The sequence below is a fragment of the Mycobacterium sherrisii genome, from assembly GCF_002102355.1.
GTDB lineage: Bacteria > Actinomycetota > Actinomycetes > Mycobacteriales > Mycobacteriaceae > Mycobacterium > Mycobacterium sherrisii.
Genome location: NZ_LQPT01000065.1, coordinates 1 through 56,009, shown reverse-complemented (window position 1 = coordinate 56,009; position 56,009 = coordinate 1). Strand labels below are relative to the sequence as shown.

Annotated in this window: 56 protein-coding genes and 3 pseudogenes (1 of these 59 running past the window's edge); 27 read left to right on the top strand and 32 right to left on the bottom strand. The window is 68.7% G+C overall.

Features of this window, described 5'->3' with window-relative positions; all coding sequences use genetic code 11:
* From aftC to AWC25_RS10395, 3 genes are all read left to right on the top strand, one after another.
* Positions 1-144 carry the end of an arabinofuranan 3-O-arabinosyltransferase gene (aftC, locus tag AWC25_RS10405; RefSeq protein WP_085166741.1) on the top strand. The gene continues 1,182 nt to the left of window position 1, outside the view, so 144 of the gene's 1,326 nt are visible here — the last part of the coding sequence; the start codon falls outside the window, past its left edge; its stop codon occupies positions 142-144.
* Between the two features lie 65 nt (positions 145-209).
* A complete protein-coding gene (gene msrB / locus AWC25_RS10400; protein WP_069401562.1) occupies positions 210-635 on the top strand; it encodes a peptide-methionine (R)-S-oxide reductase MsrB in 426 nt (141 codons plus the stop codon).
* A 109-nt stretch (positions 636-744) separates the two neighbouring features.
* Complete coding sequence (locus tag AWC25_RS10395) at positions 745-1,593, top strand: hypothetical protein (protein ID WP_069401561.1); 849 nt, start codon at positions 745-747, stop codon at positions 1,591-1,593.
* A 106-nt stretch (positions 1,594-1,699) separates the two neighbouring features.
* Here AWC25_RS10395 and AWC25_RS10390 read toward each other — a convergent pair whose 3' ends face one another.
* The 4 genes from AWC25_RS10390 to hemE are packed head-to-tail and all read right to left on the bottom strand — an operon-like array spanning position 1,700 to position 5,575.
* Positions 1,700-2,455: a class I SAM-dependent methyltransferase gene (locus AWC25_RS10390; protein ID WP_069401560.1), complete on the bottom strand. Its 756-nt coding sequence runs from the start codon at positions 2,453-2,455 to the stop codon at positions 1,700-1,702.
* Positions 2,452-3,147: a hydrogen peroxide-dependent heme synthase gene (hemQ, locus tag AWC25_RS10385; protein ID WP_085166740.1), complete on the bottom strand. Its 696-nt coding sequence runs from the start codon at positions 3,145-3,147 to the stop codon at positions 2,452-2,454. The genes AWC25_RS10390 and hemQ overlap by 4 nt, the downstream gene beginning before the upstream one ends.
* 5 nt (positions 3,148-3,152) lie before the next feature.
* Positions 3,153-4,529 (bottom strand): protoporphyrinogen oxidase, encoded by a 1,377-nt coding sequence (locus AWC25_RS10380; RefSeq protein ID WP_085166739.1) that lies wholly within the window; start codon positions 4,527-4,529, stop codon positions 3,153-3,155.
* Entirely contained in the window at positions 4,526-5,575 is a 1,050-nt protein-coding gene (hemE, locus tag AWC25_RS10375; protein WP_085166738.1) for a uroporphyrinogen decarboxylase, read from the bottom strand. Before hemE ends, AWC25_RS10380 begins: the two co-directional genes overlap by 4 nt.
* Before the next feature lie 82 nt (positions 5,576-5,657).
* On the opposite strand from hemE, the gene AWC25_RS10370 reads away from it, so the two are divergent.
* The 3 genes from AWC25_RS10370 to AWC25_RS10360 all read left to right on the top strand — a co-directional run bounded on the left by AWC25_RS10370 (position 5,658) and on the right by AWC25_RS10360 (position 8,552).
* Positions 5,658-6,479: an enoyl-CoA hydratase/isomerase family protein gene (locus tag AWC25_RS10370; RefSeq protein ID WP_069401556.1), complete on the top strand. Its 822-nt coding sequence runs from the start codon at positions 5,658-5,660 to the stop codon at positions 6,477-6,479.
* 131 nt (positions 6,480-6,610) lie between these two features.
* The gene (locus AWC25_RS10365; protein WP_372513607.1) at positions 6,611-7,243 is read left to right on the top strand and encodes a DUF3000 domain-containing protein; all 633 of its coding nucleotides are present in this window, start codon (positions 6,611-6,613) and stop codon (positions 7,241-7,243) included.
* Positions 7,244-7,361: 118 nt separating this feature from the next.
* Positions 7,362-8,552, top strand: coding sequence for a ribonuclease D (locus AWC25_RS10360; protein ID WP_232327161.1), 1,191 nt, complete (start codon positions 7,362-7,364; stop codon positions 8,550-8,552).
* On the opposite strand, the gene dxs is transcribed toward AWC25_RS10360, so the two are convergent.
* From dxs to AWC25_RS10340, 4 genes are all read right to left on the bottom strand, one after another.
* Positions 8,549-10,474, bottom strand: a complete 1,926-nt coding sequence (gene dxs, locus AWC25_RS10355; protein WP_085166737.1) for a 1-deoxy-D-xylulose-5-phosphate synthase — start codon at positions 10,472-10,474, stop codon at positions 8,549-8,551. The two genes, AWC25_RS10360 and dxs, sit on opposite strands and share 4 nt — an antisense overlap.
* A gap of 37 nt (positions 10,475-10,511) precedes the next feature.
* Positions 10,512-11,975, bottom strand: coding sequence for a cation:proton antiporter domain-containing protein (locus AWC25_RS10350; protein WP_085166747.1), 1,464 nt, complete (start codon positions 11,973-11,975; stop codon positions 10,512-10,514).
* Between the two features lie 76 nt (positions 11,976-12,051).
* Positions 12,052-13,263, bottom strand: a complete 1,212-nt coding sequence (locus AWC25_RS10345; RefSeq protein ID WP_069401581.1) for a class I SAM-dependent RNA methyltransferase — start codon at positions 13,261-13,263, stop codon at positions 12,052-12,054.
* 24 nt (positions 13,264-13,287) lie between these two features.
* The gene (locus AWC25_RS10340) at positions 13,288-15,282 is read right to left on the bottom strand and encodes an APC family permease (RefSeq protein WP_069401553.1); all 1,995 of its coding nucleotides are present in this window, start codon (positions 15,280-15,282) and stop codon (positions 13,288-13,290) included.
* Between the two features lie 132 nt (positions 15,283-15,414).
* Between AWC25_RS10340 and AWC25_RS10335 the strand changes: the two genes are divergently transcribed.
* Positions 15,415-16,098 (top strand): potassium channel family protein, encoded by a 684-nt coding sequence (locus tag AWC25_RS10335; protein WP_142278779.1) that lies wholly within the window; start codon positions 15,415-15,417, stop codon positions 16,096-16,098.
* A 37-nt stretch (positions 16,099-16,135) separates the two neighbouring features.
* On the top strand, positions 16,136-16,810 hold the full coding sequence (locus tag AWC25_RS10330; RefSeq protein ID WP_069401551.1) for a potassium channel family protein: 675 nt from the start codon (positions 16,136-16,138) through the stop codon (positions 16,808-16,810).
* 104 nt (positions 16,811-16,914) lie between these two features.
* On the opposite strand, the gene AWC25_RS10320 is transcribed toward AWC25_RS10330, so the two are convergent.
* Both AWC25_RS10320 and AWC25_RS10315 read right to left on the bottom strand, forming a co-directional pair.
* A complete protein-coding gene (locus tag AWC25_RS10320; protein ID WP_069401550.1) occupies positions 16,915-17,589 on the bottom strand; it encodes a DUF3159 domain-containing protein in 675 nt (224 codons plus the stop codon).
* On the bottom strand, positions 17,586-17,954 hold the full coding sequence (locus AWC25_RS10315; RefSeq protein WP_044511067.1) for an OB-fold nucleic acid binding domain-containing protein: 369 nt from the start codon (positions 17,952-17,954) through the stop codon (positions 17,586-17,588). Before AWC25_RS10315 ends, AWC25_RS10320 begins: the two co-directional genes overlap by 4 nt.
* A gap of 137 nt (positions 17,955-18,091) precedes the next feature.
* Here AWC25_RS10315 and AWC25_RS10310 point away from each other — a divergent pair, with 137 nt between their 5' ends.
* On the top strand, positions 18,092-18,790 hold the full coding sequence (locus AWC25_RS10310; RefSeq protein WP_085166736.1) for a hypothetical protein: 699 nt from the start codon (positions 18,092-18,094) through the stop codon (positions 18,788-18,790).
* A gap of 98 nt (positions 18,791-18,888) precedes the next feature.
* Here AWC25_RS10310 and AWC25_RS10305 read toward each other — a convergent pair whose 3' ends face one another.
* Together AWC25_RS10305 and dut are read right to left on the bottom strand one after the other, a co-directional pair.
* On the bottom strand, positions 18,889-19,629 hold the full coding sequence (locus tag AWC25_RS10305) for a DUF3710 domain-containing protein (protein WP_069401548.1): 741 nt from the start codon (positions 19,627-19,629) through the stop codon (positions 18,889-18,891).
* A 48-nt stretch (positions 19,630-19,677) separates the two neighbouring features.
* Complete coding sequence (gene dut / locus AWC25_RS10300; RefSeq protein WP_069401547.1) at positions 19,678-20,142, bottom strand: dUTP diphosphatase; 465 nt, start codon at positions 20,140-20,142, stop codon at positions 19,678-19,680.
* Between the two features lie 25 nt (positions 20,143-20,167).
* Between dut and AWC25_RS10295 the strand changes: the two genes are divergently transcribed.
* On the top strand, positions 20,168-20,650 hold the full coding sequence (locus tag AWC25_RS10295) for a DUF3093 domain-containing protein (protein ID WP_069401546.1): 483 nt from the start codon (positions 20,168-20,170) through the stop codon (positions 20,648-20,650).
* A 39-nt stretch (positions 20,651-20,689) separates the two neighbouring features.
* Here the strand turns inward: AWC25_RS10295 and AWC25_RS10290 are convergent, their stop codons facing one another.
* A complete protein-coding gene (locus tag AWC25_RS10290) occupies positions 20,690-20,992 on the bottom strand; it encodes a DUF4193 domain-containing protein (protein WP_036468275.1) in 303 nt (100 codons plus the stop codon).
* Positions 20,993-21,174: 182 nt separating this feature from the next.
* Between AWC25_RS10290 and cei the strand changes: the two genes are divergently transcribed.
* A complete protein-coding gene (gene cei, locus AWC25_RS10285) occupies positions 21,175-21,828 on the top strand; it encodes an envelope integrity protein Cei (protein ID WP_069401545.1) in 654 nt (217 codons plus the stop codon).
* A 1-nt stretch (position 21,829) separates the two neighbouring features.
* Here cei and AWC25_RS10280 read toward each other — a convergent pair whose 3' ends face one another.
* Positions 21,830-22,705 carry an inositol monophosphatase family protein gene (locus AWC25_RS10280; RefSeq protein ID WP_069401544.1) on the bottom strand — a complete coding sequence of 292 codons (876 nt, stop codon included), beginning with the start codon at positions 22,703-22,705 and terminating at the stop codon, positions 21,830-21,832.
* Positions 22,706-22,842: 137 nt separating this feature from the next.
* Between AWC25_RS10280 and ppgK the strand changes: the two genes are divergently transcribed.
* The 3 genes and pseudogenes from ppgK (at position 22,843) to AWC25_RS10265 (ending at position 25,757) form a co-directional block, all read left to right on the top strand.
* Positions 22,843-23,652: a polyphosphate--glucose phosphotransferase gene (gene ppgK / locus AWC25_RS10275; protein WP_069401543.1), complete on the top strand. Its 810-nt coding sequence runs from the start codon at positions 22,843-22,845 to the stop codon at positions 23,650-23,652.
* A 177-nt stretch (positions 23,653-23,829) separates the two neighbouring features.
* Positions 23,830-25,368, top strand: coding sequence for an RNA polymerase sigma factor (locus AWC25_RS10270; RefSeq protein WP_084229447.1), 1,539 nt, complete (start codon positions 23,830-23,832; stop codon positions 25,366-25,368).
* Positions 25,369-25,375: 7 nt separating this feature from the next.
* Positions 25,376-25,757, top strand: a pseudogene (locus AWC25_RS10265) (RidA family protein).
* A 281-nt stretch (positions 25,758-26,038) separates the two neighbouring features.
* Here the strand turns inward: AWC25_RS10265 and AWC25_RS10260 are convergent.
* Positions 26,039-26,395, bottom strand: coding sequence for a DUF952 domain-containing protein (locus tag AWC25_RS10260; RefSeq protein WP_085166735.1), 357 nt, complete (start codon positions 26,393-26,395; stop codon positions 26,039-26,041).
* Between the two features lie 156 nt (positions 26,396-26,551).
* On the opposite strand from AWC25_RS10260, the gene AWC25_RS10255 reads away from it, so the two are divergent.
* Both AWC25_RS10255 and AWC25_RS10250 read left to right on the top strand, forming a co-directional pair.
* On the top strand, positions 26,552-26,737 hold the full coding sequence (locus AWC25_RS10255) for a DUF7455 domain-containing protein (protein WP_044511054.1): 186 nt from the start codon (positions 26,552-26,554) through the stop codon (positions 26,735-26,737).
* Between the two features lie 66 nt (positions 26,738-26,803).
* A complete protein-coding gene (locus tag AWC25_RS10250) occupies positions 26,804-27,805 on the top strand; it encodes a YihY/virulence factor BrkB family protein (protein ID WP_069401539.1) in 1,002 nt (333 codons plus the stop codon).
* Here the strand turns inward: AWC25_RS10250 and AWC25_RS10245 are convergent, their stop codons facing one another.
* Entirely contained in the window at positions 27,806-28,045 is a 240-nt protein-coding gene (locus tag AWC25_RS10245; protein WP_044511051.1) for a DUF3039 domain-containing protein, read from the bottom strand.
* 56 nt (positions 28,046-28,101) lie between these two features.
* On the opposite strand from AWC25_RS10245, the gene AWC25_RS10240 reads away from it, so the two are divergent.
* The 3 genes from AWC25_RS10240 (at position 28,102) to AWC25_RS10230 (ending at position 30,497) form a co-directional block, all read left to right on the top strand.
* On the top strand, positions 28,102-28,566 hold the full coding sequence (locus tag AWC25_RS10240) for a DUF3099 domain-containing protein (RefSeq protein WP_142278778.1): 465 nt from the start codon (positions 28,102-28,104) through the stop codon (positions 28,564-28,566).
* A 139-nt stretch (positions 28,567-28,705) separates the two neighbouring features.
* A complete protein-coding gene (gene sigB / locus AWC25_RS10235; protein ID WP_069401538.1) occupies positions 28,706-29,665 on the top strand; it encodes a sigma-70 family RNA polymerase sigma factor SigB in 960 nt (319 codons plus the stop codon).
* 142 nt (positions 29,666-29,807) lie between these two features.
* Entirely contained in the window at positions 29,808-30,497 is a 690-nt protein-coding gene (locus AWC25_RS10230) for an iron-dependent transcriptional repressor DtxR (protein ID WP_069401537.1), read from the top strand.
* Between the two features lie 4 nt (positions 30,498-30,501).
* On the opposite strand, the gene AWC25_RS10225 is transcribed toward AWC25_RS10230, so the two are convergent.
* Positions 30,502-31,560, bottom strand: a complete 1,059-nt coding sequence (locus AWC25_RS10225) for a DUF4192 domain-containing protein (RefSeq protein WP_069401579.1) — start codon at positions 31,558-31,560, stop codon at positions 30,502-30,504.
* A 248-nt stretch (positions 31,561-31,808) separates the two neighbouring features.
* Here AWC25_RS10225 and AWC25_RS10220 point away from each other — a divergent pair, with 248 nt between their 5' ends.
* The 3 genes from AWC25_RS10220 to sthA all read left to right on the top strand — a co-directional run bounded on the left by AWC25_RS10220 (position 31,809) and on the right by sthA (position 35,211).
* Entirely contained in the window at positions 31,809-32,456 is a 648-nt protein-coding gene (locus AWC25_RS10220; RefSeq protein ID WP_069401536.1) for a GntR family transcriptional regulator, read from the top strand.
* Between the two features lie 23 nt (positions 32,457-32,479).
* Positions 32,480-33,682: an MFS transporter gene (locus tag AWC25_RS10215; protein ID WP_085166746.1), complete on the top strand. Its 1,203-nt coding sequence runs from the start codon at positions 32,480-32,482 to the stop codon at positions 33,680-33,682.
* Positions 33,683-33,795: 113 nt separating this feature from the next.
* On the top strand, positions 33,796-35,211 hold the full coding sequence (sthA, locus tag AWC25_RS10210) for a Si-specific NAD(P)(+) transhydrogenase (protein ID WP_069401535.1): 1,416 nt from the start codon (positions 33,796-33,798) through the stop codon (positions 35,209-35,211).
* 3 nt (positions 35,212-35,214) lie between these two features.
* Here sthA and AWC25_RS10205 read toward each other — a convergent pair whose 3' ends face one another.
* Complete coding sequence (locus AWC25_RS10205) at positions 35,215-36,036, bottom strand: trypsin-like serine peptidase (protein ID WP_069401534.1); 822 nt, start codon at positions 36,034-36,036, stop codon at positions 35,215-35,217.
* 208 nt (positions 36,037-36,244) lie between these two features.
* Here AWC25_RS10205 and AWC25_RS10200 point away from each other — a divergent pair, with 208 nt between their 5' ends.
* The 3 genes and pseudogenes from AWC25_RS10200 to AWC25_RS10190 all read left to right on the top strand — a co-directional run bounded on the left by AWC25_RS10200 (position 36,245) and on the right by AWC25_RS10190 (position 39,004).
* A complete protein-coding gene (locus tag AWC25_RS10200; RefSeq protein WP_069401533.1) occupies positions 36,245-37,216 on the top strand; it encodes a proteasome assembly chaperone family protein in 972 nt (323 codons plus the stop codon).
* Between the two features lie 41 nt (positions 37,217-37,257).
* Entirely contained in the window at positions 37,258-38,289 is a 1,032-nt protein-coding gene (locus tag AWC25_RS10195) for an alpha/beta fold hydrolase (RefSeq protein ID WP_069401532.1), read from the top strand.
* A gap of 33 nt (positions 38,290-38,322) precedes the next feature.
* Positions 38,323-39,004: pseudogene (locus AWC25_RS10190) on the top strand (PhzF family phenazine biosynthesis protein).
* On the opposite strand, the gene AWC25_RS10185 reads toward AWC25_RS10190, so the two are convergent.
* The 3 genes from AWC25_RS10185 to AWC25_RS10175 all read right to left on the bottom strand — a co-directional run bounded on the left by AWC25_RS10185 (position 39,001) and on the right by AWC25_RS10175 (position 40,608).
* The gene (locus tag AWC25_RS10185; protein WP_069401530.1) at positions 39,001-39,483 is read right to left on the bottom strand and encodes a peroxynitrite isomerase; all 483 of its coding nucleotides are present in this window, start codon (positions 39,481-39,483) and stop codon (positions 39,001-39,003) included. The pseudogene AWC25_RS10190 and the gene AWC25_RS10185 sit on opposite strands and share 4 nt — an antisense overlap.
* Before the next feature lie 4 nt (positions 39,484-39,487).
* Entirely contained in the window at positions 39,488-39,952 is a 465-nt protein-coding gene (nrdR, locus tag AWC25_RS10180) for a transcriptional regulator NrdR (RefSeq protein WP_069401529.1), read from the bottom strand.
* A 161-nt stretch (positions 39,953-40,113) separates the two neighbouring features.
* The gene (locus tag AWC25_RS10175; protein WP_069401528.1) at positions 40,114-40,608 is read right to left on the bottom strand and encodes a LysM peptidoglycan-binding domain-containing protein; all 495 of its coding nucleotides are present in this window, start codon (positions 40,606-40,608) and stop codon (positions 40,114-40,116) included.
* Positions 40,609-40,900: 292 nt separating this feature from the next.
* On the opposite strand from AWC25_RS10175, the gene lexA reads away from it, so the two are divergent.
* Complete coding sequence (gene lexA / locus AWC25_RS10170; RefSeq protein ID WP_069401527.1) at positions 40,901-41,599, top strand: transcriptional repressor LexA; 699 nt, start codon at positions 40,901-40,903, stop codon at positions 41,597-41,599.
* A gap of 30 nt (positions 41,600-41,629) precedes the next feature.
* Here lexA and AWC25_RS10165 read toward each other — a convergent pair whose 3' ends face one another.
* The 8 genes from AWC25_RS10165 to AWC25_RS10130 form a co-directional block, all read right to left on the bottom strand.
* Positions 41,630-43,849, bottom strand: a complete 2,220-nt coding sequence (locus tag AWC25_RS10165; protein ID WP_372513606.1) for an LGFP repeat-containing protein — start codon at positions 43,847-43,849, stop codon at positions 41,630-41,632.
* 460 nt (positions 43,850-44,309) lie between these two features.
* Positions 44,310-45,470 carry an acyl-CoA dehydrogenase family protein gene (locus AWC25_RS10160; RefSeq protein ID WP_069401525.1) on the bottom strand — a complete coding sequence of 387 codons (1,161 nt, stop codon included), beginning with the start codon at positions 45,468-45,470 and terminating at the stop codon, positions 44,310-44,312.
* A gap of 73 nt (positions 45,471-45,543) precedes the next feature.
* Entirely contained in the window at positions 45,544-46,977 is a 1,434-nt protein-coding gene (gene hflX, locus AWC25_RS10155) for a GTPase HflX (RefSeq protein WP_069401524.1), read from the bottom strand.
* 46 nt (positions 46,978-47,023) lie between these two features.
* Positions 47,024-47,890, bottom strand: a complete 867-nt coding sequence (gene dapF / locus AWC25_RS10150; protein WP_085166733.1) for a diaminopimelate epimerase — start codon at positions 47,888-47,890, stop codon at positions 47,024-47,026.
* 15 nt (positions 47,891-47,905) lie between these two features.
* Complete coding sequence (miaA, locus tag AWC25_RS10145; protein WP_069401577.1) at positions 47,906-48,835, bottom strand: tRNA (adenosine(37)-N6)-dimethylallyltransferase MiaA; 930 nt, start codon at positions 48,833-48,835, stop codon at positions 47,906-47,908.
* Between the two features lie 7 nt (positions 48,836-48,842).
* Positions 48,843-49,538 carry a class III extradiol ring-cleavage dioxygenase family protein gene (locus AWC25_RS10140; protein WP_069401522.1) on the bottom strand — a complete coding sequence of 232 codons (696 nt, stop codon included), beginning with the start codon at positions 49,536-49,538 and terminating at the stop codon, positions 48,843-48,845.
* A 63-nt stretch (positions 49,539-49,601) separates the two neighbouring features.
* Positions 49,602-50,537, bottom strand: coding sequence for a DMT family transporter (locus tag AWC25_RS10135; RefSeq protein WP_069401521.1), 936 nt, complete (start codon positions 50,535-50,537; stop codon positions 49,602-49,604).
* 357 nt (positions 50,538-50,894) lie between these two features.
* Positions 50,895-51,797, bottom strand: coding sequence for a DMT family transporter (locus tag AWC25_RS10130; protein ID WP_085166732.1), 903 nt, complete (start codon positions 51,795-51,797; stop codon positions 50,895-50,897).
* Between the two features lie 253 nt (positions 51,798-52,050).
* On the opposite strand from AWC25_RS10130, the gene AWC25_RS10125 reads away from it, so the two are divergent.
* Positions 52,051-53,385: a DUF349 domain-containing protein gene (locus tag AWC25_RS10125; RefSeq protein WP_084229445.1), complete on the top strand. Its 1,335-nt coding sequence runs from the start codon at positions 52,051-52,053 to the stop codon at positions 53,383-53,385.
* On the opposite strand, the gene AWC25_RS10120 is transcribed toward AWC25_RS10125, so the two are convergent.
* From AWC25_RS10120 to AWC25_RS10110, 3 genes and pseudogenes are all read right to left on the bottom strand, one after another.
* Positions 53,382-53,993 carry an Rv2732c family membrane protein gene (locus AWC25_RS10120; RefSeq protein WP_069401518.1) on the bottom strand — a complete coding sequence of 204 codons (612 nt, stop codon included), beginning with the start codon at positions 53,991-53,993 and terminating at the stop codon, positions 53,382-53,384. The two genes, AWC25_RS10125 and AWC25_RS10120, sit on opposite strands and share 4 nt — an antisense overlap.
* Positions 53,990-55,516 carry a tRNA (N6-isopentenyl adenosine(37)-C2)-methylthiotransferase MiaB gene (gene miaB / locus AWC25_RS10115; protein ID WP_069401517.1) on the bottom strand — a complete coding sequence of 509 codons (1,527 nt, stop codon included), beginning with the start codon at positions 55,514-55,516 and terminating at the stop codon, positions 53,990-53,992. The genes AWC25_RS10120 and miaB overlap by 4 nt, the downstream gene beginning before the upstream one ends.
* Before the next feature lie 44 nt (positions 55,517-55,560).
* Positions 55,561-56,009, bottom strand: a pseudogene (locus AWC25_RS10110) (integrase core domain-containing protein); the annotation flags it as partial.

Here is a 56,009-nt window from a genome sequence, read left to right as displayed (position 1 = left end):
CTGCTGATCGTTGCGTTCACCGTGCTGGTGTTCCGGTACTTGGACGCCAAGGCGGAAAACCGGCTGGATGACGGCCTGGATCCGGCATGGCTGACGGCGGATCGTGAGGCAGCGGGCGCAGCGGGTCAGCTTGAATCGCGCTAGCGTTGACCGCAAGCACGGCGCAGCCGGGCGCAGCGGGTCAGCGCCATTCGCGCTAGCGTTGACAGATGACTTCCTCCGACTTGTCGCAGCCTAAGGTTCAGCTGACCGATGACGAGTGGCGCAAGAAGCTCACGCCCGAGGAGTTCCAGGTGTTGCGCCGGGCGGGCACCGAGCGGCCGTTCACCGGCGAATACACCGACACCAAGACCCAGGGCATCTACCAGTGCCGGGCCTGCGGGGCCGAACTCTTTCGCAGCACCGAGAAGTTCGACTCGCACTGCGGCTGGCCGTCGTTCTTCGACCCGGCGCAGTCCGACGCAGTGATCCTGCGTCCCGATCACTCGTTCGGCACTACCCGCACCGAGGTGCTCTGCGCGAACTGCCACAGTCATCTCGGTCACGTGTTCGCCGGTGAGGGTTACCCGACGCCGACCAACCAGCGGTATTGCATCAACTCGATCTCGCTGCGCCTGGTGCCGACGGAAGGCTAACCTCGCGTGTTGCCGCGACACTTAACCAGTTGCGACGACACGCCGAAAAGCACCGCAGTAGTTTAAGTTTCGCGGGAGCTTTGCACCGCGCCGCCGCGTCTGTGGTGGTGTGGACGAGGTATTCGTGGGCAGTGAGGCGGTGCGCGGCGGCCAGGTGAGCCCGTATCGGCTGCGGACCCGCTTTCGCGCGATCCATCCGGACATCTATGTGTCGACCTGCGCGACGCCGTCGTTGCGAACGCGTTGCGCGGCGGCGTGGCTGTGGTCGGGGCGGCGCGGTGTGCTGGCCGGGCTCGCCGCGGCGGCGCTGCACGGGTCGCAGTGGATTGGCGAGGACGAGCCCGTCGAATTGATTTGGCGCAACCCGCATCCGCCGGTCGGGGTGATCACCCGCAATCAGCGCATCGAGCCCGACGAGATCACCCGGGTCAGCGGTTTGCCGGTCACCACGCTCGCCCGGACCGCGTTCGACCTGGGCAGGCACCTGGGCACCGGCGAGGCGGTAGCGCGGCTCGACGCGTTGATGCGCGCGACACCGTTCTCGCCCGACGATGTGCTGCTGCTGGCCAAGCGGTACCCCGGGGCGCGCGGTCTGCGACGGCTCAGATCGGCGATTGTTTTGGTCGACCCCGGCGCGGCGTCGCCCAAGGAGTCGTGGCTGCGCCTGCTGCTGATCGAGGCCGGACTGCCCGCCCCCACGACGCAGATACCGGTACAGCAGAACTGGCAACTGATCGCGTACCTCGACATGGGGTGGGAGGAATACCGGGTGGCCGCCGAATATGACGGCGATCACCATCGCGCGGATCGTCGGCAGTATGCGCGCGACCGGGACCGGCTTGCCCGGCTCGACGAGCTGGGGTGGGTCGTCGTGCGGGTGATCGCCGGGGACAAACCCGACGACGTGGTGCGCCGGGTCCGCCGGGCACTTATCCGCCGCGGCTACCGCGACACTTAACCAGTTGCGACGACACGCCGAAAAGCACCGCAGTGGTTTAAGTCTCGCGCGCCGGACCGGACGGCGCCGGGCCGGGCCGGACCGGGCCGGGGCTACGGGCTGGGGGTTAGTCGAGGCGGGTGGCGTGCACTTCCCAGAACGGCGCATGCGCCGGTGTGCCGTCGAGCCACGGCTCGACGACCCGGAAGCGCTCCAACAACTGCTCGGCCTGCTCGGCCATCTCGGGAGCGCGCGCGGCCATCAGCTCGATGCTCTCGACGCTGACGTTCACCAGGTAGGTCGTCGTGCCCAGGTACGTGATCTCCCAGCCGCCGGCCGGCAACACGTCACGAAAGTCGCTCTCGGACAACGACCGCAACATCTTGAAGCCGTTGACGTTGTGTTCGCCGAACTCGAACATGTAGAGCCGGGCACCCGGCTTGGTGGCGCGGTGCAGCGCCTGCACGTAGGACTGCCGAAGCTCGGGTTCGGTGCTGAAGGTGTGGTAGAAGGCGCAGTCGACGACGGTGTCGAACCGGTTTTCCAGCCCTTCCAGCTTGGTGGCATCGGCCAACTCGAAAGTCACTGACACACCCGCCTTTCGGGCGTTTTCGCGGGCCCGCTCCAGCGCCGCCGCCGACCCGTCGATGCCGGTCGCCGAGTAGCCCTTGGACGCGTAGTAGATCGCGTGATGGCCGGGGCCAGTGCCGGGGTCGAGGACCTCGCCCTTGATCGCGCCGAGCGCGACCAGTTGCTGGACGACGGGCTGCGGGCCGCCGATGTCCCATGGGGTGGCGGCCGGCAGGCCGCGCGAGATCCGCTGGTCGCGGTACATCTCCTCGAAGCGGGTGGGGTCGTGCGGGTCGAAAGGCGCGGTTGTCATGGCAGCGCATTCACCAGCTGCTCGACGGGCACCCGGGGGCCGGTGAAGAACGGTGTCTCCTCGCGGGTATGCCGACGGGCGTCGGTGGCGCGCAGCTCCCGCATCAGGTCGACGATGCGGTGCAACTCGGGCGCTTCGAAGGCCAAGATCCATTCGTAGTCACCGAGCGCGAACGCCGGCACCGTGTTGGCGCGCACATCCTTGTATTCGCGGGCGGCCATGCCATGCTCGGCGAGCATCCGGCGGCGTTCCTCGTCCGGCAGCAGGTACCACTCATAGGACCGCACGAACGGATAGACGCAGATGTAATTGCCGGGTTCCTCGCCCGCCAGAAACGCCGGGATGTGGCTCTTGTTGAACTCCGCCGGGCGATGCAACGCCACGCTGCTCCACACCGGCGAGCTGACCTGCCCCAGCGTGGTGGTGCGGCGGAAGTCGGCGTAGGTGGCCTGCAGCGCCTCGACCCGCTCGGCGTGCGTCCAGATCATGAAGTCGGCGTCGGCCCGCAGACCGGCGACGTCGTAGAGCCCGCGCACCACCACGCCGCGTTCCTCCTGCTGCTTGAGGAATCGGGTGGTCTCGTCGATGACGGCGTCGCGCTGGTCACCCAACTCCCCGGGCTCCACCGAAAACACCGAGAACATCAGGTAACGGATCGTCGAGTTGAGGGCGTCAAAATCGATCTTGGCCATGAGACCTATCGTGCCACTTCCGTGCCCGAGCCCTCGGTGGCCCTGATCACCCGCTCGGCGGCCTCGCCCGCGGCGCCGATGCAGGCCGGCACGCCGATCCCGTCCAGGAAACTGCCGGCCACGGCGATCGTCGCCGGTAGCCCGGCCCGCAGCTCGGCGACCACCGCGGCATGCGCCGGCCCGTACTGCGGCATCGCGTCGATCCATCGCTGCACCCGGGCGTCGACGGGCTCGACGTGTAGGCCGAACACGGTTTCCAGGTCCTCGGCCGCCCACGCCAGCAGCTCCTCGTCGGAGGCGGTGACGGCCAGGTCGTCGCCGAACCGCCCGAACGACAACCGCAGGAATGCCAACTCGCCGGTCGCCCCCCACTTGCGCGACGACAACGTAATCGCCTTGCCGCGCAACGCTTCTCCGGAGGCCACCAGCACACCCGAGCACTCCGGAAACGCGGTGTCACCCGGCACGGCAAGCGCGACCACCACCGACGACGCGCTGACGATCCGCCGCGCCGCCGCGCAGCTCTGCGCGGCCACACCGTCGAGCAGGCCGGCCAACCGCGGGGCGGGAATGGCCAGGATCACCGCGTCGGCGTCCCAGTGCGCGCCGGTGTCGTCGCGCAGCACCCAGCCCCGCTCGCCGCGGTCGATCCGGTCGACGGCCGCGCGCACCCAGCTCGCCCGGGCGCGGGCGGCGAGTTCGTCGACCAGCACGCGGTAGCCGCCGTCGAGCGCGCCGAACACCGGCGCACCCGTCGCCGGCGGCAACCCGCGCCGGACCGCGTCGGTCAGGCTGGCGGCGCCGCGATCCAGCGCGGCCGCGACACTGGGCGCCGCGGCGCGCAGCCCGATCGTGGCCGCCGAGCCCGCGTACACCCCGCTCAGCAGCGGGTCCACCGACCGGGCCACCGTCTGCTCGCCGAACCGCTCGCCCACCAATTCGGCTGCAGCGGGATCACTTCCGGGCCGCCAATCGATCGGCCGCCCCGGCTCGGCGTCGATGCGCGCAACGGTGGCGTCGTCGACGAGCCCGGCAACCGACGCCGACGACGACGGGATCCCGGCCACCGTGCCCGCCGGCAGCGGGTGCAGCCGCCGCTGGCTGTAGAGCAGCGGCCGGGCCGCGGTGGTGCCGAGCTGACGGTCGGACAGGCCCAGCTCGGCCAGCAGCGCCGGCATCTCGGGGCGGCGCAGCACGAACGCCTCGGCACCCAGATCCATCGGCCGTCCACCGACCTGTTCGGTGCGCAGGATGCCGCCGAGCTTCTCGCCCGGGTCGAACAGCGTGATGTTTGCGTCGTCGCCGGCCGCCACGCGCAGCCGATAGGCGGCCGTAAGGCCCGAAATGCCGCCGCCCACAACACAATACGAACGAGTGGTCATAGTGAGTGGACCAGCGAGACCAGGTCGGTGAGCACACCGGGATCGGTCTCGGGCAAGACCCCGTGACCGAGGTTGAAGACGTGCCCGGCCGCCCCCGCGTCGACGGCGCGACGTCCATCGTCGACGACGGCGCGCGCCGCGCGTTCCACCACGGGCCAGCCGGCCAGCGCCACCACCGGGTCGAGGTTGCCCTGCAGTGCCTTGCCGGCCCCCACCCGGGCGGCGGCGTCGGGAAGCGAAGTGCGCCAGTCCACCCCGACGACCGTCGCGCCGGCTTCACCCATCGCGCCCAGCAGTTCGGCCGTCCCCACCCCGAAATGCGTCATCGGCAATCCGTATTCGGCCAGCGTCGCAAAGACCCGGGCGCTGTGCGGCAACACGTACTGGCGGTAGTCGGCCAGCGACAGGGTGCCCGCCCACGAGTCGAACACCTGGATCGCGTCCACTCCCGCCTGGATCTGTCCACGCAGGAACCCCACCGTGAGGTCGGTCAGCTTCGCCATCAGCGCGTGCCAACTCGCCGTCTCGGACAGCATCATTGCCTTGGTGCGGGCGTGGTTTCGGCTGGGCCCACCCTCGACCAGATAGGAGGCCAGCGTGAACGGCGCGCCGGCGAAGCCGATCAGCGGGACGTCGCCCAGCGCATCGACCAACAGCGAGACGGCTCGGCAAACCGGCTGAATCGCTTGTGGCTCAAGTGGTTTCATCGCGGCAATGTCGGCGTCGGTGCGGATCGGGTGAGCGATCACCGGTCCGACGTCGGCAACGATGTCCAAGTCGATACCGGCGGCGCGCAGCGGTACGACGATGTCGGAGAACAGGATCGCGGCGTCCACGTCGTGTCGGCGGACCGGCTGCAGGGTGATCTCGCAGACCACCTCGGGCTCCAGGCACGCCGCCAGCATGGTGTGGTGCCGGCGCAGCGCCCGGTACTCGGGCAACGAGCGGCCCGCCTGCCGCATGAACCACACCGGCACCCGGCCGGGTTTGCGGCCGGTCACCGCAGCCAGGTAGGGCGACTCGGGAAGGGCACGACGCGTACTCATCGACGTCAATGCTGCCACGCTGCCGGTTTGGTGCCCGGGCGGCGGCCGAACGGGTCCGGGTGCGCTGCGTAACATCGACCCCGTGCCCGTAGCGCCTGTTCCCGTCGATTACGACGAATTCCCCAGCCTTCGCTTCGAGACGGCCGACGTCACCGGCCTGGACGGCGTGCTGACGCTGGTCCTGGACGCACCGGGACTCAACTCGGTCGGCCCGCAGATGCACCGCGACCTGGCCGACGTCTGGCCGATGATCAACCGCGACCCGACCGTGCGCGCGGTCCTGGTCCGCGGCGAAGGCAAGGCGTTCTCCTCCGGCGGCAGCTTCGACCTGATCGCGGAGACCATCGGCGACTACGAGGGTCGGCTGCGCATCATGCGCGAGGCCCGCGACCTGGTACTCAATATCGTCAACTTCGACAAACCGGTGGTCTCGGCCATCCGTGGCCCGGCCGTCGGCGCCGGCCTGGTGGTGGCGCTGCTGGCCGACATCTCGGTGGCCGGGCGGACGGCCCGACTCATCGACGGGCACACCAAGCTCGGGGTGGCCGCCGGTGACCACGCCGCGATCTGCTGGCCGCTGCTGGTCGGCATGGCCAAGGCGAAGTACTACCTGATGACCTGCGACACGCTGCTGGGCGAGGAGGCCGAGCGCATCGGCCTGGTTTCGGTGTGCGTGGACGATGACGACGTGCTGGCGACCGCGAGCCGGATCGCCGGCGACCTGGCCCAGGGCGCGCAGAACGCCATCCGCTGGACCAAACACAGCCTCAACCACTGGTATCGCATGTTCGCACCGGCCTTCGAGACGTCGCTGGGCCTGGAGTTCCTCAGTTTCAGCGGCCCCGACGTGCAGGAAGGACTGGCCGCGCATCGGGAGAAACGCCCCGCGCGGTTCACCGGCTAAATGCCCTCTGAGCTGGATCGACGGCATTTGGTCACGGCTGGGCGGAGGCCCGGTAACAGCTTGGTCGCGCCGGGTTTGAAAGCGGCGCGCCTGTCGCGGCGGGTCCGGCGATGGGTCTAGCGTCGATGCCTGTGACCCGCGCATACGACGATGCGGACCGGAGGCAAAGAGGAGGGGCGGCAGTGACCTCAGTCGAACCGGCCCCGTTCCGCGAGGCGGTCGCGGCGATGAACGCCGTGCACGCCCGCCCGGAGATCGAGCTGGGCCCCATCCGCCCCCCACAGCGCCTGGCACCGTTCAGCTATGCCCTGGGCGCCGAGGTCAAGCACCCCGATCTCGACATCGTGCCCGAACGGTCCGAGGGCGACGCGTTCGGCCGGTTGATCCTGCTGCACGACCCGGACGGCGCCGACGCCTGGGACGGCACCATCCGGCTGGTCGCCTACATCCAGGCCGATCTGGACTCGCACGAGGCCGTCGACCCACTGCTGCCCGAGGTGGCGTGGAGCTGGCTGGTCGAGGCGCTGGAATCGCGGACCGACCAGATGACCGCGCTCGGCGGCACCGTCACCGCCACCACGTCGGTGCGCTACGGCGACATTTCGGGGCCGCCGCGGGCCCACCAGCTCGAGCTACGGGCCTCCTGGACGGCGACCACACCGGCCGTCGGGGTGCACGTCGAGGCGTTCTGCGAGGTGCTCGAGCACGCTGCTGGCCTACCGCCGGCCGGGGTCACCGACCTGAGTTCGCGGTCACGCGCCTGATATGCGGGACCCGGAGGCCTGCGGGCCCGACGGCACCGCGCCCGATGACCCCCCCGAGACTGTGTCCGAACCGGGGCCCGAACCGGCACCCGTTCCCCTGCTGCACCCGGCCGACGGCATGCCCGAGCTCTCGGTGACGGTCGGCCAGATCGCCGACGCTGCACGACTGCTGGACCGCGGACACGGCCCGTTCGCGGTGGACGCCGAGCGGGCGTCGGGGTTCCGCTACTCCAATCGGGCCTATCTGATCCAGATCCGGCGGGCCGGCGCCGGCACCGTGTTGATCGACCCGGTCAGCCACGGCGCCGACCCGCTGACCGCGCTGCGGCCCGTCGCCGAGGTGCTCGGCACCGACGAATGGATCCTGCACGCCGCCGATCAGGATCTGCCCTGCCTGGCCGAGGTCGGCATGCGCCCGCCCGCGCTGTATGACACCGAGCTGGCCGGGCGGCTGGCCGGGTTCGAGCGGGTAAACCTGGCGGCGATGACCGAGCGGCTGCTGGGCCACGGCCTGGTCAAGGGGCACGGCGCCGCCGACTGGTCCAAACGGCCGCTGCCCGCCGAGTGGCTGAACTACGCGGCCCTGGACGTCGAGCTGCTGGTGGAACTGCGCGCGGCGATCGCGGCCGTGCTGGCCGAACAGGGCAAAAGCGATTGGGCGGCACAGGAATTCGACTACCTGCGCAGCGTCGGCAGCAGGGAGGCGGCACCGCGGCGGGACCGTTGGCGACGCACGTCGGGCATCCACAAGGTGCGCGACCGCCGGGCACTGGCCGCGGTGCGCGAACTGTGGACGGCCCGCGACAACATCGCCGCCCGCCGCGACATCGCCCCGCGCCGCATCCTGCCGGATTCGGCGATCATCGACGCCGCGCTGGCCGACCCGAAGACGGTCGACGACCTGATCGCCCTGCCGGTGTTCGGCGGCCGCAACCAGCGGCGCAGCGCGCCGATGTGGCTGGCCGCGCTGCAGGCCGCGCGCGAGAGCCCGGACCCCCCGGAGGACGCCGAACCGCCCAACGGGCCGCCCCCGCCGGCACGGTGGAGCCGACGCAAACCGGAGGCGGCCGCCCGGCTGGAGGCGGCCCGGGCCGGGCTGTCACGGCTGTCGGAGCGGGTGCACGTGCCGACCGAGAATCTGGTCGCACCCGACCTGGTGCGGCGACTGTGCTGGGACTGGGCGGACGTGCCGGACCCGGTCGAGGCCGTCGAGGAGTTCCTGTGCGCCGGCCAGGCGCGTGCCTGGCAACGCGAACTGGTCGACCTGGTGCTGGCGAGCGCGCTGCAGCCCAGGGCCGAAGACGACTAGTCGAGGTGCTCGCGGATCTCCGCCTCGGATTCGGAACTGCCCAGTGCGGCAACCCAACCCGTGATCCGGCGGGCCACGTCCTGATCGGTGAGCCCCAGCTCGGCCAGCACCTCGCCGCGGGACGCGTGCTCGTAGAACTCCTGGCGCAGCCCGACATCGCGGCACGGCAGGTCGATCTCGGCGGTGCGCAGCGCCGCCGAAATCGCCGACCCCACACCGCCATTGACGCCGTTGTCTTCCAGCGTGACCAGCAGCTTGTGCTGCGCCGCCAGTTCCACCACGCCGTGCGAGACCGGCAGCACCCACCGCGGATCGATCACCGTGACTCCGATCCCCTGGTTGTGCAACCGCTTGGCCACCTCCAGCCCCATCGGGGCGAACGCGCCGACCGCCACCAGCAGCACGTCGTGATTGAGCCCACCGGCCGGCACCGCGAGGACGTCGACGGCCGAGATCCCCGATCCGAGCCGCTCTAGGGCCGGAATGCCTTGGCCCACATCGCCTTTGGGGAACCGTATCGCGGTCGGGCCGTCCGTCACGTCGAGCGCCTCGCCGAGTTCCTCGCGCAGCCGGGCGCCGTCGCGCGGGGCGGCCACCCGCATGCCGGGCACGATGCCCAGCATCGACATGTCCCACATGCCGTTGTGACTCGGGCCGTCGGAACCGGTGATCCCGGCGCGGTCGAGCACAAAGGTGACGGGCAGTTTGTGCAATGCCACGTCCATCATGATCTGGTCGAAGGCCCGGTTGAGGAAGGTCGAATAGATGGCCACCACCGGGTGCATCCCACCCATCGCCAGCCCGGCGGCCGAGGTGATCGCGTGCTGTTCGGCGATGCCGACGTCGAACAACCGATCCGGGAACCGCTGCCCGAACGCCGTCAGCCCGGTGGGACCGGGCATCGCCGCGGTGATCGCCACGATGTCGCGACGTTTCCCGGCGTACCCGATCAGCGCGTCGGAGAAAGTCGCCGTCCAGCCCGGGCCGGGAATTTGGGTCGCCTGCCCGGTGACCGGGTCGATCGGCACCGTCGAGTGCATCTGCTCGGCCTCGTCGGCCTCGGCCGGCGGGTATCCCATGCCCTTGCGGGTGGCGACGTGCACGATCACCGGGCCGCCGAAGCCGCGGGCCCGCCGCAGCGCCGCCTCCACCGCGCGTTCGTCGTGGCCGTCGACGGGCCCGACGTACTTCAGCCCGAGGTCGGTGAACAGCAGCTGCGGGGCCAGCGAGTCCTTGATGCCGGCCTTGACGCTGTGCATGAAGTGATAGCAGATCTCACCGATCAGCGGTACCGCGCGCATTACGTCGCGGCCCTTTTCCAGCACCTGCTCGTAGGCGGGTTGCAGCCGCAGCATGGCCAGATGGTCGGCGACACCGCCGATGGTCGGCGCGTAGCTGCGGCCGTTGTCGTTGACGACGACGATCACCGGGCGCCGGGAGGCGGCGATGTTGTTCAGCGCCTCCCAGCACATGCCGCCGGTCAGCGCACCGTCGCCGACCACCGCGACGACGTGCCGGTTGCGGTGCCCGGTCAGCTCGAACGCCTTGGCCAGGCCGTCGGCGTAGGACAGCGCCGCGCTGGCGTGGCTGGACTCGACCCAGTCGTGCTCGCTTTCGGCCCGCGACGGGTACCCCGACAGCCCGCCCTTCTTGCGCAGCGTCTCGAAGTCCTGGCAGCGTCCGGTCAGCATCTTGTGCACGTAGGCCTGGTGACCGGTGTCGAAGATGATCGGGTCGTGCGGCGAGTCGAACACCCGGTGCAGCGCCAGCGTCAGCTCGACCACACCGAGGTTGGGTCCCAGGTGGCCGCCGGTGGCCGCCACCTTGTGGATCAGGAACTCGCGAATCTCTTTGGCCAGATCGCGAAGCTGCCGCTGCGACAGGTGCTGCAAATCGGCAGGCCCGCGGATCTGTTCGAGCATCCCGTCAGTCTACGCAGCGACGCACAGATCTAGCCCGCTACGCGGCGCCGAACAAGTCGGCGAGCGTGTCGTGCAGCTCGGGGTCGGCCAGGACGACGACCTCGTCGCCCGCCCGAAGTTCGGTGTCGCCGCGCACCGGCACCAGCCCGGTGGCGCGGACCACGATGCTCACCCAGATGTCGCCGACCCGGTCGCCGAGGCCCTGCACCGTGCACCCCTGCGCGGCCGAGCCCGGCGCCACGCCGAACCGGTGCACCCCTTCCGGTTCGTCCGCGAGCCGGACGCCGATCTGCCAGGGCCGGGTTTGCACGGTGCGCACCGGCAGCCGCAACAGGCGCGCCAGGCCGGGCACCGAGCTGCCCTGGACCAGTACCGAGAAGATGACGACCACCACCACGATCCCGTACAGCCGCTCGGCGTCGGCGATGTGGGCGGCCCGCAGGAACTCACCGAGCAGGATCGGCACCGCCCCTTTGAGCCCGGCGAGCAGAACGAAAACTCGTTCGGTGCGCTGCAGCCGGACCGGAAGCAGGCAGGCCCCCACGGCCAACGGCCGGATCAGCACGGTCAGCGCCGCCCCGAGAACCAGCCCGGGCAACCAGACGTCCGGCCGGGCCAGCACGGTCAGGTCGACGGTCAACCCCAACACGGCGAACGCGACGATCTCGGCCAGCCCGGCCAGGGCGGCATGGAACCGCTTGATCTCCGGCTTGTACGGGGCGCGGGCGTCGCCGATGACGATGCCGGCGACGAACACCGCCAGGTATCCCGACCCGTGCGCCAGCGTGGCGATGCCGTAGAGCATCAGACACGAGGCCAGCGTCCGCAGCGCGTAGAGGCCTTCGCTGGGCAGCGCCACGCGGCGCATGAAGACCAGCAGGGCGCGCCCGCCGAGCACCCCGACGGCCAGGCCGACCACCATCTGAGCGACGAATTGTGTTCCGACACTGGCGAATCCGGCCGCGCTTAGCCCGCCAGCGGCGATCAGGCTGGACATCAGCGCGATGCCGACCGGGTCGTTGGCGCCGGACTCGCCCTCCAGGATGGTGCTGCTGCGACCCCGGATCTCGCGTTTGCCCAACACCGAGAACACCACGGCCGGGTCGGTGGGCGCCACCGCCGTGGCCACCAGCACCGCGGGAAACCAGCCGATGCCGCAGACGTAGTGGACGATCAGCGCCGCCCCGGCGGCGGTCAGCGCCGTGCCGACGACCCCGACCGACAGGATCGGGGCGGCGGCCGCCCGAAACCGCGACGGCCCGATGTGCATGCCGCCGTCGAACAACACCAGAACCAGCGCGATGGTCATCACCCGCTCCACCGCCAGCTCGGACGGCGCCTGCACGCCGGGCAGCGCATGCACCGCGAGGGCGGCCCCGACGAGAACCAGCAGCGGCACCGGGATTTTCACCCGCTCGGTCAGACGGTTCGCCAGCACCGCGGCCAAACCGACGGCACTGCAGAACAAGACGAGCGCTGCGTAACGGAGGGTCTCGTTCACGGTGTGACCACCAGCGCCTTTCGATCGGTCGGCAACCTCATCGCCGACCAGGCTTCCCGGCACACCGCGTCGGAGTCTAGCGGCGAGTCAGCAGCGCGACGCACTCGGTGTGGTGGGTCAGCGGGAACGCGTCGAACACCCTGATCCGGTCGACGCTGTACCCGTGACCGAGGTAGAGGCCGACGTCCCGGGCGAAAGATGCTGCCTCGCAACCGATGTGCACTACTCGCGGCACGCCGGCGGCGGCGAGCAGGCCGATGATCTCGCGGCCGGCGCCGGACCGGGGCGGGTCGAGCACCGCCACGTCCGCACCGTTCGGTTGCGCCGAGATCGCCCGGCGCACCGAGTCGGTGACGACGTCCACCTGTGGCAACTCGGCCAGCGCGGCCCGCGCCGCCCGGGTCGACGCGCGCGAGGTGTCGACGGTGAGCACCCGCCCGGACTCCCCGACCGCGTCGGCCAGCGTGGCGGCGAAAACCCCGACACCGCCGTAAAGATCCCACACCCGCATGCCCGCACCGGGTTGCGCCCACTCCGCAACCAGCGCGCTGTAGACCCGCGGCGCCTCGCGATGCGCCTGCCAAAACGCGGTCACCGGCACCTGCCAGGTCCGCCGGCCCACCCGCTGGGTCGCCTGGTGATCACCCTGCACCACATTGGTCGTCGTGCGCCCGCCGCGGCGCAGCGTGCGCACCACGTGCCGTCGGTCGTCGTCGTCGACGGCGACATGCAGCTGGGCGGTGGGCGTCAGATCCACCGCCGAACACGCCGGCACCAGCCCGTCCAGCATCCCCGGTGCCAGTTGCGCGCAGCCCAGATCGGTGACCAGCTCCTCGCTGTGGTAGCGGTGGAAACCCGGTTGCCCGTCCGCCCCAACCTCCAGACGCACCCGGGTGCGCCAGCCGGTCGCGCCACCACCCGACAGCGGTTCGGCCTCGCCGCTCCAGTGGTGGCCGCCGAGGCGCGCCAGCTGATTGGCCACGATCTGCGCCTTGAGTGCCCGGACCGCCTCGGGACGGGCGAATGCCAGATCGCAGCAGCCGGCCCCGTGCACCCCGGCGATCGGGCACAGCGAGTCGATCCGATCTGCCGACGCTTCAATCACATCGAGAACCTCTGCGTGCCAATATGATCCGCGGTCGGCCGTGACCCGCACCCGCACCCGTTCGTTGGGCAGGGCGTAGCGCACGAACACCACCCGGCCTTCGTGGTGGGCCACACAGCTGCCGCCGTTGGCGGGGGCGCCGGTGACCAGCGAGAGCTCCGCTACCGACGCCTCGGACCGCACCACGTATCCCTCGCCCAAATCGAGTTAGTCGAAGATCCCGCGGCGCGCGTCGCCGGGAGCGGCGTGCGGTTGCAGCGTCTTGAGACGCTCCGACGAATTCAATTGCCACGGAACGGAAGTGACCATGACGTTGGGCATGAACAGCAACCGGCCCTTGAGCCGCAACGCACTCTGGTTGTGCAGCAGCTGCTCCCACCAGTGCCCGACGACGTACTCCGGGATGAACACCGTCACCACGGTGCGTGGCGATTCCTTGGCCACTCGTTTCACGTAATCGAGGATGGGCCGGGTGATTTCACGGTAGGGCGAGGCGATCACCTTGAGCGGAACGCTGATTTCGCTTTCCTCCCAATTGTGCACGAGCTTACGGGTTTCCGCGTCGTCGACGCTGACAGTCAGGGCCTCCAGCACGTCGGGACGGGTCGCGCGCGCGTAGGCCAGTGCCCGCAGGGTCGGCAGGTGCAGCTTCGACACCAGCACCAGCGCATGGTTGCGGCTGGGCAGCACCACGTCGCGCTGGGTGGCGGCTTGTTCTTCCAGCTCCCGGTTGACGGTGTCGTAGTGCTTGCGGATCAGCTTCATCACGACGAACAGCGCGCTCATCGCGACGATCGCGATCCATGCGCCGGCAAGGAACTTCGTGACCAGGACCACCAACAGCACCGCGCCGGTGGACAGCAAGCCGACCGTGTTGACCATCCGCGAGCGCATCATCTTGCGCCGCACCGCCGGATCGGTCTCGGTGCGCAACAGCCGGCTCCAATGCCGGACCATGCCGATTTGACTCAGCGTGAACGAGATGAACACCCCGACGATGTAGAGCTGGATCAACGCGGTGACCTCGCCGCGGAAGGCGATCACGAACGACAATGCCGCCACCGACAGGAACAAGATGCCGTTGGAGAACGCCAGCCGGTCACCGCGGGTGTGCAGTTGCCGGGGCAGGTAGCTGTGTTGTGCCAGCACCGACCCCAACACCGGGAATCCGTTGAACGCGGTGTTGGCCGCCAGCACCAGGATCAACGCGGTCACCGTGGCGATCAGCAAGAACCCGATGCGGAAGTCGCCGAACACCGTTTCCGCCAGCTGGGTGACCAGAGTCTTCTGCAGATAGCCGGCCGGGGCCCCGGTCAGCTGGGTGGCGGGGTCGTCGACCACCTGCACGTGAATCTGCTGGGCCAGCACGATGATGCCCATCAGCAGCGTCACCGCGATCGCGCCGAGCATCAGCAGCGTCGTTGCGGCGTTGCGCGACTTGGGTTTTTCAAACGCCGGCACCCCGTTGCTGATCGCCTCGACACCGGTCAGCGCCGCACAACCCGACGAGAACGAACGGGCCAACAGGAACGCGAACGCGAAACCGACGATCTGGCCGTGCTCGGCATGCATCTGAAAACCCGCGGATTCGGCACGCAACGGGTTGCCTAGCACGAAGATCCGGAACAAGCCGTAGCCGATCATCACGACCACCCCGACGATGAAGGCGTAGGTCGGGATCGCGAAAGCCACCCCGGACTCCCGGATGCCGCGCAGGTTCAGCGCCATCACCAACAGGATGGCGACCACGCAGAACCACACCTTGTTGTGCGCCACGATCGGAACCGCCGAACCGATGTTGGCCATCGCCGACGACGTTGAAACTGCAACCGTGAGAACGTAATCCACCATCAGGGCGCTGGCCACCACCAGTCCGGCGGTCTCGCCGAGGTTGGTGGTGACCACCTCGTAGTCGCCGCCGCCGGACGGGTAAGCGTGCACGTTCTGCCGGTAACTGGCCACCACCACCAACATGACCGCGGCCACCGCGAGCCCGATCCACGGCGTCAACGCGTAGGCGGCCGCTCCCGCGACAGAAAGCATCAAGAAGATTTCCTCGGGTGCATACGCCACCGAGGACAGCGCGTCCGAGGCGAATACCGGCAAGGCGATGCGCTTGGGCAACAGGGTGTGGCTCAGCCGGTCGCTCCGCTGCGGCCGACCGATCAGCAACCGGCGCGCTGCGGTTGAAAGTTTGGACACGAGAGCCAAGAGTAAGCGTAACGGGCCGTGCCGGTAGCGTTCCGTGGGCGAGAATATTCCCGACGGAAATCGGCCGGCCAATTGAGTTTGCCGAGGAATGACACAGACAGGATCCAGCCGAGAGGACCTTACGTGCGGGTGGTTGTTATGGGTTGCGGCCGAGTGGGCTCGTCCTTGGCCGACGGCTTGTCCCGCATCGGCCACGATGTGGCCGTGATCGACCGCGACAGTGCCGCGTTCAACCGGTTGAGCCCCGAGTTCGCCGGTGAGCGAGTGCTGGGTCAGGGATTCGACCGTGATGTGTTGCTGAAGGCGCGGATCGAGGAGGCCGACGCGTTCGCGGCGGTGTCCTCCGGTGACAACTCCAACATCATCTCGGCGCGGCTGGCTCGCGAGACGTTCGGCGTCAACCGCGTCGTGGCCCGGATCTACGACGCCAAACGCGCCGAGGTGTACGAACGCCTGGGTATTCCGACGATCGCCACCGTGCCGTGGACCACCGACCGCCTGCTCAATGCGCTGACCCGGGAGAGCGAGACCGCCAAGTGGCGCGACCCCACCGGCACGGTCGCGGTGGCCGAGGTGGTGCTGCACGAGGACTGGGTCGGGCGCCGCGCCACCGATCTCGAGCAGGCCACCGGCGCGCGGGTGGCGTTTCTGATCAGGTTCGGCACCGGCATCCTGCCGGAGCCCAAGACGGTCATCCAGGCCGGTGATCAGGTCTACATCGCCGCGATCTCCGGCCGCGCGGCCGAGGCGGTGGCGATCGCGGCGCTGCCGCCCGCCGAGGACATCGATTCGGGGGCGGGGCATTGAGCAATGACGGGCCGACCGCGACTAAGGAGCGGCGCAGATGAAGGTAGTTGTCGCCGGGGCGGGTGCGGTCGGCCGCTCGGTCACGCGCGAACTGCTCGAGAACAACCATGACGTGACGTTGATCGAACGCAACCCCGAGCACGTCGACGTCGACGCGATCCCGGCCGCGCACTGGCGCCTCGGCGATGCCTGCGAATTGAGCCTGCTGGAGTCGGTGCACCTGGAGGGTTTCGACGTGGTGGTGGCCGCGACCGGTGACGACAAGGCCAACGTGGTGCTGTCGTTGCTGGCCAAGACGGAGTTCGCGGTGCCGCGGGTGGTGGCCCGGGTCAACGACCCCCGCAACGAATGGCTGTTCACCGACGCCTGGGGCGTCGACGTGGCGGTCTCCACACCGCGAATGCTCGCGTCGCTGATCGAAGAGGCCGTCGCGGTAGGCGATTTGGTGCGGCTGATGGAATTCCGCCGGGGTCAGGCCAACCTGGTCGAGATCACCCTGCCCGACGACACACCCTGGGGGGGCAAGCCGGTGCGCCGGCTTGATCTGCCCCGCGACGCCGCCCTGGTCACCATCCTGCGGGGCGCGCGGGTGATCGTGCCGGAGGGCGACGAGCCGCTGGAGGGCGGCGACGAGTTGCTTTTCGTGGCGGTCACCGAGGTCGAGGAGGACCTGCGCAAGCTGCTGCTGCCGGCCGCGCCGCCCGCCACCTAATCGCCGACGGTGTCGGCCTCGACCTAATCGCCGACGGTGTCGGCCTCGACCTAATCGCCGACGGTGTCGGCCTCGACCTAATCGCCGACGGTGTCGGCCTCGACCTAATCGCCGACGGTGTCGGCCTCGACCGCCGGATCCAACGCGGTGTCGGCGGCGGCCAGGGCCCGCTGGGCGGCCTTGACCGCCGCATAGGTCACCAGCGCCGCCAGCGCGGTCAGCGGCCAGCCCATCCCGATCCGCGCGGCCGCCAGCCAGCCGGTTTGATCGGCGTCGTACAACAGCCGCTGCACCACGAACCGGGCGCCGAAGACCAGCACCCAGCACAGCGAGGCGACGTCGAACGCGTACACGGCCCGCGGCACTTTGCGCCACGCGCGGTCACGTCCGCTCGCCCAGCTCCACGCGTAGCCGACCAGCGGCCGGCGGATCGCCACGGATACCGCGAACACCACTGCCCACAGCAGCGAGATCCAGATGCCGAGCAAAAAGTAGCCTTTCGAGGCCCCGACGACGTAGGCGATCAGCGCACAGACCGCGACTCCGACGAACCCGGAGAACGCCGGCTGCGTCGAATCGCGGCGAATCAGCCGCCATACCAACACAACTCCGGCCACGCCCAGCGCCGAGCCGATGGCGGGCAACAGTCCCGCGGCGCCGGACACCGCGACGAAGACGACGACCGGCAGCGACGAGTAGACGACACCGCTGACGCCGCCCAGCTGATTGACCAGGCGATCCGGACTGATGCGACTAGTGGGGTTATCGGGAAGACTCAACGCTGAATTTCGTAGTGCGGGTTGTAAATGGCCTTGGTTCCGTTCTCCAGCTTGCCCATCCGGCCGCGGACCCGCAAAGTGCGGCCCGAATCGATGCCGGGGATGCGGCGCTGGCCCAGCCAGACCAGGGTCACGGTGTCGCTGCCGTCGAACAACTCGGCCTTGACCCCGCCCGCGCAGTTCTTGCCGTTACATTCCACGCTGCGCAACGTCCCGACCATCGTGACCTCCTGGCCACGCTCGCAATCGATGACCCGCTGCGCGCCGGTACTGGCGACTTCGTCGGACAGCTCTTCGGAATCGCGTTGCTCCGGGTCCTCTGTCAACCGACGGGTGAGGCGGCGCAAATACCCTTGAGCCCCCATGGCTACTCCTGACAATTCCGATAAAGCTGCGGTGCTTTCATCTATGCCAACGGACACCGTAGACCTCTTGGTTCCCCACCGCCAACCCGACCAAACCCGGATTTCGCAGCCGCCGGCGGGCCGGGCAGGATCGAAGCGTGACTGTCGATTTGCGCGGTGTGACGGTCGTGCTGTTGCCCGGAACCGGGTCCGATGACGTCTACGTCGATCGGGCATTTTCCGGGCCGCTACGCGCCGTCGGCGCGCGTCCGGTGACTCCTGCCCCGCGGCCCGAAGGACTGGTCGACGGCTACCTGCGTGCCCTGGACGAGGCCGGACGGGCGGGCCCCGTCGCCGTCGGTGGAATCTCCATCGGCGCCGCCGTAGCAGCAGCGTGGGCGCTCGCGCATCCCGACCGGACGGTCGCCGTGCTGGCCGCGCTGCCCGCCTGGGCCGGACCGCCGGAGACGGCACCGGCCGCATTGGCGGCGCGGTATTCGGCGTCGGCGCTGCGCGCCGACGGGCTGGCCGCGACGACCGCGCAGATGCGTGCGTCCAGTCCGTCCTGGCTGGCCGAGGAACTCACCCGCTCCTGGCGGGCGCAGTGGCCGTCCTTGCCCGACGCAATGGACGAAGCGGCCGCCTACATTGCCCCCAGTTGTGACGAACTGCACAGTCTGGCCGCCCCGTTGGGCGTGGTCGCCGCCGTCGACGACCCGATTCACCCGCTGCAAGTCGGGGTGGATTGGGTGGCCGCCGCGCCGCGCGCGGCCCTGCGCACGGTGACGCTGGATCAGATCGGCGCCGACAGCGCCACCCTCGGGGCGGCCTGCCTGGCCGCCCTGGCCGACGCGTAGTGTCCCGGCGGTTTTGGGTGTGCGCCGACGGCGGAACCGCCCGGCGGGTCGGCACCGTGGCTGCGCGGTCAACGCCGCGGATGCACACTCGGGGCGGGTTAGCCGCCGGTGGTGGTGCGCAGCTGCTGCATCGCCGAGCCCTGCGCGCTGCGCCGCGCAGCCGGCTCGCCGGGCGGCTGCTCGGCTTGCTGGGCGGCCTGCTCCATGGCGGCCTGCCGAAGCTGCTCGGCCATTGGTTCCGGCAGCTGTACCGGAAGGGGCGTGCGGACCGGCAGCGGGGTGTCACCGCGGCGAACTACGGTGTCGGCCAACGCCGCTCGCGCCTCCGCCTCGAGCGCTTCCATGGTCTCGTGGGCACCGTTGACAACGCAGCGGATCATCCAGCGGTAGCCGTCCACGCCGATGAATCGCACCACGCCGGACGCGGTGCCGAGCACCTCGCGACCCCACGGGCCGTCCTTGATGCTGACCTGGGCCGAGTCCTTGCGCAGCGACTCGGCCAGCTCGGCCGCCACCTCACGCCACAGCCCACCGGTCTTGGGCGCGGCGTAGGCGGCGATGGTGAACCGGCCGTTGGGCGTCACCACCCACACCGCACTGGGCACCCCGGCCTCGGTCAGCTCGACCTGCAGCTGCCCCGCCTCCGGCATCGGGATGAGCACCGAACCGAGATCCAGGCGCGCCAGCTCCGCGACCGCCGGGTCGTCGAAGTCGTCGATGTCGAACGGGCCTTCCAGCTCCTCGTCGAACTCGTCGTCGACCGGGTCGGCGGCGGCTTCGTTGACCGGCTCGCGGCCGGACGTATCGTCGTCGCCCGAACGTTTACGTAATACAGCCATCGGCGCCGCCCCTTCTCATCGCTTCACAGTGCATCGTCGGCGGGCATCTCACAAACTCGCGTGTCCGCCGGAGGAACCGTGACCACCCTCGCCGCGGGATGTCTCCGCCAGCCCCGCCTCGTCGAACGAGGACACCTCGACCAGCTCGACCAACTCGACCCGCTGCACCAGCAACTGGGCGATGCGGTCGCCGCGGTGCACCACGATCGGCTCGGCGGGGTCGAGGTTGATCAGCGAGACCTTGATCTCGCCGCGATAGCCCGCGTCGATGGTCCCGGGGCTGTTGACGATCGAAAGGCCAACGCGCGCAGCCAATCCCGAGCGAGGATGAACCAGGCCGACCATCCCGAACGGGATGGCCACCGCAATGCCCGTGCAGACCAGGGCGCGCTGCCCGGGAGCCAGGGTGACGTCTTCGGCACTGAACAGGTCCACCCCCGCGTCGCCGTCGTGGGCACGGCTGGGCAGCGGGAGCTCGGGGTCGAGGCGGATAACCGCCAGACTGGTCGACACGGGGCCACAGACTACCCTTGACCGCGTGTCCGGTACGCGCATCGCGCCGCACAGCGTGCGATATCGCGAACGGCTGCGGGTCCCCTGGTGGTGGTGGCCACCGGCCTTCGCGCTGGCAACGCTGATCGCCGTCGAGGTCAATCTCGGCGTCCGAGCCCTCCCCGATTGGTTGCCGTTCGTGCTGCTGTTCGTGGTGGCCACCGGGGCCTTGTTGTGGCTGGGCCGCGTCGAAATCCGGGTCACCGCCGACGATGGCGGTGCGGTCCAGCTCTGGGCCGGCGACGCACACCTGCCCGTCACCGTGATCTCCAGGTCCGCGGAGATAGCGCCGTCGGCCAAGTCGGCAGCATTAGGCCGTCAGCTCGATCCTGCGGCGTACGTCGTGCATCGCGCCTGGGTGGGACCGCTGATTCTGCTCGTCCTCGACGACCCGGACGACCCGACGCCGTACTGGTTGGTGAGCTGCCGGCACCCCGCTCGAGTGCTCGCGGCACTGACCAGCTCCTGACGCGGCCGCCCCCAGTCGCTGCGGGACCCGCCGAGGCTGTCAGGCCGCGCAGTCGGTGCAGATCATCACGCCGTTCTTCTCGCTGGCCAGCCGGCTCCGGTGTTGCACCAAAAAGCAGCTGGAGCAAGTGAACTCGTCGGCCTGCTTCGGAATGACCCGAACAGACAGCTCTTCCCCGGATAGGTCGGCGCCAGGCAGTTCGAAATTCTCGGCGGATTCGGATTCGTCCACGTCGACGACAGCCGACGCGGCCTCGTTCCGCCGTGCCTTGAGCTCCTCCAGCGAGTCCTCCGAAACGTCGTCAGTCTCGGTACGCCGTGGAGCGTCATAGTCGGTAGGCATTGTCCAATCCCCTCACATGCCTGCGTTACCTCAAGCAACGCTTTGTACCAGCGTCGAACGCATCCACCAAACGATTCGTGCCCGGATCCCGGTTGGATGGGTTGTGATTTACCTCACACCCCCGGATTGACCCCCGTATTTGCCTTTAAACAGTGAATTTGGTGTGCGGCTAGAGTGCAGCTGTGGTCGCACAAATCACCGAGGGTACAGCCTTTGACAAGCACGGTCGGCCGTTTCGGCGGCGTAATCCCCGGCCTGCCATCATCGTGCTGATCTTCCTGGTTGTGGTCACCGCCGTCGCCTGGACGGTGGCGCTGACACGGCCCGCGAAAGTGCGTGAAGCCGAGGTGTGCAACCCACCGCCACAGCCGACCGGCACCGCGGCGCCGGCCCAGCTCGGCGAGCAAATGTCGCGCAGCGCCATGGCCGACGTGACCCCCGCCAAACTCAGCGACACCAAGGTGCGCGTGCTCAACGCCAGCGGGCGCGGCGGCCAGGCCGGTGACGTCGCGGGGGCGATGAAGGACCTCGGCTTCGCCCAGCCCACCGCCGCCAACGACCCGGTCTACGCCGGCGCCCGCCTCACCTGTCAGGGCCAGATCCGGTTCGGCACGGCCGGGCAGGCCGCCGCGGCCGCGGTCTGGCTGGTCGCTCCGTGCAGCGAGCTGTTCAACGACAACCGGGCCGACGACTCGGTCGATTTGGCCATCGGCACGGAGTTCACCGCGCTGGCCCACAACGACGACATCGACTCGGTGCTGGCAAGTCTGCGCCCGGGAGCGACCGGGTCGCCAGATCCCTCGCTGCTGCAGAAAATTCACGCCAGCAGCTGCTGAGTCAGTCTGTGATCGGCCCCAGGCCGCCGCATCGCTGCAGCGCCGCCAGCAGCTCGTCGGCGACTCCGGGCGCGGCCGCGACCACCAGCCCGGCCTCCGATCCGGGCGGGCCGGCCGCGGCGTCCGGCGGCAAAACCACCCGCGCCCCCGCCTCCGCCGCGATCAGCCCGCCGGCCGCACGGTCCCACACCTGCAAGCCGTGCTCGTAGTAAGCGTCCAGCCGGCCCGCCGCGACCATGCACAAGTCCAGCGCCGCCGAACCGATGCGGCGCACGTCGCGAACCAACGGCAACATCTCCGCCAGCAGTCCCGCTTGCTTGGCGCGCCGCGCGGTCGAATATCCAAACCCGGTGCCCAGCAAGGCCATTGACAACTTGTCGACCGCGGAGCAGCGCAGTGGGTGCGTGCCTTGGCCATCGAGGACATGCGCCCCCAGGCCCCGGGCGGCGGAGTAGACGCGGCCCCCGACCACGTCAGCGACCGCGCCCGCCACCGAGACGCCGTTGCGCTGTGCGGCGACCGACACCGCGTAGGCCGGGATGCCGTAGACGAAATTCACCGTGCCGTCGATCGGGTCCAGCACCCAGGTGACCGCCTCGGCGCTGCCCTCGGCGGGCCCGCCGCCCTCCTCACCGAGAATCGGGTCGCCAGGCCGCAATTCGGCCAGCCGCGCGCGCAGCAGCCGTTCGGTCTCGGTGTCGACGACGGTGACCGGGTCGGTCGGCGTGCTCTTAGCGCGCACCGAAGGATCGCCGGTCCGGCCCGCCTCCGCACCGAACACCTCGGCGCGCCGGGACGTCACGAATGCGGCGGCTTCGACGGCCAACGTTTGGGCTACCGAACGCAGCAGCGCCGGCTCGTCCTCGTGTCGCGTCACCGCTCTATCGCATCACAGCCGCGGGTGCTGCCGCAGACCGCGCAGATCGCCCGGTTTTGCGCCGCTCTGCCGGGGCCGCAACCGCGCCGCCGCCGGTTAAGGTGTGAACCAGCCCAGATCTCATCAAGGAGACGTCGATGACCAGCACCGACTCGGCCACGGACACCCCAGTCCCGGAGGTGCCCGCCGGGCCGCCGCAGCGCCGCGGATTCGGAATCGATGTCGGTGGCAGCGGGATCAAGGGCGGAATCGTCGATCTGGACACCGGATTGTTGATCGGCGACCGGATCAAATTGCCCACGCCGCAACCGGCCACCCCGTCGGCCGTCGCCACGGCCATCGCCGCGGTGGTCCGCGAATTCGGCTGGACCGGCCCGCTCGGGGTGACCTATCCGGGCGTCGTCACCAACGGCATCGTGCAGACCGCCGCCAACGTGGACCGGCAATGGATCGGCACCAACGCGCGCGAGGTCATCACGGCAGCGCTGGACGGACAGGACGTCACCGTGCTCAACGACGCCGACGCCGCCGGACTCGCCGAGGAACGCTACGGCGCCGGCAAGAACAACTCGGGCCTGGTGGTGCTGCTCACCTTCGGAACCGGCATCGGGTCGGCCCTGATCCACAACGGAAAGCTGATTCCCAACACCGAATTCGGGCACCTGGAAGTCGGCGGGAAAGAGGCCGAGAAGCGCGCGGCGTCGTCGGTCAAAGAAAAGAACGAATGGAGCTACCGGCGCTGGACCAAAGAGGTGACCAAGGTGCTGATCGCGATCGAGAATGCGATTTGGCCGGACCTGATCATCGCGGGCGGAGGCATCAGCCGAAAGGCCGATCAGTGGGTGCCGCTGCTGGAAAATCGCACCCCGGTGGTGCCGGCGGCGCTGCTCAATACCGCCGGAATCGTCGGCGCCGCGATGGCCGCGACGGTCGACGTGACCCACTGATTTTCCCCGCTAGGCGGGTACTAGCGCACACTGTCGTTACAATGGTCCACGGCGACCGCCCGACAGAAAGCGTGCGAGAGTCACGCTGATACCAACGCCGACATTCGACATAGCAGACACTTTCGGTTTCACCGTGCCCAAACCCACCGAAAGTGAGTCCAAACCGAAGGGGTGTAAGTGGCAGCGACTAAGACCAGCCCGGCAACCGAAGAGCCGGTGAAGCGCACCGCCACGAAAGCTCCCGCCAAGCGGCCCGCGGCCAAGGCTCCTAACGGCACCGCACCGGCGAAGCGCGCGACGAAGGCCCCGGGCCGGACCGCCAAGTCCGACGACGACACGGTAGTAGCCGACGCCACCATCGACGCCGGCGACGCGAAGAAGACCCGGACCGCCGCCAAGGCGACCGCGGGCCGCGGCACCAAGGCCACCAAGGGCGGTAAGGACGACGAGAATCTGGACGTTGTCGACGACGGCATCGTCGAGGACCTGGACCGCGAGCCCGACCTCGAAGCCGAGCCCGGCGAGGATCTCGACATCGACACCGACCTGGTTCTCGACGATCTCGAAGACGAGGACGTCGCCGCCGAGGATGCCGACCTCGAGGCGGGCGACGAGGACGTCGACGAAGCCGAGGACGGCGCGGTCGCGGCCAAGCCCTCGGCCACCAAGGCGCCCGCTGACGACGACGAAGAGATCGCCGAGCCCTCCGAAAAGGACAAGGCATCCGGCGATTTCGTCTGGGACGAAGACGAATCCGAAGCACTGCGCCAGGCCCGCAAGGATGCCGAACTCACCGCGTCCGCGGACTCGGTTCGCGCCTACCTGAAGCAGATCGGCAAGGTGGCCCTGCTCAACGCCGAGGAAGAGGTCGAGCTGGCCAAGCGGATCGAGGCCGGCCTGTACGCCACGCAGTTGATGGCCGAGCACGCCGAGCGTGGCGACAAGCTGCCCGCCGCCCAGCGCCGCGACATGATGTGGATCTGCCGCGACGGTGATCGGGCGAAAAACCATCTGCTGGAAGCAAACCTGCGGCTGGTGGTGTCGCTGGCCAAGCGCTACACCGGCCGCGGCATGGCGTTCCTGGACCTGATCCAGGAGGGCAACCTGGGTCTGATCCGCGCGGTCGAGAAGTTCGACTACACCAAGGGCTACAAGTTCTCCACCTACGCCACCTGGTGGATACGCCAGGCGATCACCCGCGCGATGGCCGACCAGGCGCGCACCATCCGGATCCCGGTGCACATGGTCGAGGTGATCAACAAGCTGGGCCGCATTCAACGCGAGCTGCTGCAGGATCTGGGCCGCGAGCCCACCCCGGAAGAGCTGGCCAAGGAAATGGACATCACGCCGGAGAAGGTGCTGGAGATCCAGCAGTACGCCCGCGAGCCCATCTCACTGGACCAGACCATCGGCGACGAGGGCGACAGCCAGCTCGGTGACTTCATCGAGGATTCCGAGGCCGTCGTCGCGGTGGATGCCGTGTCGTTCACGTTGCTGCAGGACCAACTGCAATCGGTGCTCGAGACGCTCTCGGAGCGCGAGGCGGGCGTAGTGCGGCTGCGGTTCGGCCTCACCGACGGCCAGCCTCGTACCCTCGACGAGATCGGCCAGGTGTACGGCGTGACCCGGGAACGCATTCGCCAGATCGAGTCCAAGACGATGTCGAAGTTGCGCCACCCCAGCCGCTCCCAGGTTCTGCGCGACTACCTGGACTAGGCCCGCTATGCCGTCGCGGCGGGTGAACATCTCGTCGGACTCGGAGTTCGAGGCGGAGGTCGGTTATTCGCGTGCGGTGCGCACCGGAAACCTCATTACGGTGTCAGGCACCACGGCTGCTGGGGGCCAGCATCGCTGAACAGACCCGAAATGCGTTGCAGCGCATACAAAAAACGCTGCAGCAGGCGGGTGCCGACCTGTCCGATGTGGTCCGCACCCGGATCTTCGTCACCGACATCTCGCAGTGGCGGGAGGTCGGTGTTGTACACCGAGAGCTCTTCGGAGCGGTTCGCCCGGCGGCCACCATGGTAGCGGTGGCGGCGCTCCTCGAACCGGATTTGCTGGTAGAGATCGAAGCCGACGCGTATGTCGAGGAGTCGGCGGGCTGAAGCTGGCTGTCCTCCTCCCGGCGGGCACGGGGGACGCTTGCCGCCCCGGCCCAGCCGGTCGCACAGATGCTGAAACCCTTGCCGCGCAAGCGGTTTCACGACGTTCGGCGCTCAGAATTCGGCCCGCCTCGCTCGGCCGCCGAGAAATTCAGATGCGCCGAGTGCGCGGCGCCCGTACGGTGAGGCGCATGCCACCCAACCGCGCACCCGTCTCGTCGGCCCCGCCGCGCGGGCGCCACCCGATGGCTATGCCAGGGGCTACGTCGTCATGTTTGCGCCTGCTATCTCGGGTCGGCCACACCGGTCAGCGGCGCGAAGATTCCCTCGGGGCCGGGCAGGTAAACGGTGACGGTTTTCACAGCGCTGCACGGCAGTGGCCCGTAGAGATGCGGGAACAGCATTGCAGTGGGATCCGTCGGCACGCCTTGCTCCCAGCGCACGGGAGCATCCAGCAACGCGGGGTCGACGTGTAGCAGGACCAGATCCCGTCGCCCGCGGAAGAGCCGGTTGGCCGGGAGGTGGACCTGCTCGGGTGCCGACAAGTGGATGAAGGCTTCGCCGTCCGCACCGGGCGGCACGGGCTCGATGGCGCCGCGTTCGCGGGCGCGCGCCCACTCGTCGGCCGCACAGATATGCATCAAAACGTCGGAAGCCGGGGCCACGAAGGATCACTTTAGGCGGCCGGATAAAGGGGTATTACGTCCGTGAGAAACGACACACCCGATAACGATCGGGGAACAACGCGAAAACGCCAAACGTCTGAGACAGTGGATACATCGAGAACGGAGAAGCCAGTGAATGCAACTCTGACAAGTCCCGAGCTGACTAAACATGACCGCTGCGACCGCTGCGGTGCAGCAGCTCGTGTGCGCGCCAAGCTGCCTTCCGGCGCCGAACTCCTCTTCTGCCAACACCACGCGAACGAGCACGAGGCCAAGCTGGTTGAGCTGGCCGCGGTGCTGGAGGTCAGCGGAAGCTAGGTCCAGCCGGACTCACCCATCCAGAATGTGAGCTGTGGGTGCAGTCGTCGGTAATGCTGGACCAATATGAGCGAGCAGACCGCTAAGCCGTCGCGTCATCACATTTGGCGAATTTCCCGCAGAACTCTGAGTAAGAGTTGGGACGACTCGATTTTCGCCGAGTCGGCACAAGCCGGATTTTGGTCGGCGTTGTCGACGCCCCCGTTGTTATTGGGAATGTTGGGCAGTCTGGCCTACGTGGCCCCGCTGTTCGGGCCGGACGCGCTGCCCAGCATCGAGAAGAGCGCGATTTCGGCGGCGCACAAACTGTTTTCGAGCAGCGTGGTGACCGAGATCATCGAACCCACCGTCCGCGACATCACCGCGCACGCGCGTGGCGAGGTGGTCTCGCTCGGGTTCGTGCTCTCGCTGTGGGCCGGCTCGTCGGCGATCTCCTCGTTCGTCGACTCGGTGGTCGAGGCGCACGACCAGACCCCGTTGCGCCACCCGGTGCGCCAGCGGTTCTTCGCGCTGTTCCTGTACGTGGTCGGGTTGGTGGCAGCGGTGGTGACGGCGCCGGTGCTGGTCGTGGGACCGCGCACGTTGTCCGAACACATTCCCGACAACCTGGCCAACATGCTGCGCTACGGCTACTACCCCGCGCTGATCGTGGGGCTGATAATCGGCATTGTCGTGCTGTACCGGGTGGCACTGCCCGAGCCGCTGCCGACGCATCGATTGATCGTCGGCGCCGTACTGGCCACCGCGGTGTTCGTGATCGCGACGCTGGGCCTGCGGGTGTACCTGCGCTGGATCACCAGCACGGGATACACCTACGGGGCGCTGTCCACCCCGATCGCGTTCTTGTTGTTCGCATTCTTCGGCGGATTCGCGATCATGCTGGGCGCGGAACTCAATGCCGCCATCCAGGAAGAGTTCCCCGCGCCCCGCACCCACGCCCACCGGCTGCGCGCCTGGCTGTTCTCCCGCTCGCCGCGGCTCAAGCGCACGGTGGAGACGCTGGCGGCGCCGATCGCCAATCCCGCAACGCAGGATCGCGACACGACGCCGGTGAAGCCGCCGAGCTGATCAGCCCTTCTTGAGCCGCTCGTAGATTTTCTTGCATTCCGGGCAGACCGGCGAACCCGGCTTGGCGGCCTTCGTCACGGGAAATACCTCACCGCACAACGCGACGACATGCGTCCCCATGACCGCGCTCTCGGCGATCTTGTCCTTCTTGACGTAGTGGAAGTACTTGGGGGTATCACTGCCGGTCCCGTCGTCGACGCGTTCGTCGGTGTCGGTGCGCTCGATCGTCTGGGTCTGCATACGTCACATTGTGCACCGCCCGCACGGAGAAAATCGGCTGAGCCGGAATCCCTCGGGTGTGGGACAGTGGAGTGATGAGGCGCGGCTCCGATTCGGGGTTCGACAGGTTCGACGACTTCGACCACAACCATGCCCGGCCGATACTGATCACGGCCGCCGAACCTTCGTACGAAGAACAGCATCGAGCGCGGGTGCGTAAGTACCTGACGCTGATGGCTTTCCGCGTGCCCGCGCTGATCCTGGCGGCGCTCGCCTACGGCGCTTGGCACAACGGACTGATCTCTCTTCTGATCGTCGGCGCGTCGGTGCCGTTGCCCTGGATGGCCGTGCTGATCGCCAACGACCGGCCGCCACGCCGTTCGGACGAGCCCCGCCGGTTCGACAACGTGCGCCGCACCCCGCTGTTCCCGACCGCCGAACGGCCCGCGATCGAGGCGTACCGCCCGCCGCAACCGCACCCGGGCTCGACGGGCCGCGGGTACGACACCGCTTCCGGGCCTGTTCCGCCCGAGTGGCAGTAAACCGTACTTCTCAGGACATTCTCAGGTCGTCGGGACATTTCTGCACGTCAAGGCGTGTGAGATCACGGAGCGGTGGGAACTCTGAGGGCTGATCTGTCGTTTAACTCCATGACAGTTACAAGCCAACCGGGAGGCCGCCATGGCGAACGCTTTCACAGGCAGGATCGACAGCGATCTAGATGCTCAGAGCCCCGCAGCGGATCTCGTGCGCGTATATCTGAACGGCATCGGAAAGACGGCCCTGCTGAGCGCCGCGGACGAGGTCGAACTGGCCAAGCGTATCGAGGCCGGGCTGTATGCCGAGCATCTACTGGCGACGCGTAAGCGCCTCGGCGAGAACCGCAAACGCGACCTCGCGGCCGTCGTACGCGATGGGCAGGCGGCGCGCCGGCACCTACTGGAAGCGAACCTGCGGCTGGTGGTCTCGCTGGCCAAGCGCTACACCGGCCGGGGGATGCCGCTGCTGGATTTGATCCAGGAGGGCAACCTCGGGCTGATCCGCGCGATGGAAAAGTTCGACTACACAAAGGGATTCAAGTTCTCCACCTACGCCACCTGGTGGATCCGGCAGGCCATCACCCGGGGCATGGCCGACCAGAGCCGCACCATCCGGCTGCCCGTCCACCTCGTCGAGCAGGTCAACAAGCTGGCGCGGATCAAGCGCGAGATGCACCAGAACCTGGGACGTGAAGCCACCGACGAGGAGCTGGCCGCCGAGTCGGGTATCCCGGTCGACAAGATCAACGACCTGCTCGAGCACAGCCGCGACCCGGTGAGCCTGGACATGCCGGTCGGTTCCGAGGAGGAGGCGCCGCTGGGCGACTTCATCGAGGACGCCGAGGCCATGTCGGCGGAGAACGCCGTGATCGCCGAGCTGCTGCACACCGACATCCGCAGCGTGCTCGCCACGCTCGACGAGCGCGAGCATCAGGTGATCCGGTTGCGTTTCGGTTTGGATGACGGCCAGCCGCGGACACTGGATCAGATCGGCAAGCTGTTCGGTCTGTCCCGCGAACGGGTTCGCCAGATCGAACGCGATGTGATGGCGAAGCTGCGCAACGGCGAGCGCGCCGACCGGCTGCGCTCCTACGCCAGCTAGCCGCCGAGCAGGCGGCCCACCAGCCGAGAAGCACGACAGTATGCCCGCCGCGGTCTGCGGCGGGCATACTGTTCTGCCTAGGAGGCGTTAAGCCCGTTTCGGCAGCTGGCCAAGTAGACTCGGCGTCAATGGAGGGTGCTGAATGAACGACCTGGTTGATACCACCGAGATGTACCTGCGGACCATCTACGACCTTGAAGAAGAGGGCGTGACGCCGCTGCGTGCCAGGATCGCCGAACGGCTCGACCAGAGCGGACCGACCGTCAGCCAGACCGTCTCGCGGATGGAGCGGGACGGACTGCTCCACGTCGCCGGCGACCGTCACCTGGAACTGACCGACAAGGGCAGGGCGCTGGCGATCTCCGTAATGCGTAAACACCGCCTCGCCGAGCGGCTGCTCGTCGACGTCATCGGTTTGCCGTGGGAGGAAGTGCACGCCGAGGCCTGCCGCTGGGAGCACGTGATGAGCGAGGACGTCGAGCGCCGGCTGATGAAGGTGCTCAACAACCCCACGACCTCGCCGTTCGGCAACCCGATCCCCGGCCTACTGGATCTCGGCGTGGGTCCCGATTACGGCGCCGAGGGGGTGAACCTGGTCCGGCTGACCGAATTACCGGCGGGTTCACCGGTTGCGGTCGTCGTCCGTCAGCTCACCGAGCACGTGCAGGGCGACATCGACCTGATCTCCCGGCTCAAGGACGCCGGCGTGGTGCCCAACGCCCGGGTCACCGTCGAGACCGGGCCCGCGGGTGTCACCATCCTGATCCCCGGCCACGAGAACGTCACGCTGCCCCACGAAATGGCGCACGCGGTCAAGGTCGAAAAGGTCTGATCTCCTACCCCGCCCGACGGCGGAGCGCCCGCTGCGGCGGTAGCCGCACACCGAGGCGCCTGGCCAGTCGGCGGCCGGTCACCGCGAGCTCCCGGATCTGTTCGGGTCGCATGCCCGACTGCAGCGCGGTGTCCAGCATGCGCGCCATCCGGTGCTCGGAGTCGCAGCGCAGCGCGGCCTCCAGCGACACCCCGGCCAACGGGCCGTCGCCGCGGACATACGCACTGAACGCCAGCAACACCAGCGCCTCGACCCGCCACGGCGCGGGCAGGGTGCGCGCCAGCGTGGCCCACAACGCCTCGGCCTCCCCGGCGGTCGCGCCGATTGCCAAGGCGTACAACGTGTCGCGGACCGCGGCATCCGTCAACGCGCAGCCCAGGGCGGCCAGCTCCGCGTCGGGCAGCGGGTCGCCCCGGCCGACGCGAGCGGCGGCGGCCATCGCGCCCCGCACGTCGCGACGCGCGCAGCCCCGGGGATCCGCGTCCTGCGCCTGCTGGCGCGCGCTCGCCTGACGGGCAAGGACCCCGGCCAGCGCGGCGCTGCGAGCCGAATCCTCGACGGCCACTACGGCCTGCAGATCGGCACGGCGCGGATACAGCCGCCGCCCTTCCAGTACGGCCGCGGCGGCCAGCGGTGAGGCCGACGGATCGTCGACGGTACCGCAGGCGCCGCAACCGTCCACACAATGCCAGCGCCCGCCGCGCGCCACCCGATCCACCACATGCGCCGCGTAGAGCTCTATGTGGTGCTGCGCCAACGCTTCTACCAGCACTGCGCACAGATGCCGGTAGTCGTCGTTGCAACACGGACACTGTGCGCCGTCCTCGCTGACGATCACGACGATCACGGCCTGCGGCTGGGCTGCGGCGGCAACCTCGGCGAGGTGATCGAGGCCGGCGGACAGTTCCTCGGACAGGTCGACCCTCATCACCGCCCCCAACTCGCCGGCGTCCAACGACACCAAGACCAACGAATTCTCCGGAACGAAGCCGAGGACGGCGGGCAGGGCGGCGATCAGCGCCCCCGGACGGTTGAGTATGAAATCGGGTGAATGCGGCGTCATGCGGCCCACGCTGCTGGCCGCCACCGTCAGGTTGCGCACCCACGATGCCGTCGAGCCATCCGCCTGTGGAGAAAGGCTCAACTGTGAGGGGTCAGCGATGACACCCCGTGACGCGCCAAAGGCATTGCCTCAGAGCGGCTTTGATGGATCCGTCGGGACGTCCGCAGGTATCACGCCCGGCCGCCGGGGCCCGCAGTGTGTTGCATGCAACGTTTCGAGAGTCGATGCATGCAAGATATCGTGGGGTCATGGAGCTCGCTCTCGATGGTGGTGGCACCAGCGCCGCACACCGCGCGTACGACTACGTCAAGTCCGCGGTGATCAAAGGTCACTTCCCGACCGGCTCCCTGATCAGCGAAGGCATGGTCTGCGAGCAGTTGTCGCTGAGCCGGACGCCGGTGCATGAGGCGTTCCTACGATTGGCGGCCGAGAACTGGTTGCAGCTGCTGTCCCGAAAAGGCGCGGTGGTCAGGCCGATGGCCCCCCGAGAATCCGAGGACGTCCTCGAGATGCGCGAGGCCATCGAATCGTCGGCAGCCGAGCGCGTCATCCGCGAAGAACGCACCGCCGAGCTTCTCCCGTTGCTGTCGGATTTGCTGGAGACGCAGGCCGCCGCCATCGAGGGCGATGACGTGGACGGCTTCATCGTCGCGGACGACGCCTTTCACTCGGCAGTCGTCGAAGCCTCGGGCAACCGCATCGCCGTCGACTTCATGGCGCGGCTACGCGATCGTCAACAGCGGTTGCGCCACCAACTCATTCGCATCCGGCCGTCGCAACTCGAACTGGCGCTTCGCGAGCATCGCCAACTGGTCGCTGCGCTGTCCCGCGGCGATGCCACGCGATACGCCTCGGTGCTGCACCAGCACGTCTTTTCGCATCGGGGCGTGTTGTGACCGTGGCGCGTCGGCCGTGGCTCATGGTGTTCGGGGCCATCTTCGTAAGTTGCTGGGGCGGAAACCAATTCAGCCCATTGCTGCTCATGTACGAACAGCGAGCCCATTACTCCTCGCTGGTGGTCAACGCGCTATTGGGCATCTATGTCCTGGGTCTCATCCCCACGCTCCTGGTGGCGGGGCGCCTGTCCGACCGGCTCGGGCGCAAGACTTTGATGCTTGTCGGCGTGCTGAGCACGGTTGCCGGGAGCACCCTGCTGACACTCGGGGGTGTGCCGTTGCTGGCCGCCGGAAGACTGCTCTCGGGCGTCGGTGTGGGGATCGCCATGGCAGTGGGTGCCAGCTGGCTGACCGAGCTGTCGCGGCCGCCTTACGATTTGCGCGCCGGCGAGGGCGCGGGAGCGCGCCGTACCGTCGTCGTCTTCGGGTGCGGTTCGGCCACCGGCGCGTTGGTCGCGGGATGTATCGCCCAATGGGGCCCGCTCCCCGAAACCCTGCCGTTCCTCATCCACATCGGCTGCGCCGCGCCGTTCGTCTACATCACCGCCCGGGCCCCCGAAACGCGCCCCAAGGCGGCAACCGATATCCCCTTGATCGCGCAGCTGAAGATCCCCGGTGTCGGGCACGGTCGGTTTCGTCGGATCATTTTGATTTCTGCGCCATGGCTTTTCGCGTCCGCAGCAATCGGATACGGCTATCTGCCCACCCAGCTCGCGGCCGCCGGATCCTTCGGTCTCGTCTTCGCCACGACCGCCTCCATCATCGCCCTGGCCACCTCGGCGCTCGTGCAGCCGTTCGCGCGCAGAGTGCACTGTCAGCACTGCGCGCGCGGGTTGATCGTGGCGACGGCACTGTTGGCCGGCGGGCTCGGCCTGGTCACGCTGAGCATCGCGGTTCAATCGATCTGGCTCGGGATCGCCTCGAGCCTCGTGCTCGGGGTGGGAATCGGGATCGGCCAGGTCTCCGGCCTGCTCGAGGTGCAGCGCATCGCCACCGACGACGACCTGGCCGGACTGACGGGTGTCTTCTATTCGCTGGCCTACGCGGGATTCCTGCTGCCCACGGCCATCGCCGCGCTGGCCGGCCTGGTCCCGGTGATTGCCGTGTTGTGGTCGATCGCCGGGCTGGCTGGTTTCACCTGCCTGTTGCTCGCGCTCGCCTCGCGCAAGCATCTGCCCGCACCGGCGCCGCACGGAGCCGCCGCGGCGGCCATCATCTCGGCTTAGCCCGGCTTAGATTCTGGCTTAGTTTCGGCGAGAGCCCCGACGCCCTGAGCAAACCGGCGCCGGCGGGATCGTCTGCAGAGAAAGTCTCGGCCGGGGGCCTTATCGTCTATCTCATGGGGTCGGCGCAAGAGTACGACATGGTGGTCATCGGTTCGGGGCCCGGCGGCCAGAAGGCCGCCATCGCCTCGGCCAAGTTGGGTAAGTCGGTCGCGATCGTCGAACGCGGCCAGATGCTAGGCGGCGTGTGCGTCCAGACCGGCACCATCCCGTCAAAGACGTTGCGGGAAGCGGTTCTCTACCTGACCGGGATGAGCCAACGGGAACTGTACGGCGCCAGCTATCGCGTCAAAGAGAAGATCACCCCGGCCGATCTGCTGGCGCGTACTCAGCACGTGATCGGCAAGGAAGTCGACGTGGTGCGCAACCAGTTGATGCGCAACCGCATCGACCTGCTGATCGGGCACGGACGGTTCGTCGACCCGCACACCATCGAAATCGAAGACCCGACGCGACGCGAAAAGCTAACCATCAGTGGCAAATACATCGTCATCGCCACGGGCACCCGGCCGGCGCGGCCGTCCGGCGTCGAGTTCGACGAGGAGCGGGTGCTCGACTCGGACGGGATCCTGGATCTCAAGTCCCTGCCCGCCTCGATGGTGGTCGTCGGCGCGGGCGTGATCGGCATCGAGTACGCCTCGATGTTCGCCGCGCTGGGCACCAAGGTGACCGTCGTCGAAAAGCACGACGACATGCTGGATTTCTGCGACCCCGAGGTTGTCGAGGCGCTCAAGTTCCACCTGCGCGACCTGGCAGTGACCTTCCGGTTCGGTGAGGAGGTAACCGCCGTCGACGTCGGCTCGGCGGGCACCGTCACCACGTTGGCCAGCGGCAAACAGATTCCCGCCGAGACGGTCATGTATTCGGCTGGGCGGCAAGGCCAAACCGACCACCTCGATCTGCACAAGGCCGAACTCGAGGCCGACGACCGCGGCCGGATCTATGTCGACGACTTCTTCCAGACCAAGGTGCCCCACATCTATGCCGTCGGCGACGTCATCGGGTTCCCGGCGCTGGCCGCCACGTCCATGGAACAGGGGCGGGTGGCGGCTTATCACGCCTTCGGCGAACCCACCGAAGGCATCACCGAGCTGCAGCCCATCGGCATCTATTCGATTCCGGAGGTCTCCTACGTGGGCGCCACCGAGGTGGAGCTGACGAAGGACTCGATCCCCTACGAGGTCGGCGTGGCGCGGTACCGGGAGCTGGCCCGCGGCCAGATTGCCGGCGACTCCTACGGCATGCTCAAGCTGCTGGTGTCCACCGACGATCTCAAGCTGCTCGGCGTGCACATCTTCGGCACCAGCGCCACCGAGATGGTGCACATCGGCCAGGCCGTGATGGGCTGCGGAGGCACCGTGGACTACCTGGTGGACGCGGTGTTCAACTACCCGACGTTCTCCGAGGCCTACAAGGTGGCGGCGCTGGACGTGATGAACAAAATACGGGCGCTCAACCAATTTCGACGCTGAGGGTCAACAGGTGTCGTCGACGTCGACCGGCACCGGATCGCCCGGACCGCCGCCCTCGGCACGGGTCAGCAGCTCGGCGATGTGCTCGTCGAACGGCGCCGAATACGACACGTCCTCGGCGCACCCCCCGCGTTCCAGCCCGCCGATCAGCCCGACGACGGTGGTACCGCTGACCCAGGGGGCGCCGCTGGTGCCGCCGACCATCCCCTGGCACACCAGCGACGGGAACCCACCGTCGGTCATCGTGGTTTTGCCCTGACAGCCGATCGGCGAGCCGCCGACGCCGCTCGGATAGCCCACCACGGTGACGCGGCTGCTCGGCGGCGGCGCGGTGCCCAAGGTCAGCGCCAAGCCCGCGGACGCCTCCACCGAACCGTGGTGCCCGTTGACCCGCGCGATCGCGTAATCGGCATGCGGGTCTTTGCTGGCCACCCAGCGTGGGTCCAGGTAGACATTGTCCGCCGTGAACAGATCCGGCGGGGCCCCGTCACCGGACAGGCCGGGCACGAAGGTGATCTGCGCGGCGCCCGCCAGGCAGTGCGCGGCGGTCAACACCAGGTTGCCGGTCGTGGAATGCAACACCGAACCGGTGCACACGTGTTGGGTGCTGCCGTCCAGGAAGATGGCGCCGACCCGGCGGTCCGGGTCCACCGGCGCCGCCACCGCCGGCGGCTCGGGCTGGCCCAGATGCTGCACCGGTTTGCTCGTTGTCGGCGGCGGCGGTGGTGTGTTCTGCCCCACTCCGTGCAGCACCGGACGGTCACACGACGCCAACAGCGTCGCGAGGCCGACGACCGGGCAGAGCAGCAGCATCGAGACGCGCATCGCGTCCCATCATGCCTGACCGCCGCGGTGCGAGCGGAATTCGGCGCCCGGCGCCGCGACGGTAGATTTGCTGGCAGATCCGGTGTGTACGGCAACGTTCCGCCCGGATTACGTTCGTGCGTCAACCCGTTTCGGATAGGGGTGCCGACCGATTCGGAGGACACTTGTTAGGGCACCCTGGAGAACTCGGTGAGAGGAGGCGAACCCGGTGGCCGACGAACACAAGGACGACCTGTATTACGAGCCAGGGCAACCCGGCATCTACGAGCTGGAATTTCCGGCACCCCAACTGGTGACCTCGGACGGCCGTGGGCCGGTGCTGGTCCACGCGCTGGAAGGCTTCTCCGATGCCGGCCACGCGATACGGCTGGCCACGAACCACCTCAGGGGGGCCCTGGACACCGAGCTGGTCGCGTCGTTCGCGATCGACGAACTGCTGGACTACCGCTCCCGGCGCCCGCTGATGACGTTCAAAACCGACCATTTCACCAACTACGACGACCCGGAGCTGAGCCTGTATGCGCTGCGTGACAGCGTCGGCACCCCGTTCCTGCTGCTGGCCGGCATGGAGCCCGACCTGAAGTGGGAGCGCTTCATCACCGCGGTGCGCCTGTTGGCCGAGCGGCTGGGAGTGCGCCAGACGATCGGGCTGGGCACGGTGCCGATGGCGGTGCCGCACACCCGCCCGATCACACTGACCGCGCACTCCAACAACCGCGACCTGATCGCCGATTTCCAGCCCTGGATCTCCGAGATTCAGGTCCCCGGTAGCGCATCGAACTTGCTCGAGTACCGGATGGCCCAGCACGGGCACGAGGTGGTCGGTTTCACCGTCCACGTGCCGCACTACCTGACCCAGACCGACTACCCCGCCGCCGCGCAGGCGCTGCTCGAGCAGGTGGCCAAGACCGCGGCGCTGGATTTGCCGCTGTCGGCATTGACCGAGGCGGCGGCGGAAATCCGGGCCAAAATCGACGAGCAGGTGGAGGCGAGCGCCGAGGTCGCTCAAGTGGTGGCCGCACTCGAGCGCCAGTACGATGCCTTCATCGACGCTCAGGAAAACAGGTCGTTACTCACCCATGACGAGGACCTCCCGAGCGGCGACGAGCTAGGCGCCGAGTTCGAGCGTTTTCTGGCCCAGCAGGCGGAAAAGAAGCGCGACGACGGCGACCCGGCTTAACCGCCAACGCCCCAGCCGGCGCAGACAACAAGGGTGGCCAGATGACCGAGCGAAAGCGCAAGAGCAACCTGCGCCCGGTGCGGGAAATCACCGCCCCCCGTCTGGAATTCCGCACCATCCACGGGTACAAGCGCGCGTTCCGGATTGCCGGCTCCGGGCCGGCCATCCTGTTGATTCACGGCATCGGCGACAACTCGACGACGTGGAACACGGTGCAGGCCAAGCTCGCTCAGCGCTTCACGGTGATCGCCCCGGATCTGCTCGGGCATGGCCGGTCGGACAAGCCGCGCGCGGACTATTCGGTAGCCGGCTATGCCAACGGCATGCGGGATCTGCTGTCGGTGCTCGACATCGAGCGGGTGACCATCATCGGCCATTCTCTGGGGGGTGGGGTGGCGATGCAGTTCGCCTACCAGTTCCCGCATCTGGTCGAGCGGTTGATCCTGGTCGCCGCCGGCGGTGTCACCAAGGACGTCAACGTCGCGTTCCGGTTGGCTTCGCTGCCGATGGGCAGCGAAGCGCTGGCACTGCTGCGGTTGCCCCTGGTGCTGCCGGCGGTGCAGCTCGCGGGCCGGCTGGCGGGCCTGGCGATCGGGTCAACCGGGCTGGGCATGGACCTGCCGAACGTGCTGCGCATCCTCGATGACCTGCCGGAACCGACGGCCTCCTCAGCGTTCAGCCGCACACTGCGCGCCGTGGTGGACTGGCGCGGCCAGATTGTCACCTTCCTAGATCGATGTTATTTGGCCGAAGCCATTCCGGCGCAAATCATCTGGGGCACCAAGGACGTGGTGGTCCCGGTCCGGCATGCGTGGATGGCGCACGCCGCGATGCCCGGCTCCCGCCTGGAGATCTTCGAGGGTTCGGGCCACTTCCCCTTCCACGACGACCCCGCGCGCTTCATCGAAGTCGTCCAGCGGTTCATCGACACCACCGCGCCGGCGGCATACGACCAGGAGGCGCTTCGCGCCCTGCTGCGCGCGGGCAGCGCTCAACGCGCGGTCACCGGCTCGGATGACACCCGCGTCGCGGTGCTCAACGCGATAGGTTCCGACGAGCGTAGCGCCACCTGATCTGCGCCCCGGCCCCGGTCGTACAGTCGGGTCATGGGCATCGACGTCACGGTGTTGCGCGTCTTCACCGACCAAGACGGCAGATTCGGCAATCCGCTCGGCGTGGTGGACGCCGGCCAGGTGGCGCCCGCGGATCGTCAGCGGGTGGCAAGCGAATTAGGGTACAGCGAAACGGTATTCGTCGATCTGCCGACCGGCGGCTCGACGACCGCACGCGCGGCGATCTATACCCCGCGCACCGAAATATCCTTCGCCGGGCACCCTTGCGTCGGCGCGGCGTGGTTGCTGCGGGCGAACGGCACGCCGATCAACACCCTGGCTGTCCCGGCCGGCATCGTGCAGGTGCATGGCGAGACCGACCGGGTGGCCGTCAGCGGCCGCTCGGAATGGGCACCGGAATTCGCCCTGCACGAATTCGACTCCGTCGACGAGCTTCTCGCGCAGGACCCTGGCGAATACGCCGACGACACCCCGCATTATCTGTGGGCGTGGCTGGACCGCCGCGCCGGCGCTGCGCTCGCGCATGTTCGCGGCGCACCTCGGCGTCCCCGAAGACGAGGCGACCGGCTCCGCGGCGATGCGCATCACCGACCACCTCAGCCGCGACCTGAGCATCGTTCAGGGCCAGGGCTCGATGCTGGAAACGACCTGGAGTCCCGAGGGCTGGGTCCGCGTGGGTGGGCGGGTCGTCGCCGACGGCGTAAGGCACCTCTAGGGCTGGCGAAACAGGAGCGCGGCGAGGTGATGCTGCAGGGGCTGGCCGACCGCGCCCATCCGCACCGAGTACGACAGCTCGTCGCCGTCGATGCGGAAGGAACGCCCTAGCGCGGAAACTTCTTTGGCGGTCGGGCTCAGCCCGACCGACGTGGTGGCCAGCTCGAGGTCGATGACGCCGTCGCGCACCCGGTAGGAGCCCACCTCGATCTCGGTGATGCCGCTGGGGTGGGCCAGCACCAGCTCGAGGCATCCCGGTTCGGGCACCCGCAGATAGCCGGCTTCGGCATGCAGCGGCGCGCCGTCGGACACCGCCTTGGTCTTTTGCGCGTAGACCAAAAATGGCTTGCCCACGTGGGAGAACACCACCTCTTCGAGGTACTCGAAGGGCGCAATTGTCGGGTATTCACCCGCGCCACGGCCCGCCCAGGTGCCCAGTAGCGGCGCGAGCGCCTCGAGGTTCGGATGCAGGTCGGCCATAAGGTCAGCCGGGTGTCGATACCCTGCGGTGCTGGCGCAGCGACGCGATCTCGCGTTCGAAATCCTCGGCCGAGGAGAAGGACCGGTACACCGACGCGAAGCGCAGGTACGCCACCTCGTCCAGGTCGCGCAACGGCCCCAGGATCGCCAGGCCGACCTCATGGCTGGGGACCTCGGGTGAGCCCGCGGCACGCACGGTGTCCTCGACCTGTTGGGCCAGCAGGTTCAGGGCGTCCTCGTCGACCTGGCGGCCCTGGCATGCGCGGCGAACCCCCCGGATGACCTTTTCGCGGCTGAATGGTTCGGTGACGCCGCTGCGTTTGACCACGGCCAGCACGGCGGTTTCCACGGTGGTGAATCGGCGCCCACACTCCGGGCATGATCGGCGCCGCCGAATTGCCTGGCCTTCATCGGTTTCGCGCGAATCGATCACCCGCGAGTCGGGATGGCGGCAGAACGGACAGTGCATGGCCGCCGCTCCTTCGCTGTACCGGCGTCTCCGGGAACACTCCAAGAACACTCCGAGCGTACCCGCGTACGCTGCCGAGCGGCCATCGCAGCCACGGACTGGCGTTACGCGGCCCGTCGTGAGCCCAATACCACTGGCGCCCAAGACATTTGCTCAGACCGTCAGCCGACGGGCGCGATCAGCGTCTGGCCGGCGGCCAGCGCCGGGGAGCTGAGGTTGTTGAGTTCGCGGATACGGTCGGCAACCTGGGCCGCCGGGGCGGCCGGCGCCACCCGATGTGCGACATCCTGCAGGGACTCACCCGGCTCGACCTGTACCACCGACAGCCGATCCGGCACGGGCGCGGCGGCGCTGGCGGGTTCCCCGTTGGCGATCTGCCCGAGGTTCGCCATCAGTCCCAGCCAGAGGGTGATGATCCCGGCCATCAGCGCCAGGCCCAGGGTCGCCTGCACGGTGACCGGCCGCGGCCGGTGCGGCGCCACGGACATCGCTACGCCGGTGCCGCGGTAGCGCATCGGCGTGCCGGCCGGGCGTGCCGGCGTGGACCGGCGGGGCCGCAGCGCGCGTTCATGGTCGTAGCGAGGACGTGCGACGAGGCCGTCAGCGGGGCGCCGGACGCCGCCGGTGCGCGGTGTGACTGTGTGCATGAGCGTCATGTTGCGTTCCTCCGGTCGACTATGTCCTCGCTCGTGTGTTCGACACTATCGCTCGTGTGTTCGAAATCCGAACATTTGAGCGAAGCGTGTCGCACGAGCAAAACGCTAGAGCACGCCACCGACAACTTCCGCTGGCCGCTACCACTGACATGAGCCTCAAATACCCCATCCGGTCGAGAGTTACACCATTGTTATTCGCGAGGTGGTGCCGTTTATTCCGCGGACCGCCCGCCTCGACACGCCAGTCGAACACATGTTTGATTATCGACCGCCGGGCGGCTACATTCGTCCCATGAGCGACAGCAACGACCCCGCCGCCGTCGGGCCCGACGATCGGTTGCATCCCGTGGATTCATCGCTTACCCAGCGGCAGCGCACCATCCTCAACGTCATCCGGGAATCGGTGACCAGCCGCGGCTACCCGCCAAGCATCAGGGAGATCGGTGACGCCGTTGGCCTGACCTCGACCTCGTCGGTGGCGCACCAGCTGCGCACCCTGGAACGCAAGGGCTATCTGCGTCGCGACCCCAACCGCCCGCGCGCGGTCGACGTGCGCGGCGCCGACGACGGCGCGGCCGCGCCGGTCACCGAGGTCGCCGGCTCCGACACGTTGCCGGAACCGACGTTCGTGCCCGTGCTCGGGCGGATCGCGGCCGGTGGACCGATCCTGGCCGAAGAGGCCGTCGAAGACGTGTTCCCACTCCCCCGCGAGCTGGTCGGCGAGGGCACGCTGTTTCTGCTCAAGGTGGTCGGCGACTCGATGGTCGAGGCCGCGATCTGCGACGGCGACTGGGTGGTGGTGCGCCAGCAAAACGTCGCCGACAACGGCGACATCGTCGCCGCCATGCTCGACGGGGAAGCCACCGTCAAGACGTTCAAGCGGGCCAACGGTCAGGTGTGGCTGATGCCGCACAACCCGGCATTCGATCCCATCCCCGGCAACGATGCGACCGTGCTCGGCAAGGTCGTCACGGTGATCCGCAAGGTGTAGCGACGCCCCCGCGCCCGCCGGTCCGGCTCGCTAGTCGGCTTTCGTGAACCCGTTGACCAGCGCGGCCTCCTCGCTGGACAGCCAGATTTCGGCAAGGGTGTCTCGATAGAGTTCGCTGTCCGGCGTGTAGTACAGCCCGAAGCGAGTGCTGGCCTTGATGGGGTAACCGTCGGGCATTTCGTAGGGGTCGTCGAGCGGCATGTGGATGGTGGGCCGCCCGGCCGGCCCCAGGACCTGCGCGAAGTCGTCGTCGTCGTCGGCCGCGTGCCGCCCGCTTCTGGGCGCCGCCGCGGCGGCCAGGCCGGACACGGCTGCCGCAGCACCGTCCGCGCCCTGCACATCCGGAGGCGTGTGCGGCACCGCGACATCGGGATACTCGGGCTCCGCCACTTCCTCCTCGGCAACCAGATAGCCCGGGTCCGGATAGTCCTGGTCGGCGACCGCCGGATAATCGGTCTCGGCAACGGCGTCGGGATCGGCGACGTCGAGATACTCGGTGCCGGTGCCGTCCGGGTAGGAATCCTCCGCAACAACCGCGACGTCCGGGGAATCGTCGTCGTAGCCGGCCTCACGCAGGTCCTGCGTCGACACCTTCGGGATGGAATCGGTGTCGACCGTGTCGGGGTCGCGCTCGTCGGAGCCTGACCCCGCCCACTCACCCTCGGCAGCCACACCGCTCTCGTCCGGTTCGGCCGTTTCGGGTGAGTGCGGCCACCGAACCCGCGGTGCGTCGTCGCCGTCGGTGCCCTGCGGGTGAGCGTCGCCGTAAGACAAGTATTCGGTCGTCGCGTCGGCGTATTCGGACCGGTAATCCGATCCCCAGGGCGACTCGCCCACGTCGTCGTAGCCGCCGACATCGGCGTCGCGGCCGAAGCCGGGGGGAGCGACCTCGCGTTCGGCGCGGTTGCGACGCCACCGCAGCGCCATGAACACCGCCAACAGCACCATGACCAGTAGCGGAACCAGCGCCAGCAGGTACCACCAGTTGAAGGTGTACCAATTCTTGGCGTGCGGCGGCGCCGCCGAGCTGCTCGGCTGGTTCTGACCGGACACCTGCAGGCCGGACAACAGCGGCGCCAGGTTGGCCGGGTCGGTGGAAAAGGTGTTCTTCGCGCGGTTCCACGAGATTTTGCCGCCGGTGAACTTCTGCGAGATCACGTCGCCGTCGACGGTCTGATCGGCCACCGGCGCGCCCAGCTTGCCGGTCGGGCCGCGCAGCTTGTCCCAGGCGGCCTTCATCGCGCCGCGCACGACGAACGCGCCGTGGTCGGAGGTCCAGAAGATCACCGGCTTGTCGGCCGCCGAGAACGTGACGATGCGGCTGTTCGGCCCGACGCCGCCATCGGACTCGTTGGCGATCGGGAAACCCAGGTCGCTGCTGACCGGCCCGCCGAGCGACTCATACTTCGCCAGGATGTTGCTCTCGACGGCGTTCGCACCGGTCGCCGGGGTGAAGAACACCTTGCCCCCGGCGAAGTTCTGGACGATGCCATCGCCGCCGATAGGGTATTGGCCGCCCTGCTTGGCACCCAGCGGACCGCCCGCGCCGCCGGCCGCGCGCCAGGCCATGTTGATCGCCGCGGTGGGGTCGATCGCCACCTGCAGGCCCTTCAACTGGTCGGCCAATCCCGCTGGCTCCGTGGCGAATTCCTTGGTCTTGCGATTCCAGGAGATCTGGCCGGCGGCGAACTTCTGCGAGGACACCTCGCCGTCGTAGGTCTCGTCGCCGACCGGCGGGCCGAGCACACCGCCCGAGCTGCCCAGCTTGTCCCACGCCGCGTTCAGGGCCCCGCGCACCACGAACGCGCCGTGATCGGGCGTCCAGAAAATCACCGGCTTGTCGCTGGCCGAGAAGGTCACCACCCGGCTGTCGGGTCCCGCCAGGCCGGGCACTTCGTTGATCGTCGGGAAGCCCAAATCGCTGCCCGCCGGGCCGCCCAGCATGTCGTATTTTTCCAGGATGGGGCCGTACACGAATTTCGCGCCGGTCGCCGTGGTAAAGAACATTTTGCCGCCGTCGAAGTCGCACGCGAAGCCGTCGGCGACGGGATAAACGTCTCCCTTACGAGCGCCCAGCGGTGAGGTGTCGCCGCCGGCCTTGTCCCATGCGGCCATGATGGCGGCTTCGGCGTCGCCGATCGGGGACGCTGCGGCGGTGGGTGCGAGCAGCACGACGGCCAACGCTGTGGTCGCCACGCTGATCAGTGCCCGCCCGGCGAGCCTGCGCAATTGACCTCCTCCTCCGTTCACCAAGCCTCCCAGCCGGCGGATATGCCCTTACGCATGGCGCTGCCCGTACCCTGCGCGCGGGCATAGCCCGAACGCGGGTCACGAATCCCACCAGGGTTCGTATTATCGCCGGGCTCGCACAACTTTGCTCTAGCGAACAAGAAATACGAAGGCAATTCGCGAATATTACGAAAACGGATACCGCTTTGATGTCGAAATGATGCGGGCGCACGACCGTGTCGCGACCAGCCATCCACGCGCAGATCGTGTCCGAGGCGAACGGCTCGCCGACGCTGAACTCGCTCGTGGCAGCAATTCATGGGCACCGATCATTTTGCCGCACACCCGCGCCGCCGCAGGGTAAGCCGGCATTTGTGCGCCGCTCGTGTCACAAACCTCGCGTCGAAAGCGACGGTTGTTGCGGGGCAGCGGAATTGGTTGGCCACCGCCGGCGCCGATTGGCGCGGTGCCGATCGGCGCGCTAAACGCCGAGGCCGCGGCCGATGATTTCTTTCATGATCTCGGTGGTGCCGCCGTAAATCGTCTGCACCCGGGCGTCCAGATAGGAACGCGCGACCGGGTATTCGCGCATGTACCCGTAACCACCGTGCAGCTGCAGGCACCGGTCGATCAGATGCACCTGCTTTTCGGTGGAGTACCACTTGGCCATCGCCGCTTGCTCGGCCGTCAACTTCTTGTCCAGATGCAAGCGCAGGAACTCGTCGACCATGATCCGCACCACGGTGGCCTCCGTCGCGAGCTCGGCCAGCACGAAACGGCTGTTCTGGAAGCTGCCGATGGGCTTGCCAAAGGCCTTGCGCTCCTTGGTGTATTGCACGGTCTGGTTGAGGACTTGCTCCATGGCGGCGGCCGCCATCACGGCGATCGAGATGCGCTCCTGCGGCAAGTTCTGCATCAGGTAGATGAAGCCCTTGCCCTCCTCCCCGAGCAGGTTCTCCACCGGAACCTGGACGTCGGTGAAGGACAGCTCCGCGGTGTCCTGGGCATCCAGTCCGATCTTGTCCAAATGCCGGCCGCGCTCAAAGCCTTCCATGCCGCGCTCGACGACCAGCAGCGAAAAGCCCTGCGAGCCCTTGTCCGGGTCGGTCTGGGCCACCACGATCACCAGGTCGGAGTTGATGCCGTTGGTGATGAACGTCTTTGCGCCGTTGAGCACGTAGTGATCGCCCTGCTTGACCGCGCGAGTCTTGATGCCCTGCAAGTCGCTTCCGGTGCCCGGCTCGGTCATCGCGATCGCGGTGATCAGTTCTCCGGTGCAGAACTTGGGCAACCACCGCTGCTTCTGCTCGTCATTGGCCAGCTCCAGCAGGTACGGCGCGACGATGTCGTTGTGCAGCCCGAAGCCGATGCCGCTATACCGGCCGAAGGTGGTTTCCTCGGTGATGATGGTGTTGTACCGGAAGTCGGGATTGCCGCCGCCGCCATACTCTTCGGGCACCGCCATGCCGAGGAAACCCTGCTTGCCGGCCTCCAGCCACACGCCGCGGTCGACGATCTTCGCCTTCTCCCACTCGTCGTGGTGCGGCGCGACGTGGCGCTCGAGGAATGCCCGGTAGGACTCGCGGAACAATTCGTGCTCGGGCTCGAACAGGGTGCGCTGGTACCTGATGGCACTGCTCATGACTACCTCCGGCGACGTGGATCCTGCCGCCCAACATATACCAACCAGACGGTTGGTCGGCGGTGGCCCCGCGTTAGTCCGCCGCGAATTGCCGCAGGCTCGCGGCCAGCGCGACCGGGACCCGGGCCTTGATCCGCGTCCCCTCCGGGCAGTGTTCGGCCTGATGGACGCGGCCGTCGGCGTGCACGCGGGAGACCAGGTCGCCGCGGTCGTAGGGGATGACGACGTCGACGGCGGTGTCGGCGGGGGCGGCCAGCTCGGCCATGCGCCGGCGCAGCGCGTCGATACCCTCGCCGGTGCGCGCGGAGACGAAGACCGCGCCCGGCAACCCGTGCCGCAGCTGGGCCAGGGTCAGATCGCTGGCCGCGTCGACCTTGTTCACCACCAGCAGCTCGGGCGGCGGATCGCCCTGGTGATCGGAGATGACCTCGGAGATCACCTGGCGCACCGCGTTGATCTGGGCCACCGGATTGACGTCGGAGCCATCCACGACGTGCACCAGCAGGTCGGCGTCGACGACCTCCTCCAATGTCGAACGGAACGCCTCGACCAGCTGGGTGGGCAGATGCCGGACGAATCCCACGGTGTCGGTGAGCACGAACGGCCGCCCGTCCTCGAATTCGGCACGTCGCGTGGTGGGTTCCAGCGTGGCGAACAACGCGTCTTGCACCAGCACCCCGGCCCCGGTCAGCGCGTTGAGCACGCTCGACTTGCCGGCGTTGGTGTAGCCGACGATCGCGATGGACGGCAAGGCGGCGTGCAGCCGGCGGCTGCGCTGGGTGTCGCGGGCCTGCTTCATGTCCTTGATCTCGCGACGCAGCTTGGACATCCGCTCGCGAATGCGCCGCCGGTCGGTCTCGATCTTGGTCTCACCGGGACCGCGCAAACCCACACCGCCGCCGCTGCCGCCGGCGCGGCCGCCGGCCTGTCGGGACATCGACTCGCCCCAGCCGCGCAGCCGCGGCAGCATGTACTCCATCTGCGCCAGCGACACCTGCGCCTTGCCCTCCCGGCTGGTGGCGTGCTGGGCGAAGATGTCCAGAATCAGCGCGGTGCGGTCGATGACCTTCACCTTGACGGCCCTTTCCAGCGCGGTGAGCTGCGCCGGGGACAGTTCGCCGTCGCAGATGACGGTGTCGGCGCCGGTGGCCACCACCACCTCGCGTAGCTCCTGCGCCTTGCCCGAACCGATGTAGGTCGCCGGGTCGGGCTTGTCGCGCCGCTGGATCAGGCCCTCCAGCACCTGGGAGCCGGCGGTTTCGGCCAGCGCGGCGAGCTCGGCCAGGCTGGCATGATTGTCCGCCGCGCTGCCCTCGGTCCACACGCCGACCAGCACGACGCGTTCCAGCCGCAGCTGGCGGTATTCGACCTCGGAGATGTCGGCGAGCTCGGTCGACAGCCCCGCGACGCGGCGCAATGCCGATCGGTCTTCGAGCGCGAGTTCACCGACGCTGGGTTCCGAGTGGTCAACCGGCGGACGGTTGTCGGAGGTTTCTGGGTATGTCATAGCCAACTTGCAATAGTGCACGCCAGATCCGTGACGTGCATCCGAATTATTGGGCGCGCCACCACGGCTCGCTCAGCTCGCCGCGGGCCACCAGCACCGACGGCCCGCGCAGATAGCTGGTGGCGTCGGTGATGGTGACCGTCACGTCCCCGCCGGGCACCCGGACCGTCAACGTGCCGGTGTCGGCCCCGGCGTCGGCCAGTGCGGCCACCGCCGCCGCGACCGTTCCCGTTCCGCAGGACCGGGTTTCACCAACCCCGCGTTCGTGGACGCGGATCCGAACCGCCCCGTCGACGGCCGCGGTGAGCACTTCGACGTTGACCCCGTCCGGGAATTGCGCACGATCGAACTGCACCGGCGCCGCGACGTCCAGTACCGCCAGCTCGGCGTCGGACAGCTGCGGGTCGACGCACGCCAGGTGGGGGTTGCCGACGTCGATCGCCAGTCCGCGCAGCCGCCGGCCGCCCACCACCGCCTCGCCGCTGCCCAGCCGGTTGGCCTTGCCCATGTCGACGGTGACGTCGGCGTTGGTGGCATCGGTGTGGTGCAGGGTGACCGTCCGCGGTCCGGCCATCGAGCCGACCACGAACTCGTCGCGGGATTCCAGGCCGCTGGCGCGCAGGTAGTGCGCGAACACCCGGACCCCGTTGCCGCACATCTGCGCGACCGAGCCGTCGGCATTGCGGTAGTCCATGTACCAGTCGCCCCCGTCGACGCCGTCGGGCAGCCGGTCGAGCACGCCGACGGCCACCGCGGCACTCGCGGTGGTGATCCGCAGTACCCCGTCGGCGCCCAGGCCCCGGCGCCGGTCGCACAGCGCGGCCACCCGCTGCGGCGTCAGCGGCAGCGCGGCGTCGAGGTCGGGCAGCAGGACGAAGTCGTTTTCGGTGCCGTGCCCTTTACCGAAAATCATGGGCGGATCACCCGTTCAGGTTACGTGCCGCCAGGCCCGCAAGGTGTCCGCGACGACCCGGGCGCGGTCGGATTCGGTCGCGGCGCCGGCGTCGATCCAATGCACTCGGTGGTCGCGGCGAAACCACGATCGCTGCCGACGCACATAGCGCCGGGTGCCGATGTAGGTCAGCTCGCGCGCGTCCCGCACGGCGTCGGGGTCGGCCGCGTCGAGCGCGGCCAGCACCTGGGCGTAGCCGAGCGCGCGCGAGGCGGTGACCCCGTCGCGCAGGCCTTCGGCCACCAGGGTGCGCACCTCGTCGACCAGGCCGCGGGCAAACATGGTGTCGGTGCGACGGGCCAGGCGTTCATCGAGAATCGTTGTGTCACAATCCAATCCGACGATCTCGGTGCCCCAGCGCGGAGTGCCGATGCGCGGCGCGGAGGCGGCGAACGGCTGTCCGGTCAGCTCGACGACCTCGAGGGCGCGGACCGTGCGGCGGCCGTCGGTGGGCAGGATCGCCGCGGCGGCGGCGGGGTCGCGGCGGGCCAGCTCGGCGTGCAGCTCGCCCACCCCGACCTCGGCGAGCCGCTGCTCCCAGCGCGCCCGTACCGCCGGATCGGTCGCCGGGAACGACCAGTCGTCCAGCAGCGATTGCACGTAGAGCATTGACCCGCCGACGATGATCGGCACCGCGCCGCGGGCCGCGATCGCCTCGATGTCCGTCGCGGCGGCCCGCTGATAGCGCGCGACGGTCGCGGTCTGGGTGACGTGCAAGACGTCGAGTTGGTGGTGCGGGATGCCGCGGCGCTCGTCGGCGGGCAGCTTCGCGGTCCCGATGTCCATGCCTTGGTAGAGCTGCATGGCGTCGGCGTTGACGATCTCGGCGCCGAGTCGCTCGGCGACGTCGAGGGCCAGTTGCGACTTGCCGGTTCCGGTGGGGCCGATGATCGCCAGTGGTCGCACGGCCACCTCAGAGCTGCCAGCCCCCCGCGAAGTACCCCACGCCGTAGGGCGCTCCGCGATAGAGCTCCTTGGCCGAATGCGGGCCGGGCGCGGCCAGCCCGGCCAGCACCCCAAAGGCGACCCGGCCGAGGATCCCCGCCGGCAGCCGCGTCAGCGCCCCGATATCCCCGTTCGCCAGGGCATCGTCCAGCGCCCGCTGCACCGCCACGCTGCCGGGGTCGTACCCGCCGGGCGCGCTGGGGGTCAGCGTGTTCGCGCCGTCCGCGGCGACCAGCACGCCGACCGGGTCGGGCAGTCGGTCGAGCTCGGCGCGCAGCTGCCGTCCCAGCGTCAGCGCGGTCGAAGCGTCGTGATCGGCGCGGTAGATGCGCACCTGCGCGCTGGCCTCGGGCCGGGCCTGCCCGCGCAGCCAGCCGGCGATCAGCGCACAGATCGGCAGGTCCGCCGGCGGCTCGGCCGCCTCGCCGGCCCGGGGCGCCAGCCGGACCCGGACGTCGGCGCCGTACCCGGCAAAGGTGCCGACGCACTCGGGTCCCATCACGGCGTCCGCGCCGCCGGTTCCGATGACCATCCACCGCGGCGGCAGCAGCGCCGCGGCGGCCAGCGCCGCGGTGGTCAGATCGGCGATCTCGCCGGCCGCCGCACCGGAGAGCTCGGGCACCAGCACCGGCGGGCACGGGACGATCGCGATGGCGCTCAGCACGTCACCAAACTAACCGACGACCGACAGGCCACGAGCCGACCAGCGGGTCCCGGCGGCTGAAGGTCAGCGGCACTCCGCCTCGGCCAGGCGCATTTCCGCGGACTTCTTCAACGCCTTTTTCGCTAGCCGCTCCGCGGCCTTGGTCGACATGGTCGCGGCCTCACCGCGGGCCAGCGCCACGGTGGCGATGACGACCACCACCACGCCAGCGGCCAGCACCAGCTTGGCCGGGCCGTCGCAGTCCAGGTACTCACCGAGCACGGCCACTCCGAGGATCGAGCCGACGACCGGCTTGGCGACGACGGACGTCGGCAGGGACGCGGTCAGCGACCCCGCCCGGAAGGAGGACTGCTGGAAGATCATCCCGGCCAGTGCGGCGGCGATCCAGGCGTAGAACTCGGGCGCCGCCAGCAACGCACCGACACCGTCCCGGACAACCTCCACGACCGCCTTGGTGAGCACCGCGAACAGTGCCAGCGACGAGCCGGCGACGATGGCCAGCAGCACCGCGGCCACCGGCCCGGACCAGACCCGGGCGCCGACCACGCAGAACACCATGGCCGGGCCCATCACCAGGGCCACCACCAGCCACGTCTGCCAGGAGCCGCGCGATGCCCCGGCATCCGGGTCGCCGACGGTGACCACCACCGCCAGCGCGGCGGCCAGCAGCAGAGCCCAGGTCCACTCCCAGCGGCTGACCGGCCGCCGGGTCATGCGCGCATAGATCGGCAGCGCGAACAGCAACGCCGTGACTTGCAACGCGGTGACCAGCATCACCGAGCCCAGGGTCAAGGCGGCGGCCTGCAGCGCGTAATTCGCAACGGCTCCGCCCGCGCCCAGCCACCACTTGGCGTCACGGACCGACATCCGAAACAGCTCGAGATGACCGACCGGCTTGTCCGTGATTTCCTGGGCGGAACGCTGACGTACGACATTGCCCAGCGCCGACGCGAACGCGGCGAGCAGGGCCAGGACAACCGCGACATCCGTCTTGTTCATCTCGCGATCCCCTCCCCCGGCGCAGCACGTTGGCCCTGACCCGCGCCGGGCAATCACACCCGGCGCCACTCGCCGGAAACGGCCCTGCGCAATAGTTAGTTCACGGACCTATGTAGAGCCTGTGTTGCGGCTATGGCGGGTCGGTGACATCCGATAGGACCGTCGAAACTCGCATCCCATGGTGTCACAGAAGCCCCGCCGGGCGCTTCCCCGGCACCGACCCCGTCGTCGTCGGCTCGAACCCGTTAGGCCCCTCCAGCCTCAACCGCATCATTAGTCTCGACCACCCTACCCCCGCGGGCCGAGTCTGCAATACGGCCTCAGCAACGGTGGAACCGAACTGTGACCCCAGCTTTGCTAGGGGGGCGGTGCGACGGCATCGCCGAGTGCCGCCTCGACGCGTCGCCCCGTCGCGACCGCGTCCACCCGGGCGAGCTCGGCAGTGGCCACCGCCACCACCAGGGCCGCCACCGCCAGCGCGATCATCCCGCCGCGGCCGGTGTTCAGCGTCTCGCCGAGGGCGACAACACTCAGCAAAGCCGCCACGACCGGCTGAGACACCTGCAGCGTCGGCATGGAGGCCGTCAGCGCGCCCGCCCGGAACGCCGATTGCTCCCATCCGAATCCCCCCAGCGCGACGGCCAGCCACGCGTACAGTTCGGCGCTGGCGAACACCCCCCAGCCGCCTTCGCTCAGCCGGTGCACGACGCCCTTGGTGAGCACCGCGAAGACCCCCCACAGCGAACCCGAAACGAAGGCGAACAGCACCGCGGCCAGCGTGCCGCCCACGATGCGGGCGGTCAGGACCGCCGCCGCCAGCAACGGCCCAAGCACCGCCGCGATCAACGCCCACGTCTTCCCGGACGCGTACGCGTGGCCGGCCTGCGGGTTGCCGACGGTGACGATCACGGTCACCGCGGCGGTCAGCACCAGGCCCCAGATCCACTCCCGCCCGCTCACCGAACGGTCCGCCAACCGTGCCCCGATCGGCAGTGCGAACAGCAGCGAAAGCACCAGCAACGCCTGCACCAGCAGCACCGAGCCGTGGTTCAGCGCGGCGGCCTGCAGCCCGATGCTGACCAGCAGGATCAGGACGCCCCAGCGCCAGCGCCGGTTGCGGGCCAACCTCGCCAACAACCGTCGGCCACCGAGCGAGGGATCGGTGAGCCGGTGGGTCGCGCGTTGCTGAAGCGCGTCGCCGATCGCGACACACAACGCCGAACTCAGCGCGAGCACCGCGGCGACGTCCCCCGTGTCCATCCAGTTCTCTCCGAAGTCGGGGCCGGTGCGCGCTCGACCGGCCGGATCGTCTCACCGTTTCGCGGGTTGCTACCCGAGCGGCGATCATAAGATTGCGGCGCTCGGCCCGCCAAGCTGCTTGAATACTGGTGGAATCGGTGACGGAGCAGCTGTCGACGCGGCAGACCCGCAGCAGCTCTCCCGGCCGTATGGGTGCCGCTACGCGCGGCAGGTGCGCGGGACAACGACCGCGCGAAGGGTAGGTGACGAGCAAATGACCGACGACGAGCCCCGTACCAGCGATGCTCCCAAGCCCACACCCAGACCCGGACCGCGTCCGGGTCCTCGTCCCGGACCCACACCGCGACCCAGCGCGCACGCCGTGGTGTTGCCCCCATCCAGCGATCCGCACCGGTTCGGGCGCGTCGATCCCGACGGCACCGTCTGGTTGATCAGCTCGGCCGGCGAACGCGTCATCGGGTCCTGGCAAGCCGGCGATGCCGAGGCGGCGTATGCCCACTTCGGTCGGCGGTTCGACGACCTGAATACCGAAGTCACGCTGATGGAGGAGCGCCTGGCGTCGGGCAGCGGTGACGCCCGCAAGATCAAGACCAATGCCGCCGCGCTGGCCGAAACGCTGCCGACCGCTTCCGTGCTGGGTGACATCGACGCCCTGGCCGGGCGGCTGGCCACTCTGGTGGAACGCGCCGAGGCCACGGTCGCGGCCGAGCGGACCCGGCGCGACGAGCATCGCGCCGCGCAAACCGCGCGGAAGGAGGCGCTGGTCGCCGAGGCCGAGGATCTGGCCGCCAACTCGACGCACTGGAAGGTCGCCGGCGATCGGCTGCGCGAGATTCTCGACGAGTGGAAGACGATCACCGGCCTGGACCGCAAGGTCGACGACGCGTTGTGGAAGCGCTACTCGGCCGCGCGGGAGGCGTTCAATCGACGGCGCGGGTCGCATTTCGCCGAGCTGGACCGCGAGCGCGCCGGCGTGCGGCAGGCCAAGGAACGGCTTTGCGAGCGCGCCGAGGAGATGTCGGACTCGACGGATTGGACCGGCACGAGCGCGGAATTCCGCAAACTGCTGACCGAGTGGAAGGCGGCGGGACGGGCCAGCCGCGAGGTCGACGATGCCCTGTGGCGGCGGTTTAAGGCCGCCCAGGACGCGTTTTTCAGCGCGCGCAATGCCGCGACGGCGGAAAAGGATGCCGAGTTGCAGGCGAACGCCGCCGCCAAAGAGGCGCTGCTGGCCGAGGCCGAGAAGATCGACACCAGCAACCAGGACGCCGCTCGGGCCGCGCTGCGGGCGATCGCCGACAAATGGGATGCGATCGGCAAGGTCCCCCGGGAACGTTCCGCCGACTTGGAGCGGCGGCTGCGCGCGATCGAGAGGAAGGTACGCGAGGCCGGCGACGCGTCGTGGTCAGACCCCGAGGCGCAGGCCCGGGCCGAACAGTTCGCCGCCCGCGCCGAGCACTACGAGCAGCAGGCCCGCAAGGCGGCCGCGGCCGGCCGGACCAAGGAAGCGCAGCAGGCCCAGGCCAACGCCGAGCAATGGCGGCAGTGGGCGCGAGCGGCCGCCCAGGCGCTGACCCGCAAGTCCTAACGGGCGTCGGGTCGATCCGGCGGCGCCGAACCTCTCGAGCCGTCCTGGTCGCCGAGGGTGTCCAGCAGGGTGCGGGACTGTTGCTCGGCGATGACGCGGCGACGCTCCTGCTCGGCCGCGAGTTGCACGATCGTGCGCGACCACACAACGCGGGCCCAGTGGAAGGTCAGCAGGATCACGGCGATCCAGGCGACGAACAGCCCCACCCCCGGTCCCGGGTGACCAGTGGCGACGGTCTGGCGCGACCAGACCGCCAGCAGTCCGGTTCCGCTGGCCAGCGACGAGCCGGCCAGCGCGATCCAGGCCAACGCCCAGCGCCGGGTCAACAACGCCAGCATCGAGAAGCCGACGCCGAAAACCAATGCCAGCCAACAGAAGACCTTCGACGGCAGCGACAACGCGGCCGCCTGGGCGCCGTGGCCGGTGAACAGCACGTCCCAGCCCCGCACCGAACCGGTGTGCGGCAAGATGAACGAACCCAGCAGCACCAACACCAAAATCGCGACGACCAATGCCCTTGCGCCTGGGTCGAATTCGCGGGCGACGCGGCGCTCCGCGGCCTCGATCTCGGCGCGCAGGGCGTCCAAGTCGGTGTGCTTCTTTGTCATCGGGAACACCCCATGGGTTCTACTGGTGTGGCGGCCGGCCCGACACCGGGCATGCCCAAGCCGATACTGCGCGGGCGCTGCCCGGCGGCGTGAGCGTCACCGGCCCTGGTGCGACGGTGGGTCAGGACACCCGCGTCGGCGATCAGGTGGTGCGGTGCGGCTTCGGTGACGGTCGTGGTGATGACGTCACCCGGCCGCACCGACGGGTCCGCGGCGAAATGCACCAGCCGGCCGTCACGCGCCCGGCCGGTCATGCGAGCCGTGCGCGCGTCCTTGCGTCCCTCGCCGGTGGCGACCAGCAACTCGACGGTCTGGCCGATCAGCTCGCGGTTACCCTCCAGCGAGATCTGCTCCTGCACCTCGATCAAGCGTTCGTACCGTTCCTGCACAACGGTTTTGGGCACCTGGCCATCGAGTTCGGCGGCCGGCGTGCCGGGACGTTTGGAGTACTGGAAGGTGAACGCCGCGGCGAACCGGGCCGCCCGCACCACGTCGAGCGTGGCCGCGAAATCTTCCTCGGTCTCACCCGGAAAGCCGACGATGAGGTCGGTGGTGATGGCCGCGTGTGGCATCGCGGCCCGAACCCGGTCGATGATGCCGAGGTACCGCTCGGCACGGTAGGAGCGCCGCATCGCGCGCAGCATCCGGTCCGAACCCGACTGCAGTGGCATGTGCAGGGCGGGGCACACGTTCGGCGTCTGCGCCATCGCCTCGATCACGTCGTCGGTGAATTCGGCCGGGTGTGGCGAGGTGAACCGGACGCGTTCCAGCCCGTCGATGCGGCCGCAGGCGCGCAGCAATTCGGCGAAGGCGCCGCGGTTGCGGGGTAGCGCGGGATCGGCGAAGGAGACGCCGTAGGCGTTGACGTTCTGGCCCAGCAACGTGACTTCCAGCACGCCGTCGTCCACCAGCGAGCGCACCTCGGCGAGGATGTCGGCCGGACTGCGGTCGACTTCCTTGCCGCGCAGCGACGGGACGATGCAGAACGTGCAGCTGTTGTTGCAGCCAACCGAGATGGAAACCCAAGCCGCGTAAGCGGATTCGCGGGCGCTGGGCAGTGATGACGGGAATTGCTGCAGCGACTCGAGGATTTCCACCTGCGCAACCCGGTTGTGCCGGGCCCGGGCCAGCAGCGTGGGCAGCGACCCGATGTTGTGTGTGCCGAACACGACGTCGACCCAGGGTGCTTTGCGCAGCAACGCGTCTCGGTCCTTTTGCGCCAGACACCCACCGACCGCGATCTGCATGTCGGGGTTGCCCCGTTTGCGCGGCGCCAGGTGGCTGAGGTTGCCGTACAGCTTGTTGTCGGCGTTTTCCCGCACGGCGCAGGTGTTGAAGACCACCACGTCGGCGTCGGTCCCCTCGGTGGCGCGCCGGTAGCCGGCCGCCTCGAGCAGTCCGGCCAGTCGCTCGGAGTCGTGAACGTTCATCTGGCAGCCGTAGGTGCGGACCTGATAGGTGCGCACCGATCCCGTCGCGGGCCCGCCTTGGCCCGCGGCGTCGGGCGCCACTGTCGAAGTCACGGGGCCATGGTACGGCGACCGGTGCCCCGCGGATTAACCCGCAGCTAGATGTATGAGGCCATGACATTGGTGACGCCGGTGGCGAGTCGTGATGCTGGTGGCTGGCCTGCGGCGGCAGAGTGTGGTCGATGGTAGTTGAAGTGGATGTTCCAGACTTTGAGTGCTTCGGCGCGTTGGGTTTCTGAGGTCCATGTCCTGGCGTAGAGGAACTCTTCGGCCAGGATGCGGTTGTAGCGCTCGACTTTGCCGTTGCGGCGCGGGGTGTAGGGCGTGATGAATTGGTGGCGTGCGCCGTGGAGCACGTGGGCGAAGTCTTTGGCCCGGTAGCAGGCGCCGTTGTCGGTGACGATCCGCTGGATGCGGTCGATGCCATGGACGGCGAACCATACCTGGGCGCGGTGCATGAATCCGATTGCGTGACGGCTTTTTCGTTGTCAAGGGCTTCGGTGTAGGACAGTCGGGAGAACCCGTCGACGGCCGAATGCAGGTACAC

What these genes read in the sequence shown, in the direction of transcription:
- msrB (WP_069401562.1), top strand. Translation starts at nt 210, where the DNA reads ATGACTTCCTCCGACTTGTCGCAGCCTAAGGTTCAGCTGACCGATGAC.
- AWC25_RS10390 (WP_069401560.1), bottom strand. Translation starts at nt 2,455, where the DNA reads ATGACAACCGCGCCTTTCGACCCGCACGACCCCACCCGCTTCGAGGAG.
- hemQ (WP_085166740.1), bottom strand. Translation starts at nt 3,147, where the DNA reads ATGGCCAAGATCGATTTTGACGCCCTCAACTCGACGATCCGTTACCTG.
- AWC25_RS10380 (WP_085166739.1), bottom strand. Translation starts at nt 4,529, where the DNA reads ATGACCACTCGTTCGTATTGTGTTGTGGGCGGCGGCATTTCGGGCCTT.
- hemE (WP_085166738.1), bottom strand. Translation starts at nt 5,575, where the DNA reads ATGAGTACGCGTCGTGCCCTTCCCGAGTCGCCCTACCTGGCTGCGGTG.
- AWC25_RS10360 (WP_232327161.1), top strand. Translation starts at nt 7,362, where the DNA reads ATGCCCGAGCTCTCGGTGACGGTCGGCCAGATCGCCGACGCTGCACGA.
- dxs (WP_085166737.1), bottom strand. Translation starts at nt 10,474, where the DNA reads ATGCTCGAACAGATCCGCGGGCCTGCCGATTTGCAGCACCTGTCGCAG.
- AWC25_RS10330 (WP_069401551.1), top strand. Translation starts at nt 16,136, where the DNA reads ATGAAGGTAGTTGTCGCCGGGGCGGGTGCGGTCGGCCGCTCGGTCACG.
- AWC25_RS10315 (WP_044511067.1), bottom strand. Translation starts at nt 17,954, where the DNA reads ATGGGGGCTCAAGGGTATTTGCGCCGCCTCACCCGTCGGTTGACAGAG.
- AWC25_RS10305 (WP_069401548.1), bottom strand. Translation starts at nt 19,629, where the DNA reads ATGGCTGTATTACGTAAACGTTCGGGCGACGACGATACGTCCGGCCGC.
- AWC25_RS10290 (WP_036468275.1), bottom strand. Translation starts at nt 20,992, where the DNA reads ATGCCTACCGACTATGACGCTCCACGGCGTACCGAGACTGACGACGTT.
- ppgK (WP_069401543.1), top strand. Translation starts at nt 22,843, where the DNA reads ATGACCAGCACCGACTCGGCCACGGACACCCCAGTCCCGGAGGTGCCC.
- AWC25_RS10260 (WP_085166735.1), bottom strand. Translation starts at nt 26,395, where the DNA reads ATGCATATCTGTGCGGCCGACGAGTGGGCGCGCGCCCGCGAACGCGGC.
- AWC25_RS10250 (WP_069401539.1), top strand. Translation starts at nt 26,804, where the DNA reads ATGAGCGAGCAGACCGCTAAGCCGTCGCGTCATCACATTTGGCGAATT.
- AWC25_RS10245 (WP_044511051.1), bottom strand. Translation starts at nt 28,045, where the DNA reads ATGCAGACCCAGACGATCGAGCGCACCGACACCGACGAACGCGTCGAC.
- sigB (WP_069401538.1), top strand. Translation starts at nt 28,706, where the DNA reads ATGGCGAACGCTTTCACAGGCAGGATCGACAGCGATCTAGATGCTCAG.
- AWC25_RS10230 (WP_069401537.1), top strand. Translation starts at nt 29,808, where the DNA reads ATGAACGACCTGGTTGATACCACCGAGATGTACCTGCGGACCATCTAC.
- AWC25_RS10225 (WP_069401579.1), bottom strand. Translation starts at nt 31,560, where the DNA reads ATGACGCCGCATTCACCCGATTTCATACTCAACCGTCCGGGGGCGCTG.
- AWC25_RS10220 (WP_069401536.1), top strand. Translation starts at nt 31,809, where the DNA reads ATGGAGCTCGCTCTCGATGGTGGTGGCACCAGCGCCGCACACCGCGCG.
- AWC25_RS10215 (WP_085166746.1), top strand. Translation starts at nt 32,480, where the DNA reads ATGGTGTTCGGGGCCATCTTCGTAAGTTGCTGGGGCGGAAACCAATTC.
- sthA (WP_069401535.1), top strand. Translation starts at nt 33,796, where the DNA reads ATGGGGTCGGCGCAAGAGTACGACATGGTGGTCATCGGTTCGGGGCCC.
- AWC25_RS10205 (WP_069401534.1), bottom strand. Translation starts at nt 36,036, where the DNA reads ATGCGCGTCTCGATGCTGCTGCTCTGCCCGGTCGTCGGCCTCGCGACG.
- AWC25_RS10195 (WP_069401532.1), top strand. Translation starts at nt 37,258, where the DNA reads ATGACCGAGCGAAAGCGCAAGAGCAACCTGCGCCCGGTGCGGGAAATC.
- AWC25_RS10185 (WP_069401530.1), bottom strand. Translation starts at nt 39,483, where the DNA reads ATGGCCGACCTGCATCCGAACCTCGAGGCGCTCGCGCCGCTACTGGGC.
- nrdR (WP_069401529.1), bottom strand. Translation starts at nt 39,952, where the DNA reads ATGCACTGTCCGTTCTGCCGCCATCCCGACTCGCGGGTGATCGATTCG.
- AWC25_RS10175 (WP_069401528.1), bottom strand. Translation starts at nt 40,608, where the DNA reads ATGACGCTCATGCACACAGTCACACCGCGCACCGGCGGCGTCCGGCGC.
- lexA (WP_069401527.1), top strand. Translation starts at nt 40,901, where the DNA reads ATGAGCGACAGCAACGACCCCGCCGCCGTCGGGCCCGACGATCGGTTG.
- AWC25_RS10160 (WP_069401525.1), bottom strand. Translation starts at nt 45,470, where the DNA reads ATGAGCAGTGCCATCAGGTACCAGCGCACCCTGTTCGAGCCCGAGCAC.
- hflX (WP_069401524.1), bottom strand. Translation starts at nt 46,977, where the DNA reads ATGACATACCCAGAAACCTCCGACAACCGTCCGCCGGTTGACCACTCG.
- dapF (WP_085166733.1), bottom strand. Translation starts at nt 47,890, where the DNA reads ATGATTTTCGGTAAAGGGCACGGCACCGAAAACGACTTCGTCCTGCTG.
- AWC25_RS10135 (WP_069401521.1), bottom strand. Translation starts at nt 50,537, where the DNA reads ATGAACAAGACGGATGTCGCGGTTGTCCTGGCCCTGCTCGCCGCGTTC.
- AWC25_RS10130 (WP_085166732.1), bottom strand. Translation starts at nt 51,797, where the DNA reads ATGGACACGGGGGACGTCGCCGCGGTGCTCGCGCTGAGTTCGGCGTTG.
- AWC25_RS10125 (WP_084229445.1), top strand. Translation starts at nt 52,051, where the DNA reads ATGACCGACGACGAGCCCCGTACCAGCGATGCTCCCAAGCCCACACCC.
- AWC25_RS10120 (WP_069401518.1), bottom strand. Translation starts at nt 53,993, where the DNA reads ATGACAAAGAAGCACACCGACTTGGACGCCCTGCGCGCCGAGATCGAG.